The organism is Pseudomonas sp. NY5710, assembly GCF_013305665.1.
Lineage (GTDB): Bacteria > Pseudomonadota > Gammaproteobacteria > Pseudomonadales > Pseudomonadaceae > Aquipseudomonas > Aquipseudomonas juntendi.
In genome coordinates this window covers 1,033,657-1,090,776 of sequence record NZ_CP045554.1, presented here as the reverse complement: position 1 = coordinate 1,090,776, position 57,120 = coordinate 1,033,657, and the positions used below count along the sequence as shown (strand labels likewise).

The 57,120-nt window shown below is 62.5% G+C and carries 51 protein-coding genes (2 of these 51 cut by a window edge); 15 read left to right on the top strand and 36 right to left on the bottom strand.

Annotated elements, in window-relative coordinates; all coding sequences use genetic code 11:
* From xerD to ffh, 7 genes are all read right to left on the bottom strand, one after another.
* A protein-coding gene (gene xerD, locus GEV39_RS04920) for a site-specific tyrosine recombinase XerD (RefSeq protein WP_173887744.1) crosses the window boundary here: on the bottom strand, positions 1-798 show its 5' portion. Its footprint begins 99 nt before the window's first position; only the first 798 of its 897 coding nucleotides appear in the window; it begins with the start codon at positions 796-798; its stop codon lies beyond the left edge, outside the window.
* A gap of 171 nt (positions 799-969) precedes the next feature.
* On the bottom strand, positions 970-1,377 hold the full coding sequence (locus tag GEV39_RS04915; RefSeq protein WP_009683444.1) for an acyl-CoA thioesterase: 408 nt from the start codon (positions 1,375-1,377) through the stop codon (positions 970-972).
* Positions 1,378-1,472: 95 nt separating this feature from the next.
* Complete coding sequence (rplS, locus tag GEV39_RS04910; RefSeq protein WP_003252148.1) at positions 1,473-1,823, bottom strand: 50S ribosomal protein L19; 351 nt, start codon at positions 1,821-1,823, stop codon at positions 1,473-1,475.
* 42 nt (positions 1,824-1,865) lie between these two features.
* A complete protein-coding gene (gene trmD / locus GEV39_RS04905; protein WP_003252146.1) occupies positions 1,866-2,618 on the bottom strand; it encodes a tRNA (guanosine(37)-N1)-methyltransferase TrmD in 753 nt (250 codons plus the stop codon).
* Positions 2,619-2,621: 3 nt separating this feature from the next.
* Positions 2,622-3,158 (bottom strand): ribosome maturation factor RimM, encoded by a 537-nt coding sequence (rimM, locus tag GEV39_RS04900; RefSeq protein WP_009683442.1) that lies wholly within the window; start codon positions 3,156-3,158, stop codon positions 2,622-2,624.
* A 5-nt stretch (positions 3,159-3,163) separates the two neighbouring features.
* A complete protein-coding gene (gene rpsP, locus GEV39_RS04895) occupies positions 3,164-3,415 on the bottom strand; it encodes a 30S ribosomal protein S16 (RefSeq protein WP_008094480.1) in 252 nt (83 codons plus the stop codon).
* A 246-nt stretch (positions 3,416-3,661) separates the two neighbouring features.
* Entirely contained in the window at positions 3,662-5,038 is a 1,377-nt protein-coding gene (ffh, locus tag GEV39_RS04890; protein WP_009683441.1) for a signal recognition particle protein, read from the bottom strand.
* A 338-nt stretch (positions 5,039-5,376) separates the two neighbouring features.
* Between ffh and GEV39_RS04885 the strand changes: the two genes are divergently transcribed.
* The 3 genes from GEV39_RS04885 to GEV39_RS04875 all read left to right on the top strand — a co-directional run bounded on the left by GEV39_RS04885 (position 5,377) and on the right by GEV39_RS04875 (position 8,973).
* Entirely contained in the window at positions 5,377-6,186 is an 810-nt protein-coding gene (locus tag GEV39_RS04885; RefSeq protein WP_173887743.1) for a cytochrome C assembly family protein, read from the top strand.
* A gap of 9 nt (positions 6,187-6,195) precedes the next feature.
* Positions 6,196-7,401 carry a transporter associated domain-containing protein gene (locus tag GEV39_RS04880; RefSeq protein WP_173887742.1) on the top strand — a complete coding sequence of 402 codons (1,206 nt, stop codon included), beginning with the start codon at positions 6,196-6,198 and terminating at the stop codon, positions 7,399-7,401.
* A 273-nt stretch (positions 7,402-7,674) separates the two neighbouring features.
* Positions 7,675-8,973: an MFS transporter gene (locus GEV39_RS04875; protein ID WP_173887741.1), complete on the top strand. Its 1,299-nt coding sequence runs from the start codon at positions 7,675-7,677 to the stop codon at positions 8,971-8,973.
* A gap of 113 nt (positions 8,974-9,086) precedes the next feature.
* Here GEV39_RS04875 and purT read toward each other — a convergent pair whose 3' ends face one another.
* The 5 genes from purT to GEV39_RS04850 all read right to left on the bottom strand — a co-directional run bounded on the left by purT (position 9,087) and on the right by GEV39_RS04850 (position 12,370).
* Positions 9,087-10,268 carry a formate-dependent phosphoribosylglycinamide formyltransferase gene (purT, locus tag GEV39_RS04870; protein WP_173887740.1) on the bottom strand — a complete coding sequence of 394 codons (1,182 nt, stop codon included), beginning with the start codon at positions 10,266-10,268 and terminating at the stop codon, positions 9,087-9,089.
* Positions 10,269-10,344: 76 nt separating this feature from the next.
* Positions 10,345-10,812, bottom strand: coding sequence for a VUT family protein (locus GEV39_RS04865; protein ID WP_173887739.1), 468 nt, complete (start codon positions 10,810-10,812; stop codon positions 10,345-10,347).
* A 202-nt stretch (positions 10,813-11,014) separates the two neighbouring features.
* On the bottom strand, positions 11,015-11,209 hold the full coding sequence (locus GEV39_RS04860) for a DUF1289 domain-containing protein (RefSeq protein ID WP_054914026.1): 195 nt from the start codon (positions 11,207-11,209) through the stop codon (positions 11,015-11,017).
* A complete protein-coding gene (locus tag GEV39_RS04855) occupies positions 11,202-11,726 on the bottom strand; it encodes a gamma carbonic anhydrase family protein (protein WP_029885508.1) in 525 nt (174 codons plus the stop codon). The genes GEV39_RS04860 and GEV39_RS04855 overlap by 8 nt, the downstream gene beginning before the upstream one ends.
* 44 nt (positions 11,727-11,770) lie before the next feature.
* Complete coding sequence (locus GEV39_RS04850; protein WP_009683433.1) at positions 11,771-12,370, bottom strand: CoA pyrophosphatase; 600 nt, start codon at positions 12,368-12,370, stop codon at positions 11,771-11,773.
* 124 nt (positions 12,371-12,494) lie between these two features.
* Between GEV39_RS04850 and GEV39_RS04845 the strand changes: the two genes are divergently transcribed.
* The 3 genes from GEV39_RS04845 (at position 12,495) to GEV39_RS04835 (ending at position 15,827) form a co-directional block, all read left to right on the top strand.
* Entirely contained in the window at positions 12,495-13,046 is a 552-nt protein-coding gene (locus GEV39_RS04845; RefSeq protein WP_029885510.1) for an NUDIX hydrolase, read from the top strand.
* 22 nt (positions 13,047-13,068) lie between these two features.
* Positions 13,069-13,623: a L,D-transpeptidase family protein gene (locus tag GEV39_RS04840; protein ID WP_009683431.1), complete on the top strand. Its 555-nt coding sequence runs from the start codon at positions 13,069-13,071 to the stop codon at positions 13,621-13,623.
* A gap of 143 nt (positions 13,624-13,766) precedes the next feature.
* Positions 13,767-15,827 carry a PhoX family protein gene (locus GEV39_RS04835; RefSeq protein WP_173887738.1) on the top strand — a complete coding sequence of 687 codons (2,061 nt, stop codon included), beginning with the start codon at positions 13,767-13,769 and terminating at the stop codon, positions 15,825-15,827.
* Positions 15,828-15,946: 119 nt separating this feature from the next.
* On the opposite strand, the gene GEV39_RS04830 is transcribed toward GEV39_RS04835, so the two are convergent.
* Both GEV39_RS04830 and purL read right to left on the bottom strand, forming a co-directional pair.
* Entirely contained in the window at positions 15,947-16,258 is a 312-nt protein-coding gene (locus GEV39_RS04830) for a YqfO family protein (RefSeq protein ID WP_009683429.1), read from the bottom strand.
* A gap of 3 nt (positions 16,259-16,261) precedes the next feature.
* The gene (gene purL, locus GEV39_RS04825) at positions 16,262-20,161 is read right to left on the bottom strand and encodes a phosphoribosylformylglycinamidine synthase (protein WP_173887737.1); all 3,900 of its coding nucleotides are present in this window, start codon (positions 20,159-20,161) and stop codon (positions 16,262-16,264) included.
* A gap of 287 nt (positions 20,162-20,448) precedes the next feature.
* Here purL and mltF point away from each other — a divergent pair, with 287 nt between their 5' ends.
* Complete coding sequence (gene mltF / locus GEV39_RS04820; protein WP_173887736.1) at positions 20,449-21,906, top strand: membrane-bound lytic murein transglycosylase MltF; 1,458 nt, start codon at positions 20,449-20,451, stop codon at positions 21,904-21,906.
* Positions 21,907-21,996: 90 nt separating this feature from the next.
* Here mltF and tadA read toward each other — a convergent pair whose 3' ends face one another.
* From tadA to GEV39_RS04795, 5 genes are all read right to left on the bottom strand, one after another.
* The gene (tadA, locus tag GEV39_RS04815) at positions 21,997-22,476 is read right to left on the bottom strand and encodes a tRNA adenosine(34) deaminase TadA (RefSeq protein WP_173887735.1); all 480 of its coding nucleotides are present in this window, start codon (positions 22,474-22,476) and stop codon (positions 21,997-21,999) included.
* Positions 22,476-23,858 carry a multicopper oxidase family protein gene (locus GEV39_RS04810; RefSeq protein ID WP_173887734.1) on the bottom strand — a complete coding sequence of 461 codons (1,383 nt, stop codon included), beginning with the start codon at positions 23,856-23,858 and terminating at the stop codon, positions 22,476-22,478. Before GEV39_RS04810 ends, tadA begins: the two co-directional genes overlap by 1 nt.
* A gap of 103 nt (positions 23,859-23,961) precedes the next feature.
* Complete coding sequence (locus GEV39_RS04805) at positions 23,962-25,407, bottom strand: M48 family metallopeptidase (protein ID WP_173887733.1); 1,446 nt, start codon at positions 25,405-25,407, stop codon at positions 23,962-23,964.
* Between the two features lie 12 nt (positions 25,408-25,419).
* Positions 25,420-26,079: a hypothetical protein gene (locus tag GEV39_RS04800; RefSeq protein ID WP_173887732.1), complete on the bottom strand. Its 660-nt coding sequence runs from the start codon at positions 26,077-26,079 to the stop codon at positions 25,420-25,422.
* A gap of 19 nt (positions 26,080-26,098) precedes the next feature.
* A complete protein-coding gene (locus GEV39_RS04795; RefSeq protein ID WP_173887731.1) occupies positions 26,099-26,533 on the bottom strand; it encodes a hypothetical protein in 435 nt (144 codons plus the stop codon).
* A gap of 173 nt (positions 26,534-26,706) precedes the next feature.
* Here GEV39_RS04795 and GEV39_RS04790 point away from each other — a divergent pair, with 173 nt between their 5' ends.
* Positions 26,707-27,651 carry a helix-turn-helix transcriptional regulator gene (locus tag GEV39_RS04790; RefSeq protein ID WP_173887730.1) on the top strand — a complete coding sequence of 315 codons (945 nt, stop codon included), beginning with the start codon at positions 26,707-26,709 and terminating at the stop codon, positions 27,649-27,651.
* A 98-nt stretch (positions 27,652-27,749) separates the two neighbouring features.
* Here the strand turns inward: GEV39_RS04790 and GEV39_RS04785 are convergent, their stop codons facing one another.
* From GEV39_RS04785 to GEV39_RS04775, 3 genes are read right to left on the bottom strand one after another with little or no spacing between them, the layout of a single operon-like run.
* A complete protein-coding gene (locus tag GEV39_RS04785; RefSeq protein WP_173887729.1) occupies positions 27,750-28,085 on the bottom strand; it encodes a DUF6388 family protein in 336 nt (111 codons plus the stop codon).
* Positions 28,070-29,041, bottom strand: a complete 972-nt coding sequence (locus tag GEV39_RS04780) for a chemotaxis protein CheV (protein ID WP_173887728.1) — start codon at positions 29,039-29,041, stop codon at positions 28,070-28,072. The genes GEV39_RS04785 and GEV39_RS04780 overlap by 16 nt, the downstream gene beginning before the upstream one ends.
* A 31-nt stretch (positions 29,042-29,072) precedes the next feature.
* A complete protein-coding gene (locus tag GEV39_RS04775) occupies positions 29,073-30,638 on the bottom strand; it encodes a methyl-accepting chemotaxis protein (protein WP_173891653.1) in 1,566 nt (521 codons plus the stop codon).
* Between the two features lie 475 nt (positions 30,639-31,113).
* Here GEV39_RS04775 and GEV39_RS04770 point away from each other — a divergent pair, with 475 nt between their 5' ends.
* Together GEV39_RS04770 and GEV39_RS04765 are read left to right on the top strand one after the other, a co-directional pair.
* On the top strand, positions 31,114-33,975 hold the full coding sequence (locus tag GEV39_RS04770; RefSeq protein WP_173887727.1) for a sensor histidine kinase: 2,862 nt from the start codon (positions 31,114-31,116) through the stop codon (positions 33,973-33,975).
* Positions 33,965-35,089, top strand: a complete 1,125-nt coding sequence (locus tag GEV39_RS04765) for an HD-GYP domain-containing protein (protein ID WP_173887726.1) — start codon at positions 33,965-33,967, stop codon at positions 35,087-35,089. Before GEV39_RS04770 ends, GEV39_RS04765 begins: the two co-directional genes overlap by 11 nt.
* 195 nt (positions 35,090-35,284) lie before the next feature.
* Here GEV39_RS04765 and guaA read toward each other — a convergent pair whose 3' ends face one another.
* The 4 genes from guaA to GEV39_RS04745 form a co-directional block, all read right to left on the bottom strand.
* Entirely contained in the window at positions 35,285-36,862 is a 1,578-nt protein-coding gene (gene guaA, locus GEV39_RS04760) for a glutamine-hydrolyzing GMP synthase (protein ID WP_173887725.1), read from the bottom strand.
* Between the two features lie 126 nt (positions 36,863-36,988).
* Positions 36,989-38,458, bottom strand: a complete 1,470-nt coding sequence (gene guaB / locus GEV39_RS04755; protein ID WP_003255025.1) for an IMP dehydrogenase — start codon at positions 38,456-38,458, stop codon at positions 36,989-36,991.
* Between the two features lie 147 nt (positions 38,459-38,605).
* Entirely contained in the window at positions 38,606-39,160 is a 555-nt protein-coding gene (locus GEV39_RS04750; protein ID WP_173887724.1) for a sugar ABC transporter ATPase, read from the bottom strand.
* 47 nt (positions 39,161-39,207) lie between these two features.
* Positions 39,208-39,963, bottom strand: a complete 756-nt coding sequence (locus tag GEV39_RS04745) for a sulfite exporter TauE/SafE family protein (protein WP_173887723.1) — start codon at positions 39,961-39,963, stop codon at positions 39,208-39,210.
* A gap of 97 nt (positions 39,964-40,060) precedes the next feature.
* Here GEV39_RS04745 and GEV39_RS04740 point away from each other — a divergent pair, with 97 nt between their 5' ends.
* The 4 genes from GEV39_RS04740 to leuA all read left to right on the top strand — a co-directional run bounded on the left by GEV39_RS04740 (position 40,061) and on the right by leuA (position 45,284).
* The gene (locus tag GEV39_RS04740; RefSeq protein ID WP_173887722.1) at positions 40,061-40,945 is read left to right on the top strand and encodes a LysR family transcriptional regulator; all 885 of its coding nucleotides are present in this window, start codon (positions 40,061-40,063) and stop codon (positions 40,943-40,945) included.
* A gap of 32 nt (positions 40,946-40,977) precedes the next feature.
* Positions 40,978-42,357, top strand: a complete 1,380-nt coding sequence (gene xseA, locus GEV39_RS04735) for an exodeoxyribonuclease VII large subunit (RefSeq protein ID WP_173887721.1) — start codon at positions 40,978-40,980, stop codon at positions 42,355-42,357.
* 3 nt (positions 42,358-42,360) lie between these two features.
* A complete protein-coding gene (locus tag GEV39_RS04730) occupies positions 42,361-43,188 on the top strand; it encodes a M23 family metallopeptidase (protein ID WP_173887720.1) in 828 nt (275 codons plus the stop codon).
* 422 nt (positions 43,189-43,610) lie between these two features.
* Complete coding sequence (leuA, locus tag GEV39_RS04725; protein WP_009683414.1) at positions 43,611-45,284, top strand: 2-isopropylmalate synthase; 1,674 nt, start codon at positions 43,611-43,613, stop codon at positions 45,282-45,284.
* A 491-nt stretch (positions 45,285-45,775) separates the two neighbouring features.
* Here leuA and GEV39_RS04720 read toward each other — a convergent pair whose 3' ends face one another.
* From GEV39_RS04720 to zwf, 3 genes are read right to left on the bottom strand one after another with little or no spacing between them, the layout of a single operon-like run.
* A complete protein-coding gene (locus GEV39_RS04720; RefSeq protein WP_173887719.1) occupies positions 45,776-46,456 on the bottom strand; it encodes a bifunctional 4-hydroxy-2-oxoglutarate aldolase/2-dehydro-3-deoxy-phosphogluconate aldolase in 681 nt (226 codons plus the stop codon).
* Positions 46,457-46,473: 17 nt separating this feature from the next.
* The gene (pgl, locus tag GEV39_RS04715) at positions 46,474-47,187 is read right to left on the bottom strand and encodes a 6-phosphogluconolactonase (protein WP_173887718.1); all 714 of its coding nucleotides are present in this window, start codon (positions 47,185-47,187) and stop codon (positions 46,474-46,476) included.
* On the bottom strand, positions 47,174-48,643 hold the full coding sequence (gene zwf, locus GEV39_RS04710; protein ID WP_009683411.1) for a glucose-6-phosphate dehydrogenase: 1,470 nt from the start codon (positions 48,641-48,643) through the stop codon (positions 47,174-47,176). The genes pgl and zwf overlap by 14 nt, the downstream gene beginning before the upstream one ends.
* A 211-nt stretch (positions 48,644-48,854) precedes the next feature.
* Here zwf and hexR point away from each other — a divergent pair, with 211 nt between their 5' ends.
* Entirely contained in the window at positions 48,855-49,718 is an 864-nt protein-coding gene (gene hexR, locus GEV39_RS04705) for a DNA-binding transcriptional regulator HexR (protein ID WP_173891652.1), read from the top strand.
* Here the strand turns inward: hexR and GEV39_RS04700 are convergent.
* From GEV39_RS04700 to GEV39_RS04670, 7 genes are all read right to left on the bottom strand, one after another.
* Positions 49,711-50,565 (bottom strand): D-hexose-6-phosphate mutarotase, encoded by an 855-nt coding sequence (locus tag GEV39_RS04700; RefSeq protein ID WP_173887717.1) that lies wholly within the window; start codon positions 50,563-50,565, stop codon positions 49,711-49,713. The genes hexR and GEV39_RS04700 overlap by 8 nt on opposite strands.
* Before the next feature lie 116 nt (positions 50,566-50,681).
* Positions 50,682-52,025 (bottom strand): carbohydrate porin, encoded by a 1,344-nt coding sequence (locus GEV39_RS04695; RefSeq protein ID WP_173887716.1) that lies wholly within the window; start codon positions 52,023-52,025, stop codon positions 50,682-50,684.
* 40 nt (positions 52,026-52,065) lie between these two features.
* Positions 52,066-53,220, bottom strand: coding sequence for an ABC transporter ATP-binding protein (locus GEV39_RS04690; protein WP_029885492.1), 1,155 nt, complete (start codon positions 53,218-53,220; stop codon positions 52,066-52,068).
* Positions 53,221-53,223: 3 nt separating this feature from the next.
* The gene (locus GEV39_RS04685; RefSeq protein ID WP_173887715.1) at positions 53,224-54,081 is read right to left on the bottom strand and encodes a carbohydrate ABC transporter permease; all 858 of its coding nucleotides are present in this window, start codon (positions 54,079-54,081) and stop codon (positions 53,224-53,226) included.
* A complete protein-coding gene (locus GEV39_RS04680) occupies positions 54,074-54,982 on the bottom strand; it encodes a carbohydrate ABC transporter permease (protein ID WP_009683405.1) in 909 nt (302 codons plus the stop codon). Before GEV39_RS04680 ends, GEV39_RS04685 begins: the two co-directional genes overlap by 8 nt.
* Positions 54,983-55,160: 178 nt before the next feature.
* A complete protein-coding gene (locus tag GEV39_RS04675) occupies positions 55,161-56,447 on the bottom strand; it encodes an ABC transporter substrate-binding protein (RefSeq protein WP_173887714.1) in 1,287 nt (428 codons plus the stop codon).
* Positions 56,448-56,553: 106 nt separating this feature from the next.
* On the bottom strand, positions 56,554-57,120 hold the end of the coding sequence (locus GEV39_RS04670; protein ID WP_029885494.1) for a D-mannose isomerase. The gene runs 681 nt beyond the window's last position; the window shows 567 of its 1,248 coding nt (coding positions 682-1,248); its start codon lies off the right edge, out of view; it ends in the stop codon at positions 56,554-56,556.

Sequence of the window (57,120 nt, the reverse complement as noted above, 5' to 3'; positions counted from 1 at the left end):
CATCTGCACCACGCGCAGGTCGGCGCCATGGTTGAGCAAATGGGTGGCAAACGCATGGCGCAGCGTATGCGGGGACAACGGCTTGTCGATACCGGCCACACGGGCATGGTGCTTGATGCGGTGCCAGAAGGTCTGGCGGGTCATCTGCTCGCCGCGAAGGCTGGGGAACAGCACATCACTAGGGCGGCCATTGAGCAGTTCGGCACGGCCATCGCGCAGGTAGCGCTCCAGCCATACCACGGCTTCTTCGCCCATGGGAACCAGGCGCTCTTTGCTGCCTTTGCCCATGACCCGCAGCACGCCCTGACGCAGGTTGACCTGGTCGAGGGCCAGGCTAACCAGTTCGGTGACGCGCAGACCACAAGCGTACAGCACTTCGAGCATGGCGCGGTCACGCTGACCGATGGCCTCGCCCAGGTCCGGGGCCTGCAGCAAGGCTTCGACGTCAGCTTCCGACAGCGACTTGGGCAAAGGCTTGCCCAGTTGCGGCATGTCGACCTGCAGGGTCGGGTCGATGGCCACCAGCTTTTCCCGCAACAGGTAACGGAAGAAGCCGCGCAGGCCGGAGATGAAACGTGCTGTCGAGCGCGGCTTGTAGCCTTGCTCCAGGCGCCAGGCCAGGTGGTCGAGAATCAGGTCGCGGCCAGCGTCGGGCAGCGCCACGGAGCGCTCATGCAGCCAGCCGTTGAACAGGGCCAGGTCACTGCGGTAGGACACGCGGGTGTTATCGGACAGGCCTTTCTCGAGCCACAGGGCGTCGAGGAACTGGTCGATCAGGGGGTGGTCTAGGGCGGGCATTCAGGGCTGCTGGGTGTTGGAGATGGGGCTAGTGTTTCACAGCAGCCTGGGGGTTGTCTGTACCGGCCTCTTCGCGGGCGCGCCCGCTCCCACAGGGCCTGCACAGGCTTTGAATGCTTTGCATGGCTTGTAGAAGCGGGCGCGCCGGCGGAAGGGCTAGCGCAGGAGAACTCAGGCCTGGGGCAAAACCGGCACCGGGCGCTTGTCCTCGTCGATCGCGACAAAGCTGAACACCCCGTGGATCGCACGCTCACGGCCGTCCAGGTACATGTTTTCTACGAACACATCCACTTGCACCTGCAAACTGGTGTTGCCGACCTTGATCACCGTGCCCACCAACTCGACGATCGAGCCCGCCGGGATCGGGTGCTTGAAGTCGATGCGGTCGGTGGACACGGTCACCAGCGGCAGGCGGCAGAAGCGCGTGGCGGCGATGAACGACACCTCGTCCATCCAGGCCAGCGCGGTACCGCCGAACAGGGTGTTGTGGTGGTTGGTGGTGTTGGGGAACACCGCCTTGGTCACGCGGGTAACCGACAGCTCGGTGCGGCGCTGAATTTCCTGGTCTCGGGTAGTCATCGCAATTCGATCTTCTGAAGGTTGAAAAAGCAAAAAAGCAGCCCGAAGGCTGCTTTTCTCTCGCTAGGCGGCCTCGGCCACCGGGCAAACTGTACTCAGGACAGTTTTTCCTTGATGCGAGCGGCTTTGCCGGACAGGTCGCGCAGGTAGTACAGCTTGGCTTTACGCACGTCACCACGACGTTTCACGGCCAGGCTATCGATTTGCGGGCTGTAGGTCTGGAAGGTACGTTCTACACCAACGCCGCTGGAGATCTTGCGCACGGTGAAGGCGCTGTTCAGACCGCGGTTACGCTTGGCGATAACGACGCCTTCGAACGCCTGCAGACGGGAACGCTCACCTTCCTTCACTTTAACCTGAACGACAACGGTGTCGCCTGGTGCGAAGGTCGGGATTTCCTTGCTCATCTGCTCGGCTTCGAGCTGCTGGATGATCTTGTTGGTCATGCTGTGCTCCTAAGATGGATACGCGATCCACCATCGATACGTTTAACTATCGTCCCGCTCGCGGAGATATTCCTCGAGCAGCTTCTTCTCTTCTCCAGAAAGCGAGCGACTTTCCAGAAGATCGGCGCGTCGTTCGAAGGTCCTACCAAGGGACTGCTTCATCCTCCAACGCCGGATGTGTGCATGGTTGCCACTTAGCAACACGTCGGGAACACGCTGATCCGCATACACCTCAGGCCGGGTGTAATGCGGGCAATCAAGCAGACCGTCGGTAAAGGAATCCTCTTCCGCCGAGTCCACATGCCCTAAAGCTCCGGGCAGCAGCCGCGTAACCGCATCGATCAGTACCATGGCCGGCAGCTCGCCACCGGAAAGCACATAGTCACCAATCGACCACTCCTCATCGACATGAGCCTCGATAAAGCGCTCGTCGATGCCCTCATAACGACCGGCGATCAGGATCAACGACTCCTGTTCGGCCAGGCCTTTGACCGCTTGCTGAGTTAGCTTGCGGCCTTGTGGCGAAAGGTAGATCACCTTCGCCGCAGCTCCGGTTGCTTGCCTGGCGCTAACCAGTGCATCTTCCAGAGGCTTGATTTTCATCACCATGCCCGGACCACCGCCAAACGGCCGATCATCTACCGTATGGTGACGATCTGTGGTGTAGTCCCGCGGGTTCCAGCAAGTCACCTGAAGCAACCCTTGTTTCACCGCGCGGCTGGTAATGCCGTACTCCGTGATGGCCGAGAACATCTCGGGGAACAACGTAATGACATCTACGCGAAGGTTACCCATCGTTTAGAAATCCGCGTCCCACTCAACCCGCATCGTGCCTGCTTCCAGGTCGATTGCCAGCACGCACTGCTCCGTATAGGGCAACAGCCGCTCGCGATCATCCAGGCTGCCCGCACAGGGCTTGACCACCATTACATCGTTCGCGCCAGTCTCCAACAGGTGATCGACCTTGCCGAACAGGTGTTCGTCCTGGTTGATGACCTTCAGACCCACCAACTGGTACCAGTAGTACTCGTCGGCAGCCAGGTTGGGCAAAAGGCTCCGCGCAATGCAGATTTCGTAACCGCTCAGAAGCCGGGCTTCATCACGATCATCGAGGCCTTTCAGTTTCACGACCAGGCCCTTTTGGGAGCCACGACCGCTGACCAGCTCGACCTGCTTTACCTTGCCTTCGTGCCGAAGCGTCCAGCGCGGATAATCCAACAGGTTTTCAATCGGATCGGTAAAGGAATACACCTTCACCTCGCCGCGAACGCCGTGAACCGAAAAAATCTTGCCAACGACGATGAGGTCGTCAGCCTTTTCTGGCGTCGCGTTCATACGTTTCAGGCAGCGGCCTTGGCAGCGTCCTTCAGCAGCTGAGCAACGCGCTCAGACGGCTGTGCGCCCTGGCTCAGCCAGTAGGTGACGCGCTCCTGGTTGACCGACAGCTTGACTTCGGCGCCCGATGCGATCGGGTTGAAGAAGCCAACGCGCTCAACGAAACGGCCGTCACGGGCGTTACGCGAGTTGGTCACGGTCAGGTGGTAGAATGGGCGCTTTTTCGAGCCGCCACGGGCCAGACGAATGGTTACCATGTGAACATCGTTCCTATAGTCGGTGTTGCAGTTTTTACTGCAAATCTGAATGCCAAATAGGCACACGGGTGCCCAAAAGGCCGCATATTCTCGGGGAATACACGGACATTTGCAAATGACTTTTTCGGCAAGGCACCGCCCCGCCGTCCAGATTTGCCGGTTGCGCCGCGAAATTCGCGGCCGTTGCCCCGCCATGGCGGGGTTCTGGGCGCCTGCCCGACGAAAGGCAGGCACCCGGAATACGTGTTACAGCTTGGGCATGCCGCCACCCGGGAGCATACCGCCCAGGCCGCGCATCATCTTGGCCATGCCGCCCTTGGCAGAGAACTTCTTCATCATCTTCTGCATCTGCTTGTGCTGCTTGATCAGCCGGCCGATGTCTTGCACCTGGGTACCGGAACCCAGCGCGATACGGCGCTTGCGCGAACCGCTGATCAGGTCAGGGTCGCGGCGCTCGGCCGGGGTCATGGAGTTGATGATCGCTTCCATCTGCTTGAACTGCTTCTCGGCCGCGCCCTGGGCGTTGCCCATCTGCGACAGGTTGACCCCGCCGATGCTCGGCAGCTTGTCCATCAGGCCACCCAGGCCGCCCATGTTCTTCATTTGCTGCAGCTGGTCGCGGAAGTCTTCGAGGTCGAAGCCCTTGCCCTTCTTCAGCTTCTTGGCCAGCTTGTCGGCCTTGGCCTTGTCGATGGTCTGCTCGGCCTGCTCGATCAGGCTGAGCACATCGCCCATGCCCAGGATGCGCGAGGCCACACGGTCGGGGTGGAACGGCTCGAGGGCCTCGGTTTTTTCACCCATACCGATGAACTTGATCGGCTTGCCGGTGATGGCACGCACCGACAGCGCAGCACCGCCACGGGCGTCACCGTCGACCTTGGTCAGTACCACGCCGGTCAGCGGCAGCGCCTCGCCAAAGGCCTTGGCGGTATTGGCGGCGTCCTGGCCGGTCATGGCGTCGACCACGAACAGGGTTTCGATCGGCTTGACCGCGGCGTGCAGCGCCTTGATCTCGGCCATCATGTCGGCATCGATGTGCAGGCGGCCGGCGGTGTCGACGATGACCACGTCGATGAACTTGAGCTTGGCTTCGCGGATGGCCGCTTCGGCAATGGCCACCGGCTTCTGGCTGATGTCGGACGGGAAGAAGGTGACACCGATGTCGTTGGCCAGGGTTTCCAGCTGCTTGATCGCCGCTGGGCGATAGACGTCGGCGGACACCACCATCACGCTCTTTTTCTTGCGCTCCTTGAGGAAGCGCGCCAGCTTGCCAGCGGTGGTGGTCTTGCCGGCACCCTGCAAACCGGCCATCAGTACCACGGCAGGCGGGGCGGCATTGAGCGCCAGGTCTTCGTTGGCCGCGCCCATGAGGCTTTCCAGCTCGGCCTGCACGATCTTGACGAACGCCTGGCCAGGGGTGAGGCTGCGCGACACCTCGGTGCCGACCGCACGGTCCTTGACGCTGTTGACGAAATCCTTGACCACCGGCAGGGCGACGTCGGCCTCGAGCAGGGCCATGCGCACTTCGCGCAGCGTATCCTTGATGTTGTCTTCAGTCAGCTTGGCCTTGCCGGTGACGTGGCGCAGCGTCTGTGACAGGCGGTCGGTCAGGTTTTCGAACATGGTGATCCTTTCAGGCCCAGTAAAGCCGAGGTTTGTCAGGCGCCTGCAGGGAAAAGCATACCCGCCAGGCACAGCAAGGCGGCGATTATAGCGAAGTGCGGCGGCGGCGCCCACCTTGGCTTCCGAGCGGCAAGCGGCAAGCGGCAAGCGGCAAGCTACAAGCTACAAGCTACAAGCTACAAGCTACAAGCTACAAGCTACAAGCAAGAGCCGAGGCGCGGGATGGCTGCTTTTTCTTGAAGCTTGCCGCTTAAAGCTTGCAGCTTAAAGCTTGCAGCTTCCAGCTTGCAGCTCACTATGCCAAACTCCGTCTCTTTAAGGCTCGCCAATCAGGACTTATGTTCTCCTCACCCAGCCTCGTTCCCAACCTGATCGCCGCCGGCCTTTATATAGCAGCGGCCATCTACCAGGGCTCATACCTCGCCCAAGGCCGCAAGGCCGACAAGCGCCTGCTTGGCCTGCTCGGTGCCGTTGCGGTGCTGGCCCAGGCCGGCGCACTGTTCTTTCAGCTGATCACCCCACTGGGCCTGAGCCTAGACTTCTTCAGCGCAGCCAGCCTGATCGCCGTGGCAGTGATTGCCCTGACCCTGCTCGCCTGTCTGCGCATACCGGTGGAAAACCTGCTGGTGCTGCTGTTCCCGCTGGGCGCGGTAACGGCCTTGCTGGCGCAGTTCGCGCCACCCGGCACGGTGCCACTGATCGACGAGGAGCCGGGCATTCTTGCGCACATCCTGTTGTCGATCCTGGCCTATGGGCTGTTCACCATTGCCGTGTTCCAGTCGCTGCTGCTGCTGCTGCAGGACCGCCAGCTGAAGAACAAGCACCCGTCCGGGCTGATCCGCAACTTCCCGCCGCTGCAAACCATGGAAAGCCTGTTGTTCGGCTTCCTCTGGGCCGGCTGGTGCCTGCTGTCGCTGTCGCTGATCTCCGGCTGGCTGTTCCTCGAAAACCTGTTCGCCCAGCACCTGGTGCACAAGACCTTGCTGGCCTGCGTTGCCTGGGTCGTATTCAGCGTGCTGCTGTGGGGGCGAACCCGCCTGGGTTGGCGCGGCCACAAGGCCATTCGCTGGACGCTGGCCGGTTTCTGCCTGCTGATGCTGGCCTATTTCGGCAGCAAGCTGGTTCGCGAATTCATTCTGCATATCTGACGGCCACCCATGGACACCCTGCCGTACGCACCGCTACTGGTCACGCTGGCATTGGCGCTGCTCTGGGCAGCGCTGTTCACTGCTGTGGACGTTGCGCGCCTGCAACTCACTGGCGCGCTACGCAGTGGCGATGATGGCCAGCCAGCGTTGCCCGCCCAGGCGCTGGTGCTGTGCGCCAGCCTCGGCAAACTGCTGGTCCTGGGCCTGGCGTGCCTGGTCGGGCAGCGCTACGACGGCGAACACGGCTTCTGGCTGGCCGGGCTGGCCGCTGCCGTGGCCTTGTTGGTGTTTGCCGAGTTCCTGCCGCGGCGCCTGGCGCGGCGCAACCCGCAAGCACTGGCCAGCCTTGGCATAAGCCTGCTGAAAGCGCCGTTGACGCTGCTGCAGCCGTTCGCCTGCCTGCTCGACGGCTGCGCCAAACTGATCTTGCGCCCGTTTCGCGCGCAACCGGCCGCAGTGCCCCTGCACCCGCAGGAAGATGACGACCTGGATGATGATGAGCGCCACGAAGCGCCCCGCCACGGCCTGCTCGACGGCCTGCAGGCGCTGGACAAGGTCACCGTCAATGACATCCTGGTGCCGCGCAGCGAAGTGGACGGCATTAACCTCGACGAGCCGATCGAGCGCATCATCGAACAGCTGATCGTCAGCCGCCACACCCGCCTGCCGGTGTACCACAACGACATCAACCAGGTTGAGGCGATCCTCAACACCAAGCTGATCAGCCATTTGCTGCTCAAGGCCGAGTTGACTTTGGAGGCGCTGCACGGGGCCTGCTACGAGCCGTATTTCGTGCCCGAAAGCACACCGCTGCAAATGCAACTGCTGAACTTCCATAAGCAGCAACGGCGCCTGGGTGTGGTGGTGGACGAGTACGGCGAAGTCCTGGGTATCGTCACCCTGGAAGACATTCTCGAAGAAATCGTCGGCGAGTTCGAAGACGAACAGAGCCTGGAAAACCCGCACGTGCATCCGCAGCCCGATGGCACATTCGTCATCGACGGCACTGCCTCGCTGCGTGAAATCAACCGCAGCCTTGGCTGGCACCTGCCCTGCGACGGCGGGCCGAAAACCCTGAACGGCCTGGTGACCGAAGCACTGGAAAGCATTCCCGAAAGTGCCGTTTGCCTGAAGATCGGCCGCTATCGCCTGGAGATCCTCGAAACCGAGGACAATTGTGCCAGCAAGGTACTGGTGTGGACCCTGGCGCGCTAGCTATACTCGTCCCACGCTTACCCAGCCCCGCCGCCACGCCTGCTACCCGCACCCGGCGTTTCACGGCCAGTCCGCCCCACTGACACGCCCCGCGGTCCTGCTTCCACACCCTGAACAGTGCCCGCCCCCGCCCCTATCCCCCTTGGGCTATCGTCAGTCGGGCGCACACAACAACAAAACGCTCCGGCGCCCGCGCCGCCGTGCCTGCCTTTGCAGCGCACCCGTCGTGGACCAAGCCCATGGAGCCGGACCAGACTGTTAGGGACCTATTTAATGACAAGCAGCACGTATGCCCAAGCCCCTGCGGCGCCGGTCAACTCGCCCGCGCGGGTCGCCACTGCCAGCTTCATTGGCACCGCCATCGAGTTCTACGACTTCTACGTTTACGCCACGGCGGCCGCCCTGGTCATCGGCCCGGTGTTTTTCCCCTCCGGCTCGGGCGCCGCACAGATGCTGGCGGCCTTCCTGACCTTTGGCATTGCCTTTCTTGCCCGGCCGCTGGGCTCGGCACTGTTCGGCCATTTTGGCGACCGGATCGGCCGCAAATCGACCCTGGTCGCCTCGTTGCTGCTGATGGGTGTGTCTACCACGGCCATCGGCGTGCTGCCGGGCTACGACAGCATCGGTGTATGGGCACCGATCATCCTTTGCCTACTGCGTTTCGGCCAAGGCCTGGGCTTGGGCGGCGAATGGGGCGGTGCGGCGCTGCTGGCTACTGAAAACGCCCCGGAGGGCAAGCGCGCCTGGTTCGGCATGTTTCCGCAATTGGGGCCATCGATCGGCTTCCTGGCGGCCAATGGCCTGTTTCTGACCCTGGCCCTGACCCTGAGCGACGAGCAGTTCCGTGAGTGGGGCTGGCGTATCCCGTTCCTGCTCAGCGCCGCCCTGGTGCTGGTAGGCCTGTATGTGCGCCTGAAGCTGGAGGAAAGCCCCGTGTTCGCCAAGGCTGTTGCCCGCCATGAGCGGGTGAAAATGCCGGTGGTCGACCTGTTCGCCAGGCACTGGCGCCCTACCCTGCTGGGCGCTGCCGCCATGGTGGTGTGCTATGCGCTGTTCTATATCTCGACCGTGTTCTCGCTGAGTTACGGCGTGACCACGCTGGGGTACAGCCGGGAGACGTTCCTCGGCCTGCTGTGCTTTGCAGTGGTATTCATGGCGCTTGCGACGCCGCTGTCGGCCTGGCTCAGCGACCGCTACGGGCGCAAGCCGGTGCTGATCGTCGGCGGCCTGCTGGCGGTGGCGTCGGGCTTTACCATGGAGCCTTTGCTGACCTCGGGCTCTACCGCCGGCGTGGCACTGTTCCTGGCCATCGAGCTGTTCCTGATGGGCGTGACCTTTGCGCCGATGGGGGCTTTGCTACCGGAGCTGTTCCCAACCCATGTGCGATACACCGGCGCTTCGGCGGCGTATAACCTGGGTGGGATTGTCGGCGCCTCGGCGGCCCCGTTCTTCGCCCAGAAGCTGGTGAGCATGGGCGGTTTGAGCTGGGTGGGGGGCTATGTGTCGGCAGCCGCAGTGATCAGCTTGATCGCTGTGCTGTGCCTGAAAGAGACCCGCAATACACAGCTGTGAGTCTCAAGCTGCAAGCTACAAGCTACAAGCTACAAGCTACAAGCTACAAGCTGCAAGCGACGCGCATTCTCTTGCAGCTTGAAGCTTGAAGCTTGAAGCTTGAAGCTTCCAGCTTAGAACTCGACCTTGACAGCCTGCGAAGCGCGGGTCGCCTTGGCCCGCGCCGCTTCAACCGACTCGTCGCGCGCCAGGCACACACCCATGCGGCGGGTACCGTTGATTTCCGGCTTGCCGAACAGGCGGATGGCAGTATCCGGCTCGCTCAAGGCTGCACCCAGGTCGGCGAAGCTGGTCTGCTGCGACTGCCCCTGCGGCAAGATCACCGCCGAGGCCGAAGGGCCGAACTGGCGCACCACCGGAATCGGCAGCCCGAGAATGGCACGGGCGTGCAGGGCGAACTGCGACAGGTCCTGGGAAATCAGGGTCACAAGGCCGGTGTCATGCGGGCGCGGCGAGACTTCGCTGAACCACACCTGGTCGCCTTTCACGAATAGCTCCACGCCAAACAGGCCCCGGCCGCCCAGCGCATCGGTGACCGCCTTGGCCACGCGCTGCGACTCGGCCAATGCTTTCTCGCTCATGGCCTGGGGCTGCCAGGACTCCTGGTAGTCGCCCTTCTCCTGGCGGTGGCCGACCGGTTCGAGGAAGGTGGTGCCCCCTACATGACGCACGGTCAGCAGGGTGATTTCGTAGTCGAAGTCGATGAAGCCCTCGACGATCACGCGGCCCTTGCCGGCGCGGCCGCCTTCCTGGGCATAGTCCCAGGCCTTCTGCAGGTCGGCGTCGCTGCGCAGCAGGCTCTGGCCCTTGCCCGACGAGCTCATGACCGGTTTGACCACGCACGGGTAGCCTACATCGGCCACGCCTTTGGCGAAGTCTTCGTAGGTGTCGGCGAAATGGTACGGCGAAGTTGGCAACTCCAGCTCTTCGGCGGCCAGGCGGCGAATACCTTCGCGGTTCATGGTCAGCTGGGTCGCGCGGGCGGTGGGCACCACGTTGAAGCCTTCGTTTTCCAGCTCGACCAGGGTGGCGGTGGCGATGGCTTCGATTTCCGGAACGATGTAGTGCGGCTTCTCGGCCTCGATCACGGCACGCAAGGCCACGCCATCGAGCATGTTGACCACGTGGCTGCGGTGCGCAACCTGCATGGCCGGGGCATTGGCATAGCGGTCGACGGCGATCACTTCGACGCCCAGGCGCTGCAGCTCGATCACCACTTCCTTGCCCAGCTCGCCACAGCCGCACAGCAATACACGGGTCGCAGTAGGCGACAAGGGGGTTCCGATACGGGTCATTTCAGGTCCTCGAAGGCATCCGGGGCCGCACCCGGCTTGGCGCGACCCGCTGAAAAAGGACCACTATTCTACACCATCAGCTGGCCGCAGCAGCCCGCCGGGCGCGAAATGCCATGGCCAGCCACACCGCGGTGACACCGGTGAACTTGGAGGCCATGGCCGTGCCGACCACAGCCGGGGCCAAGGCACCGATCATGCCGAAGAAGATGAAGGTGTCCACCGGAATGCTCAACGCCGAACTCAACCACAGGCGGTCACGCAGTGGCCGCCGGGTGACGCTGAACACCAGCCAGTCGATCAGTTCGGATATGAAGAACGCGGTGGCGCTGGCCAGGGCGATGGCCGGCTCCGAGGTCACATACGACAGCACCAACGCCCCCAGCATGGCGACCAGGGCGCCGTGGCCGAAGCGGGTTTGCACCATGTCGCGCAGGATGAACACCAGGCCGCCCCAGGCGGACCAGATGATGTCCAGGTGCGGAGCACTGGAGAAAGCGTAGTTGATCAGCACTACGCTGCTGATATAGGCAAGCAGATAGAACATGGCGGGTAATCTGTGGGCAAGCCGTACAGATTACCGTCGAGCCGTTCGCGGGTAAACCCGCTCCTGAAGATGATCCGTAACCCTCGAGGCTCATGCTGTACCTGTGGGAGCGGGCGTGCCCGCGAACACCGGCGCAGCCGGTGCCATGTACCGCGGTGGCGGTTTTGCGGGCATGCCCGCTCCCACAGGGTTCTGCATCAGACTAGAGGATCAGGCCAGCCTCTACAGCCCGTTCATGGCAACGCTTGAGCACCGCGCGGCGCTCGTCATTGTCCATCCGCCCCCAGCGGCCGATCTCGGCCACGCTACGCTGGCAGCCAGTGCAGATGTCCTGCTCGTCCAACGCACAGATGCTCACGCAGGGCGAGGCCACCGGCCGTTCCACAACATTACTCATCGTCAATTACCAACTCCCGCGCATAACGCCGGGCATTGTGCACGTAATGGGCGGCGCTGGCTTCCAGAAGGCGCTTCTGCTGTTCGGTCAGCTCGCGCACCACCTTGCCCGGCGACCCCATCACCAGCGAACCGTCAGGAATTTCCTTGCCTTCGGGAATGAGCGCGTTGGCGCCAATGATGCAATGCTTGCCAATACGCGCGCCATTGAGGATCACCGCATTGATGCCGACTAGGCTGTAGTCACCGACCGTGCAGCCATGCAGCATGGCATTGTGACCGACGGTCACGCCCTTGCCCAAGGTCAGCGGCGACCCCATGTCGGTGTGCATCACCGTGCCGTCCTGCACGTTGCTGTCTTCGCCGATGTCGATCAGCTCGTTGTCGCCGCGCAGCACTGCGCCAAACCACACACTGGCATTGGCTTGCAGGCGCACGTTGCCGATCAGCGTGGCGTTAGGTGCGGCCCAACTGGTGGGGTGGCTCTCGACCCGCAGGTCGCCCAGGCGGTACTTCATGCTTGCTCCTCAGGCTGGAACGCAGACGACGGGGTTGGCCCGGCTCAGTTTTCGATGTACCGCTCAGGGGGTTGATGCAAGCTGATGCCGGCATCGAACAGCAGGTTGACCAGTTCGACGATCATGATCGCCGACAAGCCCCAGATCTTGTATTCGCCATAGCGATAGCTGGGTACATACCAGCTGCGGCCTTGGTAATCGATACGGTGGGTATGGTCACGCGGGTCCTGGCGGAAAAATTCCAGCGGCACGGTGAATACTGCCGCGATCTCGGCGTCGTTGGCGCGGTATTCGACGAAGTCGGGGATAACGCCGACGAATGGTGTCACTTTCAAGCCATGCAGTGAAATCAGCGGGCTGAGCGGGCCGACCACCTCCACCAGACCCGGCGGCAGGCCGATTTCTTCTTCGGCTTCGCGCAGCGCGGTGAACACCAGGTCCGGGTCTTCCGGGTCGCGGCGGCCTCCGGGAAAAGCCACTTCACCGCCATGGGTGGACAGCCCCTGGGCGCGCAGGGTCAAGACCAGTTCGGGCGCTTCGCTACGGGTAATGGGCAAAAGAACCGCCGCTTCGGGGAACCGCCGGTCGGTTTCCAGTGACGCGGGTTGGTGGTTGCTCATTCGGCGAAGTAGCTCGTCCAGCATTGCGCACGCTCGTATCCAAGGCCTGCCTTGCATGATGCACCAAAGCCGCGTGGCACCCAAGCCCCCGCGCTTGCGGCGCGCCTGCGGCCGCGCCAAGATAGCCCGGAACATAAAGGATAGTGCCATGAACTACTGCAGCGCGTGCGGCCACCCGGTCACCCTGCGGATCCCCGAAGGCGACAGCCGCCTGCGGTATGTCTGCGAGGCTTGCCAGACCATCCACTACCAGAACCCCAACGTCGTCGCCGGCGTGCTGCCCACCTGGGGCAGCCAGGTGCTGCTGTGCCGCCGCGCCATCGAGCCGCGCCGCGGTTTCTGGACCCTGCCCGCCGGTTTCATGGAGAACGGCGAAACCCTCGACCAGGCCGCCCGTCGCGAAACGGTGGAGGAAGCCTGCGCCCGGGTCGGCGCAACCAGCCTGTACCAGCTGTTCGACCTGCCGCACATCAACCAGGTGCATGTGTTCTTCCGCGCCGAACTGGCAGACCTGGATTTCGCTGTGGGCGTCGAGAGCCTGGAGGTGCGGCTGTTCGAGGAACACGAGATTCCCTGGGGTGAGCTGGCTTTCCGCACAGTCACGCGCACACTAGAATGCTACTATCGCGACCGCATCGGGGCGCACTACCCCATAGGCCATGAATACCTGCCGCCGATGCTCGTTTCACCCAATACCTAGACGCCTTCAGGGATACCGTTACATGCGCTGGTTGCTTGCCATTTTCTGCCTTTGCGTTACCTCGGTGTCCCAGGCGGCATTTACCGAGACCATCATTCGCAAGCCTGTGCAGGCCGCGCCATCCCCGTCGCCCTCGCAGCAGGCGATGCAACCGCTGATCGATAAGGTGCTGGTGATCAAGTCCGAGCGGCGCCTGCAATTGATCAGCCGTGGCGAGCCGCTGAAGACCTACCGCATTTCCCTGGGCAAGCAGCCCAAGGGCGCCAAGCAGCGCGAGGGCGACAAGAAGACCCCAGAGGGCCTGTACTGGCTGGACTGGCGCAAGCAGAGCGATCGCTTCAACCTGGCCATGCACATCAATTACCCGAACAGCAACGATGCCGCCCGCGCTACCCGTGAAGGGGTGAGTGCCGGCAGCATGATCATGATCCACGGCACACCGATCAACGATGAATACCCGGAATGGTATTTCCACACCCTGGACTGGACCGATGGCTGCATTGCCATGCGTAACCGTGACATGCAGGAGGTGTGGAACCTGGTACGCGATGGGACGTTGATCGAAATCCGGCCCTGAGCCCTACCAGCGCAGCCACGCAGGCCAGGCAATGCCGGGAGCCGGTTGCTTTAAAAGCTCGTTAACATTTCTGCCAACGAATCATCATATTTGCGCCTTATAGTCGCGGTTTGTTTCAACCCAGCGAGTACAAGGACACTCTGATGAGTCGAGATACCGGCGACAATCTGGACCGGAACCACAGCGGCAACCTGCCGATGGCCTCTGTCATGGACGTCTACCTCAGCCGCCGCAGTGTGATGCGCGGCAGCCTGGGCGCAGCCATCGCCATGATCGCCGGTACAGGCCTGGCAGGCTGCTTCGACAGCGGCGGCTCCGCCAACGATGATCCGCTCACCCAGCCGCCCGTTACCGAGCCGGAAAAGCCGAAAATGGCGCTGGGCTTCCAGTCCATCCCCGGATCGCGCACCGACGCCTGCGCAGTCGCCGCCGGCTACAGCGCCTACGTGCTCGCCCCATGGGGTACGCCGCTGAACAGCAACGCCAAGCCGTGGCGAGCCGATGGCAGCAATACCTCGACCGATCAAGCCAACGCCATGGGCATGCACCATGACGGCATGCATTTCTTCCCCATCAACGGCAGCTCGGAAGACGGCCTGCTGGCGATCAACTTCGAGTACATCGACACTGCCGCCCTGCACCCGGCCGGCCCAACGACCGATATCAATGGCAAACGCCCGGCCGAAGAAGTGCGCAAGGAAATCAACGCCCACGGCGCTGGCGTGGTGCGCTTGCAGAAAACCGATGGCCGCTGGCAGGTGGTCGACAACGACCCGCTCAACCGCCGCTTCACCACCGCATCGCGCATGGCCATCAGCGGCCCGCTGCGTGGCACCGAACACGTCAAGACCAAGTACTCCCCCGCCGGCACCCACTGCCGAGGCACCAACAACAACTGCGGCAACGGCTATACGCCTTGGGGCACCTACCTCACCTGTGAAGAAAACTGGCCGGGCATTTTCGTCAACAAGGGCACCCGCCCTGAAGACCAGCAGCGCATTGGCGTGGGCACTTCCAGCGGCCAGTTCAAATGGGAAAGTGCAGCCGGCGACGCCGGCGAGGAAGCCGACGAGTTCGCCCGTTTCGACGTGACCGCCAAGGGCGCCAGCGCCACCGACGACTACCGCAACGAAGCCAGCACCTACGGCTACATCGTCGAGATCGACCCTTACGACAGCAGCACCCTCGCCACCAAACGTACCGCACTGGGCCGCTTCCGCCACGAAGGCTGCGCCCCGGGCCTGCCGGTGCCGGGCAAGCCACTGGTGTGGTACATGGGTGACGACTCCAACAACGAATACGTGTACAAGTGGGTGTCCAGCGCCGTGTGGGATGCCGCCGATGCCAACCCGGCCGACCGACTGGCCACTGGTGCCAAGTACCTGGACCAAGGCAAGCTGTACGTCGCCCGCTTCAATGCCGACGGCACTGGCGTCTGGCTGCTGCTGGACGTGACTACCCCCACCACTGGCGGGGGCACCTTGGGCGCGCTGTACGGTGACCTGCCGGGCATCCTGCTCAACACCCGGGGTGCCGGCGATGCCGTGGGCGCAACGCCAATGGACCGCCCGGAGTGGACCACGGTCAACCCGCTGAACGGCGACGTGTACCTGACCCTGACCAACAACAGTGCGCGCACCCCGGAGAAAGCCGATGCCGCCAACCCGCGCGGGCCGAACCGCCATGGCCATATCATCCGCTGGCACGACAGCGACGACCAGTTGAGCTTCGCCTGGGACATCTTCGTGTTTGGCGCCAACGCGGCCGGCACCGCCGACATCAACCGTTCCGGCCTCACCGAACTGAACCAGTTCGCCAGCCCGGATGGCATGAGCTTCGATAGCCGTGGCGTGCTGTGGTTCGAGACCGACAACGGCGAAAGCACTGTCACCGACTACACCAACGACCAGCTACTGGCGGTGATCCCTACCGACCTGGTGGACGCCAGCGGCAAACAGGTGCCGGTGAACGCGCAGAACCAGGTGGACCTGCGGCGCTTCTTCGTTGGCCCGAATGGTTGCGAAGTGACCGGGATTACCTTTACCCCGGACAACAAGACGCTGTTCGTCAACATTCAGCACCCAGGGAACTGGCCATGCACCGACAACGCTACGGATGTGACGCCAGCGGGTACCAAGGTACGGCCGCGGGCTGCGACGGTGGTGATTCAGCGGGTTGATGGCGGGGAGATCGGCACCGTCTGACCGGTGTGGTACAGCCAGCCTTGCGCTGGCTTTACTGGCCTGTTCGCGGGCACGCCCGCTCCCACAAGTTGTGTAACCCCTGTGGGAGCGGGCGTGCCCGCGAATAGCCCTGATGCGGTCTAGAACTCGGCGAGCCGCCACACCTCATAGGCTGGCGCCTCGTACGGGTGGCTTTGCTTGAGCGCAGCGACGACCTGGGCTACCAGCTCGTCTGCCACCACCAGCTCCACCTTCCACTCTTCCACCACCTCGACCCGGCCAGTTTGCCCGAGAAACGGCTGGCTGCCGTCCAGCGGGCGAAACTGGCCCTGGCCCAGGGTTTGCCAGGCGCAGTGGTCATAGTCGCCGATGCGCCCGCCACCGGCGGCGAACACAGCGGCCTTGACCACGTCGACATGGCTGGCGGGGACGAAGAAGGCGAGCTTGTACACGCCTTAGTTCACCCACACCCGCGCATTGCGGAACATGCGCATCAGCGCGGCATCTTCGTGCCACTCGTCAGGGCGCCAGGAGTTCTGCACGGCGCGGAACACACGCTCCGGGTGCGGCATCATGATGGTCACGCGACCGTCGCGGCTGGTGAGGCCGGTGATACCGCGCGGCGAGCCGTTCGGGTTGGCCGGGTAGGCTTCGGTGACCTTGCCGTGGTTATCGACATAGCGCAGGGCCACGCAACCGGACATGTCGGCGGCCAGCAGCGCTTCTTCGCTGGCGAACTCGGCATGGCCTTCACCGTGGGCGATGGCGATCGGCATGCGCGAACCGGCCATGCCTTGCAGGAAGATCGAGTTGGACTTCTGCACTTCGACCATGGCCACACGTGCCTCGAACTGCTCCGAGCGGTTGCGCACGAAGTGCGGCCAGTGCTCGGTGCCCGGGATCAGCTCGTGCAGGTTGGACATCATCTGGCAACCGTTGCACACGCCCAAGGCGAAGCTGTCGGTACGCTCGAAGAAGGCCTGGAAGGCATCACGGGCGCGGCTGTTGAACAGCGCCGACTTGGCCCAGCCCTCACCGGCGCCCAGCACGTCCCCGTAGGAGAAACCACCGCAGGCCACCAGGCCCTTGAAGGCCTCGAAGTCGACGCGGCCGGCAAGGATATCGCTCATGTGCACGTCGATGGCGGCGAAGCCGGCGCGGTCGAAGGCTGCAGCCATTTCAACCTGGCCGTTGACGCCCTGCTCACGCAGGATGGCCACTTGCGGGCGCACGCCTTTCTTGATGTACGGTGCGGCGATGTCGTCGTTGACGTCGAAGCCCAGCTTGACCGACAGGCCCGGGTTGTCTTCCTCCAGCAGCAGGTCGAATTCCTGGTCGGCGCAGTCGGCGTTGTCGCGCAGGCGCTGGATCTGGTAGCTGGTCTCGGCCCACTGGCGCTGCAGCATGCGGCGGTCGTCGTCGAACAGCACTTCGCCATTGAGGCTGATGGACACTTCGGCGTTGTTGACCGGCTTGCCGATCACCGCCACGCAACCTTCGCCCAGGCCAGCGGCGCTGAACTGTGCCAGTACGTCGGGGGTGGCGTCCTGGCGAACCTGAATGACCGCCCCCAGCTCTTCGTTGAACAGAATGGCCGCCACATCGGCCTTGCTGTCTGTCAGCGGGTCGAGGTGCAGGTCCAGGCCGCAGTGGCCGGCAAAGGCCATTTCCAGCACGGTGGCGGCCAGGCCGCCATCGGAACGGTCGTGGTAGGCCAGCAGGTGGCCATCTTCGTTCAGGCCCTGGATCACGGCGAAGAAGGCCTTGAGGTCTTCGGCGTCGTCGACATCCGGTGCCTGGGCCGCGATCTTGCCGTAGGTCTGGGCCAGGATCGAGGCGCCCATACGGTTCTTGCCGCGGCCGAGGTCGACCAGGATCAGGTCGGTTTCACCCTTGTCCATGCGCAGTTGCGGGGTCAAGGTCTTGCGAATATCGGTGACCGGGGCGAAGCCGGTGATGATCAGCGACATCGGCGAGGTCACGCTCTTCTCGACGCCCTCGTCGCTCCACTTGGTTTTCATCGACATGGAGTCTTTGCCGACCGGAATGGTAATGCCCAGCTCTGGGCACAGCTCCATGCCGACCGCCTTGACGGTGTCGTACAAGCGCGCGTCTTCACCTGGGTGGCCGGCAGCGGACATCCAGTTGGCCGACAGCTTGACGTCGGACAGTTTCTCGATGCGCGATGCCGCCAGGTTGGTCAGCGTTTCGCCAATGGCCATGCGGCCGGATGCCGGGGCGTCCAGCAAGGCCAGCGGGGTTCGCTCGCCCATGGCCATGGCTTCACCGGTGTACACATCGAAGCTGGTGGCCGTGACGGCGCAGTCGGCAACCGGAACCTGCCACGGGCCGACCATCTGGTCGCGGGCAACCAGGCCGGTGATGGTGCGGTCGCCGATGGTGATCAGGAAGCTCTTGCTGGCCACTGCCGGGTGGTTCAGCACGCGCTGCACGGCGCTGTCCAGGTCCAGCTCGCTTGGGTCGAAATCATCGCCCAGCTCGGCTTCACGGGTGACCGAACGGTGCATGCGCGGCGGCTTGCCCAGCAGCACGTCGAGGGGCATGTCCACCGGGGTGTTGCCGAAGTGGCTGTCGCTGACGGTCAGGTGCTTTTCTTCGGTGGCTTCACCGACTACGGCAAACGGGCAACGCTCGCGCTCGCAAATGGCCTTGAAGCGCTCGAAGTCGACGGCACTGACGGCCAGCACGTAGCGCTCCTGCGACTCGTTGCTCCAGATTTCGTGCGGGGCCATGCCCGGCTCGTCGTTGGGCACGTTGCGCAGCTCGAAGCGGCCACCACGGCCGCCGTCGTTGACCAGCTCCGGGAAGGCATTGGAGATGCCGCCGGCGCCCACGTCGTGAATGAAGGCGATAGGGTTGGCATCGCCCAGTTGCCAGCAGCGGTCGATGACCTCCTGGCAACGGCGTTCCATTTCCGGGTTTTCGCGCTGTACCGAGGCGAAGTCCAGGTCAGCGGAGCTGGCGCCGGTGGCCACCGACGAAGCAGCGCCGCCGCCCAGGCCGATCAGCATGGCCGGGCCACCGAGCACGATCAGCTTGGCGCCGACCGTGATCTCGCCCTTCTGCACGTGGTCTTCCCGGATGTTGCCCATGCCGCCTGCGAGCATGATCGGCTTGTGATAACCGCGTACTTCTTCACCGTGCGGGGTGTTGATGGCCTGCTCGAAGGTACGGAAATAGCCGGTCAGCGCCGGGCGACCGAATTCGTTGTTGAAAGCAGCACCGCCCAATGGGCCTTCGATCATGATGTCGAGGGCGTCGACGATCCGCTCTGGCTTGCCGTAGGCCTGCTCCCAGGGCTGCTCGAAGCCCGGAATGCGCAGGTTGGACACGGTGAAACCGGTCAGGCCCGCCTTGGGCTTGGCGCCACGGCCAGTAGCACCTTCGTCACGGATTTCGCCACCCGAGCCGGTGGACGCACCGGAGAACGGGGCGATGGCGGTCGGGTGGTTGTGGGTTTCCACCTTCATGAGGATGTGCACCGGCTCCTGCACCGCGCCGTACTGGCGGGTTTCAGGGTTCGGGAAGAACCGGCCGGCAACGTTGCCGACGATCACCGAGGCGTTGTCCTTGTATGCAGACAGCACACCTTCGTTGTGCATCTGGTAGGTGTTCTTGATCATGCCGAACAGGCTTTTTTCCTGCGCCTGGCCGTCGATGTCCCAACTGGCGTTGAAGATCTTGTGGCGGCAGTGCTCGGAGTTGGCCTGGGCGAACATCATCAGTTCGATGTCGTTCGGGTTGCGCTTGAGGCCCTGGAAGGCATTGACCAGGTAGTCGATTTCGTCTTCGGCCAGGGCCAGGCCGAGGTCGATGTTGGCCTTGGCCAGCGCCTCGCGGCCGCCGCCGAGGATATCGACCGAGGTCATCGGCTTGGGCTGGGCGTGGCTGAACATGTCAGCGGCCTGCTCCAGCTGGCCGAGCACGCGCTGGGTCATGCGGTCGTGCAGCTCGGCGGCGATCAGGGCGGCGTCAGCGTCGCTCAGCTCGCCGGCAACGTAGTAGGCGATACCACGCTCCAGGCGCTGGATCGCCTGCAGGCCGCAGTTGTGAGCGATGTCGCTGGCCTTGCTGGCCCATGGCGAGATGGTGCCCAGGCGCGGTACGACCAGGAACAGGCGGCCGCTCGGCTCCTGTACCGGCACGCTCGGGCCGTACTTGAGCAGACGGCCCAGCACCTGCTGCTGGTCGGCGGTCAGTTCGCCTTCAACATCGGCGAAGTGGGCAAATTCGGCATACAAACCAGTAACAGCGGGGACTTTCTGGCTCAGTTGCTCGAGTAATTTACCGTGGCGAAAGGCAGAAAGGGCAGGAGCGCCGCGCAGGATCAACATCGTCGGGACAGCCTCAGGAAGGGGTGTGCTTAGAGGCCGTGCATTCTAGCCTAATTCGTTGGCTTTCGGCACCCGCCCTAAGCCATGGCTGCCGGGCGGCGGAACCGGACTTTGGGGTCAAAAAAAGCGACAAGCCGCAAGCTGCAAGCCACAAGAAAAAACATGCCCTGCCCGGCTGCTTTTTCTTGTGGCTTGCAGCTTGAAGCTTGCAGCACATAATCCGCTACCAGACAACCTAACAGTTGTCGAGATATGGTTGCGCCGGTCCTTTGCGTATACTGCAAGCTATGTTCGCCCACACTGCTTTGCGCCAGCGTTGCGCCAAATGGCTCCTCGCAACCGGACTCTTTCTGCTGCTCGGTGCCTGCGTTGAAAAACCCAGCACCCTCGAGCGCGTGAAGGAGGACGGCGTGCTGCGCGTGATCACCCGCAACAGCCCGGCCACCTACTTCCAGGACCGCAACGGCGAAACCGGCTTCGAGTACGAACTTGTCCAGCATTTCGCCGATGATCTCGGCGTAAAACTGCAGATCGAAACCGCCGACAACCTCGACGAACTATACGATTCGCTCGGCAAACCTGCCGGCCCGGTGCTGGCCGCGGCCGGCCTGGTCAGCAGTGAACGGCGCAAGGCCCAGGTGAAATACTCGCATCCCTACCTGGAAGTCACCCCGCAGGTGGTCTATCGCAACGGCCGCCCACGCCCGACCAACGCCAAGGGCCTGGTCGGCAAGAAAATCATGGTGCTCAAGGGCAGCAGCCATGCCGACCTTCTGGCCGAGCTGAAAAAGCAGAACCCGGGCCTGGAATATGAAGAGTCCGATGCGGTCGAGGTGGTCGACCTGCTGCGCATGGTCGATGAGGGCCAGATCGACCTGACCCTGGTCGACTCCAACGAACTGGCGATGAACCAGGTCTACTTCCCCAACGTGCGGGTTGCCTTCGATGTGGGCGATACCCGTGATCAACGCTGGGCAGTCGCGGCCGGTGAAGACAACAGCCTGCTCAACGAAATCAATGAATTTCTCGACAAGGCGCAGAAAAACGGCACCCTGCAGCGCCTGAAGGACCGCTACTACGGCCATGTCGATGTTCTGGGCTACGTGGGCGCCTACACCTTTGCCCAACACCTGCAGCAACGCCTGCCCAAGTACGAGAAGCACTTCAAGAGCTACGCCAAGGTCGAGCAGGTGGACTGGCGCCTGCTGGCGGCCATTGGTTACCAGGAATCGATGTGGCAGCCGGAGGTCACCTCCAAGACCGGCGTGCGCGGCCTGATGATGCTGACCCAGCGCACTGCCCAGGCGATGGGCGTATCCAACCGCCTGGACCCGCGGCAGAGCATCCAGGGGGGCGCCAAGTACTTCATGAAAATCAAGGAAGAGCTCGACGACAGCATCAAGGAGCCCGACCGCACCTGGTTCGCCCTGGCTGCCTACAACGTGGGCAGCGGCCACCTGGAAGACGCCCGTACCCTGGCCAAGCGCGAAAAGCTCAACCCGAACAAGTGGCTGGATGTGAAGAAGATGCTGCCGCGCCTGTCGCAGAAACAGTGGTACCGGCAGACCAAGTACGGCTATGCCCGCGGTGGCGAGCCTGTGCACTTCGTGGCCAACATCCGCCGCTACTACGACATCCTCACCTGGGTCACCCAGCCGCAGCTCGAAGGCCAGGTCGCCGAAGGCAACCTGCATGTGCCTGGTGTGAACAAGGACAAGCCGGCGGACCAGTCACCCCCGATGTGAGCCTGTGCGGCCTGTTCGCGGGCACACCACAAGCCTGAGGGGGTGGGATTCCTGTGGGAGCGGGCGTGCCCGCGAACAGGCCGGGCCAGGCTAGCCCTTGGCCCGGCGGGCCTTGAAGAAATCGCTGAGGATCTGCCCACACTCCTGCGCCAGCACCCCGCCCTCCACCATCACCCGGTGGTTGAGAAAGCCCTGGCCGAAGAACTGCCCCTGGCTTTGCACGATCCCCGCCTTGGGCTCCAGCGCGCCAAACACCACCCGCGTCACCCGTGAATGTACGATCAGGCCTGCACACATGCTGCACGGTTCCAGCGTGACGTACAGGGTGCTGCCTGGCAGGCGGTAGTTGCTGGCCGCCTTGGCCGCCGCCCGAATCGCCACCATCTCGGCATGGGCACTGGGGTCGCTGTCGATGATCGGCCGGTTGAAACCCTGGCCGATCACCTGGCCATGCTGCACCAGCACGGCCCCCACCGGTACCTCGCCCAGCGTTGCACCCTCGGCTGCCAGCGACAACGCCAGGCGCATGAATTCCTGATCGCGGCTGCGATCGATGATCTGCGGGCGCATCAGACCACCGCGATAGCGGCCATCAGGCCGGTTTCCATGTGGTCGATGACGTGGCAGTGGAACATCCAGGTGCCCGGGTTATCCGCCACAAGGGCCACCTGGGCGCGCTCGTTCTTGCCCAGCAGGTAGGTGTCGGTGAACCACGGTTCCTTGATGTCGTGCCGGTTGGAGGCGATCACCTTGAAACTCATGCCATGCAGGTGGATCGGGTGCTGGTACTGGGTCATGTTCTTCAACTCGAAGATGTAGCTTTTGCCTTTTTGCAGCGTGGCGATGGGGCGGTCGGCGCAGGTCTTGTCGGTGATGTCCCAGGCTTGGCCGTTGATTTGCCAAAGGCTCGGTGGCTTGTCCTGGTCGGAGGTGACCGAAACCTTCGCCGCCCATTCGAAATTGAAGTTGAGCTTTTCGGCATTCTCCAGGTCCGGTTCGGCTATCGGGTTGGCCGGCAGCGCTGGCGGCCAGTCCCCCGGGGCATCGGTACTGGCCACCGAGCGCAGGGTGCCCAGGCGCACGAAGCCATCGCGCAGGGAGATTTCCTCCCCCGCCTGGGGAATGCGGATAGCCAGGCAGATGCGCATGCCAGGGCCGAGCCAGTAGTCGTCCTCCAGGGGGCGAGGGGTCACCGGGTTACCATCGAGCGCGTAGATCCGGGCCTCGCAGTTGCCCTTGAGGTTCACCCGGTAAGTCCAGGTGTTGTCCAGGTTCAGCAGACGCACGCGCACCACCTGCCCGGCCGGCAATTCGGTGACCGCGTCAGCCTGGCCGTTGATGGTGATCAGGCGCCCGGCGGTGCCGTTGCGCGCGGCCTCGCGCGGGATACTGAACGGCAGCCAGCCACCCTCCTCGTCCACGTGCCAGTTCTTCAGGCTGAGTGTGCGCTCATGCCGGAAGCCGGTGGGCTCGCGCTCCTCGACGATCAGCGGGCCGACCAGGCCACGGCCCAGCTCTTCGGAACTGCTGACATGAGGGTGATACCAGTAGCTGCCCGCATCCGGTACGCGGAACTTGTAGTCGAAGTACTCGCCTGGCTTGACCGGCAGTTGCGAAACATAAGGCACGCCGTCCATTTCCAGCGGCAGGCGGATACCGTGCCAGTGGATGGTGGTTTCCACCGGTAGGTGGTTGATGAAGCGCACCCGCAGCCAGGTGCCTTGGCGCACACGCAATTCGGTGCCCGGTGCAGAGGGCCCGAACGCCCAGGCCTCGGTCTTGAAGCCCGGCACCAGCTCGACGTCAAGCGGCGCGGCGATCAGCTCGTAGTCATGGCCGGCGTTGTCGTCCTCGACCTTGCCCAGCCAGTAACGCGCCGCGCCACCGGCGCCCAGGCCAACCACAACCAGGCCGGTCAGGCCCTTGAGCATTTGTCGACGGGTGAAGGACATCGGTGCGGGTACCTCGTGTTCGGTGCGATCAAGCTGCCAGCCTCGGCTGACGATGAAGGGCGAATACGATACACCTGCAAATGGGAAATATTAAGTGAAGTCTCTAGAGACCCTGGCGTTCCGCTTCCACGGCGCCGCCACACAACTGATTGAACCACTGCCGGTCATGGTCGCCAGGTTGGCGCATGGCAGCCTGCAGCAGTGCACCGTCCAGCCTGACGCGAAGATTGTCGAGGCGCGCAGCCAGTGGCGGATGGGAGTCGAATGGATGGGGCATGGTCAGGCCCAGCACGTCCTCATCCAGCCGCAACGGCACGCGCTGCAAATGCCGGGGCAGCGCTGCCAGCAGGCCCTGGCCGCCGCACTCGTGCAGCAAGGCATCGACCACGCTGCCCAGGGCGATCGCCCGCAACAACGCCTGCATGAACAGCTCCGGCCCGGCCACTTCGGCACCGGCCCGGTCAGCCAGCAATTCCTGCTCACGCCCCCAGTGATGGACCGCGACCTGAAAATGGTGCAGGAACTGGCCGGCTGCCCATACCACCGGGCGAGCGACCCAGGCGGCGCCGCGCTCAGCGTCGACCAGGGTCGAGAACTGGGCGCGCATCAAGCTGAAGCGTGCATTGGTTGCACTGCCCTGCTCCGTGTCGCGGCTACGAAAATGGCCAAGCTCATGGCCAATGATCGCGGCGGCTTCCCGCTGGCTCAAGGCGCCGAGACACGGTAACGACAGGTACAAGGTTCGGCCATTGAGTACCGACTGACCGGGCTGCAGCACGACTGGAACGCTGGTGACGAAAAAGCTTTGGTCGATGCCGACCACGATATTGTCCGGTACTGGCGCACGCAACTGCGTGGCCAGGCCCTCAACCCATTGCCAGAGCGCCGGAGCTCCCTGACGGTGAAGCTGTCGGCCGAGAAAGCTCGCCTTCGACGCCCCGATGCGCGGCCATTGCTGGCGCATTCGCCAGGCGGTACGCAGGCACACGAGCAGTAATGACGCCAGCGGCAGCACCACGATCAGCACGGTAAACCCGCCCTGTGCCGCATGGCTGAAGCCGGCGCTGACTTCATACAGCAGCAGAAGGCCCAGCGAGCCAGCCAGCAGCCCCATGTAGACGCTTAGCCAACGCCCCAGCACCCGCCAGCTGGCGGTCATGCGCTGGTGCAGGTAATGCGCCGAGCGCAAGGCCCGCCAGGCGTCGTACCTGAGCCTGAGCCAAGCGCCGATGCCAGCGACCATCGCGCCCCATGCCAACCAGCCGCCGACACCGGCCAGCGTTCGACGCACGCTAAGCCAGTGGCGGTCGGTATCAAGTTCATCCAACTGCCGTTGCAGCACTTCACGCGTGTCCAGCCGCCCAGCCAGCTCCTTGCGCGCCGCCCAAGGCAGTGTGCGCAACAAGTCCTCGCTGGGCGTTGCCAGCCACTGCCGGATGATCCGCGCCTGCTCTTGCGCCGTCTCGGCCCGCCATTGCTGCACGCCGCCCCAGCCGACCAGCAGCAGCGGCAACAGCAGCATGACCAGGCCCCAACCCAGGCGCCTCATTGCAGCGCCCCGCTATACATCTACCTGCATCAGCTCCAGTTGCCGTTGGGCATGGGCCGCATTGCGGTAAGCCGCCAACAGCTCGAGCACTTCGTCGTGCCCCAGTTTGCGACCCTTCAAGGCCAGGCCGGCAGACATGATGCGAATCTGCGGTCGCGGCTTTTTCAGGGCCATCGCCTGGTTTCCGAAAAACTGCAGCTTGACCACGCGATGCTTAGGCAGCGCAGCTTCGCTGCTCATCTCCAGCGTCTGTACCATGACCAGGCCTTCGTCCTTGACCGCAATGTCCTCGACTTCAGCCATGTCGACAGGCGCGTCCAGGGTATCGACGAACAGTTGTCGGCGAGTCAGGCGCATGAACACCTGCGTGCCGGCGTTGCGGTGTTGCCAGGTCACCGCCGCCGCCATGCACACCACGAACAGCACCAGTGCGACCGCGCCCAGGCGTTGCGGGTTGAACGTGGTGACCAGCAGAATCAGGGCGCCTACCAGCAGTATCGGCCCCCAGACTTTGTAGCGCCGGGAGTTGGTGAATTCGCTTTGCTCCGGGACGCGCTCGATTACCTGTTTGAGTTCGGCAACCACCCGCTCGCGCTGGGCGGCACGGGCTTGCTCATAGTCTTCGCCAAGCGCGCCGGAAAGGTCGGCCAGCGGATCGTCGGGTTTAGCCATGATCAGATGTGCTCCCCGTTCACTGCTGCTTGGCCAGGTAATCGGTCAGAAAAGCCTGCGCATCACCTTGGTGCGACAGCCCCTCGGAGTAGCCAACCGGCAATGGTTGCGGCTCACCCGGCAGGTAGAGCTCGTCGCCCCAGCCGCCCCGCACGATCAACACGACGAACTTGTTGCCATCTACCGTCGTCCAGTAGCGGGTGTCCTTGGCGGTTTTCTCGACCTGCATTTTCTGAATGCGCATGTTCCAGTCGTGATCGACGCCTTCGACCTGGACCAGCGCCTCATTGGCGGCCCGCTCGCCAATGCGCAGCGTCCATACCTTGACGCCCTCGGTGCCCATATAGGCTTTGACCTGTTCGGCTACTGCAGGCCGTTGTTCGGCGTGTGCCTGGCCTAGCCAAAGCGTGAGCGATGCCACCAGCAAGGCAGCCCATTTACGATAAGCGAACATTTTTTCCACCATGATGCGAAACGATCGATCATTGAAAACAGCTACACCGGCACTGCCAACCCCTGTGGCCGGTTCGCACAAAAGATGGGCCGCCGCGCACAATGGCTATTGCCAAAAATGTGCGCGCGTTACCATTTACGCTCATGCCGCCGCCAACCAAGGACGTAGCGCCCATGCGATCGACCAGCCCCTACCTGGACACTTGCTTTTCCTTCGACAGCCCCGGCTCGCTCGCCGAGGCCGGCGTGCTGGACAGCGGCAAGGCGCAGATCATGGGGCGTGCAACCGGGCATTATCGGGCGCAGACCGTGCACGCGGGGCTGCAGTACTTCGATTGCAACCTGCAGTTTCCCGAGCCGTTGCAAATCGACAAACTGCTGCCGCAAAGCCTGTGCATCGTTCACGTGTTCGACGGTGCCTGGCAGCACAAGGTCGACGGCACGCTCAACCATTACGCACCCGGCCACTTGCACCTGCTGGGCCTGGGCGAAAGCTTGGAAGCGCAGGACCAGTTGCCTGCAGACAGCCATGCGCGCATGGCTGGTGTACGCATTGCCGGCGACTATCTGCACGAGCTGGCGCGGGACGATGCGCAATTGCTACCCCTGCTGACCTTGACCGCAGACGGCATGCGCTTCGATCAACTCCCCCAATGCCCCGCCGTCAGCCGCTTGCTGCAGCAGCTGTACCTGTCACCCTATACCGGTGGGCTACGGCGCCTGCATTGCGAAAGCCTGAGCGTGGCCGTGGTGCTGGAGCTGGCGCGCCACTTGATCGGCCCTGTACAAGGCACGAAAAACCCGGACCGCGGGCTGCGCGACCTGGCCATCGAAGCGCGGCGCCTGCTCGACACCCAACTGGCCACCCCTCCCACCGCCGCCAGCCTTGCACGCCAGCTGGGCGTGGGCGAGACCACCTTGCGCCGGGCGTTCCGCGACGAATTCGGCCGGCCTATGCTGCAGTACGTGCGCCAGCAACGCCTGGAGCAGGCCCGCACCCTGCTGCTGGAAAGGCGCTGGCAGGTGTCGCAGGTGGCCTACCATGTCGGTTATGCCAACCCTGCCAATTTCTGCCATGCCTACAAGGCCTATTTCGGCCACCCGCCTGGCAGCGAATAGCCGGTGGCGGTACATCAACAGGGCCGGGCAAGCGGAACGCATGGGGTGAAGTCCGATTACCCCGAACGCATAAACATTCTTTCACAGGCTCACTGAAGCTATAACTTGGTTGACTGAGGTGCAGTCACTAATAAGCAGTATTCCTCCCACTCCATCTCGAGCATGGTTGCAAGTTGGGCATGAGCAACCAACAGCGCGCTGCTGAATTGTTCGACGCTTCGAGAGGCGCAGATCACTTCCAACTCCCACTGAGCAATGTGCAGCTGGCGTGCGACCTGACCCATGCGTTCTTCCCGGTGAACGGGAGGCGTGACGCCGTCGTCCATAAGACGCTCGAGCTTGTTCAGCCCATAACTGTGCGCCACCATGGCGGCCAAGTGACACGCGACATCTGGACAATAAGGGGCACGGACATCTTTTAGAAACTCGAACATGGCTGACGTGCCTCTTCGAACGAACGCTGTAAAGCGGATTCCCGAATACGGTCCATTACCAAACCTGCCAACTCGTCAGGTTGAAACTTGGCGAGAAACTGGTTTGCGCCGACTTTCTTCACCATGTTTTCATTGAATGCGCCGGAAAGAGAGGTGTGCAGCACGATGTGCAAGTCCGACAAATGCGGGTTTGCGCGGACCTCGGCGGTAAGTGTGTAGCCATCCATCTCCGGCATCTCGATGTCGGAGATCACCATCAGCAGGTCCTGGGGCTGGTGCAACCGCCCCTCAACCATCTCGTGCAGCAATGAAAGGGCTTGACGGCCGTCATTACAGGTCAAAACCTGTACCCCCACTGCCTGCAGACAACGGCTGACCTGCCTTCGGGCCACCGAAGAGTCATCGACAACAAGTACCCGGAAGCGGTTTGCCTGCTGCCGAATGGCTTCATCGATCTTACCGTCGCTGAGGCATTCCGAGGCAGGTGAAACCTCGTTGAGCACTTTCTCCACATCAATGATCTCCACCAGCTCACCTTTCATATTGGTGACGGCAGTGAGGTAATTATTTCGGCCACTACCTCTAGGAGGGGGATGAATACCCTCCCAGTTCAGATTGACGATGTGTTCGACGGCGCTGACCAGAAAGCCCTGCGTGCGGCCATTGTACTCAGTGACGATCACGTAGGCATTTTCGCGGTCACGCAGCGCCAGCAGTCCGGTGGCGTGCGCCAGGTCAAGAATTGATATTGCCTTGCCGCGGACAGTCGCTACGCCGCATACCACGTGGTGAGCCCCTGGCAGGTGTGACAGTGGCGGACATTTGAGTATTTCTCGTACCTTGAACACATTGATACCGTAGAGTTGCTTATCGTCAAAACGAAACAGCAATAGTTCCAATCGGTTTTTACCAGCCAGTTGCGTCCGGCTGTCGACGGTTTCCAATAGACCGGCCATTTTCCACCTCCTAGATGCAGCTGGGCATGGGTCAACCGTTGAAGCGAGTGACCAATGCGTTGAGTGCGTGCGCCGTGTTCTCCAGGTCACCGCCCAATGCACAGGAGTTTTCTGCGATATCTGCGTTCTGGTCCGAGACCTGAGCGATGCTGGTGATCTGCCGGGAGATCTCTTCTGCGACGTGAGCTTGCTCCTCGGAAGCGGTGGCCATTTGCTGGCTCATTTCGTGAATTCGACCGACTGCTGTGTTGATACCGTCCAACGCCTGCTGCGTGCTGATCACCTGTGCGACCCCATTGACGGCCTCGCCGCTGCCCTGACGTGCGACGATGACCGCCTGGTTGGCCACCTCTTGAAGGGTTTGGATAATCCGCTGGATGGTTTGCGTGGACTCCTGGGTTTTGGAGGCCAGTGCTCGAACTTCATCGGCAACTACGGCAAAACCCCGTCCTTGTTCGCCTGCCCGAGCGGCTTCGATCGCAGCGTTGAGTGCGAGTAAATTGGTCTGTTCGGCAATCGACCGGATCATGTTTGCCGCTTGTTGAATGGTCTGGGTCTCATTGGCGAGGCCTTCCACCGAATGGCTTACTGCCTCGACCGTATCAGCCAGTTTCTCGATCACGTTGCGCGTTTTTTGAGCTTCCTGCGAGCCGGTTTGAGTGAGCAGGTTGACTTCGTCTGCGGGTTTGGCGGTGTGATTGATGTGCACTGCCACTTCGGCAATAGACATCGCCATCTGGTTCATGGCAGTGGCTGCCATGTCGGCTTCATCACGTTGCTTGGTCAGCGCCTGCTCTGATTGACGGGACAGCGACTGGCTCTGGGTCGCCAGGGCAGCGGTCTGGTTGGCATAGTCGCCCAACCGGCTTAGCGCCGTACGGATCTTGGCCTGCTCGCTGATCAGGATCATTTGCAATTGCCCGGCCATGCCACGCTCATCGGTGTACGTGCGGGCGATGAGCTCGCTGTCGAAGCTGCCGGCCGAGACACTGCGGATACTGTTGAGGGTTTTGCGGGCCAGCACTTCGGCAACCCCCTGCAGGGCAAACATCCCGACCGCAGCAGCGAGCGCTCCCGTGAGGGTGCCTGCCATTTCGAACACACCGGCGCTTGCCGTGGCGACCAGTGCTGGGGGTAAAAGCATGCGAACCCAGAAGCCTACACGCTCGCGTACAGGTCGGCTTTGCTTGTTGTCTTTGAGCCTGGCGTATAAGTGGATCGCCCTTTGTACCTGCTCGCGGTCCGGCTTGACCCGAACCGACTCATAGCCGGTAAGTACCCCCTGGGCGAATATCGGCGTGACATAAGCGTTGACCCAGTAGTGGTCGCCGTTGCTGCAGCGGTTCTTCACCACCCCCATCCAGCTTTTGCCGTCCTTGAGGTAAGACCACATGTGGGCAAACACCGCGCTGGGCATATCGGGGTGACGAACGATGTTGTGGGGGCTACCAAGCAACTGCTCGCGAGTGTAACCGCTGACCGCCACGAACTCGTCGTTGCAGTACGTCAATTTGCCGTGCAAATCGGTAGCGGAAATCAGGCGCTGGCCTGCTGAGAATTCGAGCTCTTTCTGAGTGACCGGAAGGTTAGTTCGCATTATGCAAACCTCTGTGAACGCACTGGGGCAGTTGTTGTAATGCCTCTCCATTAGCTCAGTTGCGCGTCCTGCAGGTTTAGGGAGCAAGTCGGGATGGGGGAGTGGGGGCACCTGCATTGGTAGTTAGATGAAATGAAGGCTAATTGATGGCCTTATGATGTCAATGGATGCAATGAAATATTTTGTTACGCGTTTTGGAAGCGTCATCTTTTGTTGCTTTGGATCAGTAGTTAGGAGACTAATCATGATTAACCACGCCCCAACTACATCAGAGAACCAAAACCATGCGACAACCGTTGACATGTACGAATGAATATTATTACCAAACCCTTGGTACAACTAATTAACGGTTGGCAACACCTGAAACTTTTCTAGAATGAGTCGACGAAGGGAGTTTGAATAAATGCGCCAATGGATATAAAAAAGTAATGGCTGATGGCCACTATTTTTTATCATTGGGTATGCAGGAGGCGAGATGAGCAAGGCCCCTGGTCGAATCCTGTTGCGCCAGTGGATGTGGCGCGCGTTCATGCGCAGCGCGCTGATCCCCCTGATTCTCGTAGAGACGGTGCTGGTAGGCTGCTACTTGTTGACCAACCAGGCCATCCGGGATGCCCAATTGGGGTACCTGGACCGCAGTGCCAATCAGAGCCTGGCCGCGAGTGCGGAGCAGAACGCGCGGATAATCGAGAACCAGTTGAAGCATATTGGTGACACCGCAAGCTTGCTCGCCCGGCTCACCACGCTCGTCCTGCAGACCCCGACACCCGCCACTACAGAAAGCCTGGCAATATCCCCCCAAGGCGCTCGGTTCAGCCCGGTAGACCGGGGTGGTGCAGCGTCATTTTATTCCTCGGCAACGCCTCTGGCTCGGCAGGACCTGGCCAAGGTCAGCCGCTTGGCATCCCTCGATCCCATGCTCAAGGAGATCAAGGACCACGATGCGACCATTGCCAGCCTGTATTTCAACAGTTGGGACAGCTACAACCGGATTTATCCATGGTTTCGCACAGACGAGCAGTACCCGGATGCCATGCGCATCCCGGACTTCAACTTCTACTACCTGGCTGATCAGGCCCATAACCCTGGGCGCACCTCGCGCTGGACCGACGTTTACCTGGACCCCGCAGGCCATGGCTGGATGATGTCGGCTGTCGCTCCTGTTTATGCCGGAGACTTTCTGGAAGGGGTAGTAGGTATCGATGTAACCATTGGCGGGATTCTGCCCCAGCTTGAAGAGCTGAAAGTGCCGTGGGATGGCTATCTGCTGCTGGTGGGGCGTGATGGGACGATCATGGCCATGCCGAAGAAGGCCGAACACGACTTCGACCTTCAGGAACTGATCGATGTACCGAGCAAGAACAAGCTCAGTAGCGAACACTTCAAACCGCAGAATTTCAACTTGATGTCTCGGAACGACACGCGGGAGTTGGCGGCTCGCTTGAGAGACGGCGGCGCTGACAATATGCAACTGTCTCTGAAGGGCCGAGAGCATCTGGTGGCTTGGAGCGCTATCAGCAGCACTGGGTGGCATTTGTTGGCGGTGGTCGACAAGGAAAATGTCATGAGCGCCACCAATGCGCTGGCTGCCCATTACCGCACGATTGGCTATCTCATGATCGGCGGCCTGGTCGTGTTTTATCTGGCCTACTTCAGTGTGTTGTGGGTGCGTTCCCGCAGGCTGAGCGAGCGCTTGCGCCAAACCATTGCTGAGATCAGCTCAATGCTCAGAGAAATCGGAAGCGGGCATTGGCAGCCCGCGCGAGCCCGATCGCAGATTCAGGAACTGGATCAAATGGCCGGCGATGTGCTGACTATGGGCGGTCAATTGGCGACAAGTGAACTGCATCGTCGTATGGCTCAGGAGCGGCTGATGCTGATCATGGACTCCCCCACCTCGGGTATGTGGGAGTTTCATCTGGATGACGACTGCCTGAGCCTGCATGGCGGGTTGTGCAAACGCCTGGGCTGGGCAAGCAACCATATTTCAAGGGAAGCATTTCTCGAGAAACTCGATGCGCAAAGTGCCAGTCAGTTCCAAGGGGTCCTCGATCGCCTTCGCTCAGGGCTGCAGCAGCGTATCGAGGTGGAATTGAGGGTACGTAAGGACGATGGCAGCGCATTATGGCTGTTGTGCCAAGGCCAGATCCTTGACGTGTCGTTCGGCACCAACCGAACCGCGCTTGGTACGCTGGTCGATATCGACATGCTGAAGTTGGCCGAGGCGGATCTCAAGGAGCGAACCCATCAAGCGCAAGCTGCCAACCAGGCGAAGTCGCGGTTTATCTCCAGTATCAGCCACGAACTGCGCACCCCTCTCAACGCCATTCATGGCTTCGGCCAGCTGTTACAACTGCAAGTGCAGGATGCTGTTGCCAAAGATCAGGCTCAGGAGATTCTCGCTGCGAGCAGCCACCTGACTACCCTTGTCGACGACTTGCTGGATTGGTCAAGCCTGCAGGCAGAACCTCAGCACCTCAGCCTGATATCGGTTCAGGTGGTCGAGTTGTTGGAACACTGCTGCGAAATGATGGCCCCGCAGGCGATGGCCGCAGGGCTGGAACTGCAGCTTTCTCCAATGCCCAGGGATTGGTGGGTGCATGCGGAGCCGAGGCGTTTGCGCCAAGTCATCTTGAACCTGCTGTCCAATGCCATCAAGTACAACCGGCCGGGAGGCAAGTTGCTGGTCGGCGCCGAGTTGCTCCCTGGTGTCGTGCGTTTGTATGTCGAAGACGGAGGTATGGGTATCGAGCCTGAGCTGCAGGCTGAACTCTTCGAGCCGTTCCAACGTTTGGGTAAGGAAAACACTTCGATTCAGGGTACCGGTATCGGGTTGGCGCTGTGCCGTGAGCTAGCAAGCCTGATGGGTGGATCAATGGGACTGCGCAGCATACCGGGTGAGGGCAGCCGCTTCTGGATCGAATTGCTTGACGCCACACTACTGGAGTGCCCACAGGATATAAGTGATCCCCTCGTGTTTTATGCAGGGCGTGATCTCGACATCATTACCCAGTTGCCGGCGTTGTTGCACGGCCACACCCGGTTCGAGCATGGCACGCTAGAGGCGTGCCTTGATCAGGCGCGCGAACAGGGTGCCCCCACTGTGCTGTTGCTTGACTGTGATGGGGACGAGGCACCAGCACTGGGGTCACTGGCGCGAATCCGTCGCACCGCTGGCGCGGAATGCATGTCGTTGGTGCTGATTGGTAGCCAGCCGCGCAAGCTGGCTTTGTTGGGCGTTGAGTTCCAAGGCGTGCTCGCCAAACCCGTGGCCCGTGAAGAACTTGCCGAGTTGCTCAGGGCCTTATTGGAACAGGAGTCCTCTGATGTTCACTGATATTCCTGACGATGTGCGTATCGTCGTGGTAGACGACGTCGCCGCCAACTTGCGCTTATTGGTCTCGAGCCTGAAAGCCTTTGGTTTGACCAATGTAGTGTCATTTTCGGATTCCGCGGCTGGGCTGCAATGGTTGCTCGACCATCCATGGGACCTGTTGCTGTTGGATCTGGACATGCCAGCGCCGGATGGTTTCCAAATTCTCGAGCAATTGAAGGAGCGTGACCGCTCTCGTCAGCCAGTCATCATCCTGACCGCCCTGACCGACCCGGTTAGCCGACGCAAAGGGCTGGAGGCCGGTGCGAATGACTACCTGCCGAAGCCTCTGGACCTACCAGAGCTGGTCTTGAGGGTTCGCAATTGCTTGCGCTTGGCTCAGGCAACCCGACGCCTGCAGGAAGCCAATCTGAACCTGGAGTTGCAAGTCCTGCAGCGTACTGTCCAGCTACAGGACAGTTACCGCGCGGCCATTCGTGCGCTTGGCAGGGCGGCAAGCTACCGGGATAACGAAACCGGCGATCACATCCAGCGGATTGGTGATTCGGCCGCGTTGATCGCCCAGGCAATTGGGCAGCCTGTAAGCTGGTGCGAACGCCTGAGAATGGCGGCGCCGATGCATGACCTGGGTAAAATCGGTATCGCTGACCACATTCTCCTGAAACGGGGCCCCCTAACGGATGAAGAGCGACAAGTGATCATGCAACATCCGGGTATCGGCTACAGCATATTGCAAAGCGAGGCCATGGATGAGTTGACAGAAATGGCGGCGCAAATTGCCTACTGCCATCATGAAAAATGGGATGGTACCGGTTACCCACGCGGCCTCAGCGGCGAAGCCATCCCCCTTGCCGCCAGGATTGTGGCACTGTGTGATGTGTATGACGCCCTGCGAATGTCCCGCCCGTACAAGGCAGGCTGGAGCGCAGAACGCGCGCAGGAATTCATCAGGGAGCAATCGGGCCGGCATTTCGATCCCCGTTTGGTGGAGGCCATACAAGGATGCTTCGCGCAAATTGAAAAGTGTTTTCAGCAGTCGAGCATCGTGGGGCACCCGCACGACAGAGACACGCCTCACGCCGAGCTAGGGTACTTGCGTGCGAATGGGTCTGAGTAAGCAGGCCTGCGCCGGCACCCGTGTAGATTTGCTTGCCGGCTTGCGCGACTAGGTTACGTGGGCATTGATTCATGGCTGGGCAGGCCACGCTGTCTGAAAGGAAGCTCCCGCCTCTCAAAAAGCCGAAAGCCCGCAATCACGCGGGCTTTTGGGGTGTTTCTTACCACCTGATGCCGGGATGTGCCGGACGCAAGATCATTCCCACTCAATCGTCGCCGGCGGCTTGCTCGACACGTCATAGGTCACGCGCGAGATGCCGTCGATTTCATTGATGATACGGCCACTGACGGTTTCCAGCAGCTCGTACGGCAGGTGTGCCCAACGCGCGGTCATGAAGTCCACGGTCTCGACGGCACGCAGGGCCACGACCCAGGCGTAGCGACGGCCGTCGCCGACGACGCCGACCGACTTGACCGGCTGGAACACCACGAAGGCCTGGCTGGTCTTGTGGTACCAGTCGGCTTTGCGCAGCTCTTCGATGAAGATGTGGTCGGCACGACGCAGGATGTCGGCGTATTCCTTCTTCACTTCACCAAGGATACGCACACCCAGGCCTGGGCCCGGGAACGGGTGGCGGTAGACCATGTCGTACGGCAGGCCCAGTTCCAGGCCGATCTTGCGCACTTCGTCCTTGAACAGTTCACGCAGCGGCTCGACCAGCTTGAGGTTCATTTCCTCCGGCAGGCCACCGACGTTGTGGTGCGACTTGATCACGTGGGCCTTGCCGCTCTTGGCGCCAGCCGACTCGATCACGTCCGGGTAGATGGTGCCCTGGGCAAGGAACTGGATGTTTTCCAGCTTGCTGGCCTCGGCATCGAACACGTCGATGAAGGTGCGGCCGATGATCTTGCGCTTCTTCTCCGGGTCGGCTTCGCCTTCCAGGTTGTCGAGGAACTGCTTTTCAGCGTCGGCGCGAATGACCTTGACGCCCATGTTCTCCTTGAACATGGCCATCACCTGGTCACCTTCGTGCAGGCGCAGCAGGCCGTTGTCGACAAATACGCAGGTCAGCTGGTCGCCGATGGCGCGGTGCAGCAGCGCGGCAACCACCGAGCTGTCGACGCCGCCAGACAGACCCAGCAGGACGTTGGCCGAACCCACTTGTGCACGCACCTGGGCGATGGCGTCGTCAACGATGTTGGACGGGGTCCACAGGGCCTCGCAGCCACAGATGTCCTGCACGAAGCGGGACAGGATGCGACCGCCCTGCTTGGTGTGGGTCACTTCCGGGTGGAACTGCACGCCGTAGTAGCCGCGGGTGTCGTCGAACATGCCGGCGATCGGGCAGCTTGGGGTGCTGGCCAATACATGGAAATTGCCCGGCATCTGGGTGACCTTGTCGCCGTGGCTCATCCACACGTCCAGGCCCAGTACGCCGTCAGCGTCGATGTGATCTTCGATGCCGTCGAGCAGGCGGCTCTTGCCGACCACGTCCACGCGGGCATAACCGAACTCACGCAGGTCGGAACCTTCGACCTTGCCGCCCATCTGTTCGGCCATGGTCTGCATGCCGTAGCAGATGCCCAGCACCGGCACGTTCAGGTCGAACACTGCCTGCGGCGCGCGCGGGCTGTTGGCTTCGTGGACCGACTCGGGGCCGCCGGCGAGGATGATGCCGCGCGGGTTGAATTCGCGGATCGCTTCATCGTCCATGTCGAACGGGTGCAGCTCGCAGTACACGCCGATCTCGCGCACGCGGCGGGCAATCAGCTGGGTGTACTGGGAACCGAAATCGAGGATCAGGATGCGGTGAGCGTGAATGTCGAGGGCCATGACTCAATCTCTGATGCAGTTGCAAGCGTTAAGCCGCAAGCTGCAAGTTGATCGGGGAGAACGCGGTAGTTGCTGCAGTGCAACTACCGCTTGTAGCTTGAAGCTTGTCGCTTACCGCTGGAGGCGTTAGCCGACGCGGTAGTTAGGGGCTTCTTTGGTGATCTGCACGTCATGCACGTGGGACTCGGCCATGCCGGCGCCGGTGATGCGTACGAACTCCGGCTTGGTGCGCATCTCTTCGATGGTTGCGCTGCCGGTGTAGCCCATGGACGAACGCAGGCCGCCCATCAGCTGGTGGATGATCGCCGCCAGTGCGCCCTTGTACGGCACACGGCCTTCGATGCCTTCCGGTACCAGCTTCTCGGCACCGGCCGAGGAGTCCTGGAAGTAACGGTCGGACGAGCCTTGCGCCTGTGCCATGGCACCCAGCGAGCCCATGCCGCGGTAGGCTTTGTAGGAACGGCCCTGGAACAGCTCGACTTCACCTGGCGCCTCTTCGGTACCGGCGAACATCGAACCCATCATCACGCAGGAAGCACCGGCTACGATGGCCTTGGACAGGTCACCGGAGAAGCGGATGCCGCCGTCGGCGATCAGTGGCACACCGGTGCCTTCCAGTGCGGCGGCAACGTTGGCGATGGCGCTGATTTGCGGCACGCCGACGCCTGCAACGATACGGGTGGTGCAGATAGAGCCCGGGCCAATACCGACCTTGACCGCGTCAGCGCCGGCTTCGGCCAGGGCCTTGGCCGCAGCGCCGGTGGCGATGTTGCCGCCGATTACCTGCACCTGCGGGTAGGTTTCCTTCACCCAGCGCACGCGGTCGATGACACCTTTGGAGTGACCGTGGGCAGTGTCGACCACCACCACGTCAACCCCGGCAGCAACCAGGGCGGCTACGCGCTCGCCGGTGTCCTTGCCAGTGCCGACGGCAGCGCCGACGCGCAGGCGACCTTGGTCGTCCTTGCTGGCCAGCGGGTAGGCCTTGGCCTTTTCGATGTCCTTGACGGTCATCATGCCCTTGAGGTTGAACTTGTCGTCAACGATCAGGACTTTTTCCAGGCGGTGCTTGTGCAGCAGCTCGCGCACTTCGTTCTTGTCGGCGCCTTCGCGCACCGTGACCAGGCGCTCTTTTGGCGTCATCACGTCGCGGACCTTGGCGTCCAGGCGGTTTTCGAAGCGCACGTCACGGGAAGTGACGATGCCGACCAGGTCACCGTTGGCCAGCACTGGCACGCCGGAGATGTTGTTCAGGCGGGTCAGCTCGAACAGGTCGCGCACGGTAGCGTCGGCGTCGATGGTGATCGGGTCCTTGACCACGCCAGCCTCGAACTTCTTGACCTTGCGAACTTCGCCGGCCTGCTGCTCGATGGTCATGTTCTTGTGGATGATGCCGATGCCGCCTTCCTGAGCCATGGCAATGGCCAGGCGCGCTTCGGTCACGGTATCCATGGCGGCGGAAACCAGCGGAATGTTCAGCTCGATGCCACGAGTCAAACGGGTCTTGAGACTGACTTCATTGGGCAGTACCTCGGAATAGCCAGGTACAAGGAGGATATCGTCGAAGGTCAGGGCTTCTTGGCTGATACGCAGCATCGCGGGGGCTCCCGGGCGGGAAAAATGGAAGCGCGCCATTATACTCATGCACGGCGCGCCGCTCAATGTAAATCAAGCTTCAAGTTACAAGCGGCAAGCTACGAGAGTCGTCAGGCATACACGCCGGTTTTTCTTGAAGCTTGCGACTTAAAGCTTGCAGCTGACCTGCACCACCGTCACCGGCTGGTCGAGCCAGTCGGCGAAGCTGTCGAGAAAGGCCTGGGTAAACCCGGCCTCGCCCCAGTTGTTGAAGATGAACCCCAGGTTGGAGAAGGCACATGGCTGCAGGTAAATGAAGCCATTGATGTCATCTTCGAAGCCGCACAGCGGGCAGGTGAAGTTGTCACTGACCGCCGGCATCCATTCTTCCAGGCTTTCGAACAGCGGCTCGCCCACCTCGCGCCGGCACTGCGGGCAGCCGGCTTCTTCAAGAAACCCTTCGGTGGGGGTATAGATGCAGCGCTTGAGCATCACTTCCAGGCCGTTAGCCTGCTCGCCAAAAGGCAACAGCTCAGGCCGCAGGGCCACCTTGCGGGCGCCTGCAGCCAGGGCGTGGCCCATGCGGTTGCCGGTACGGCCACAGGTGCTCAGCTGCTCCTCGACCACTTTCTCGCGTACCAGCCAGCGCACGATGGCGCGGGCGCGGGCTTCGTGCACCGGCACGGTGGACAGCTTGGGAACGATAATGCTCTGGGTGTTCATGAACGGTACAAGCCTGCAAAACTGCGATAAGGGCGCAATTCTACCGCTCAGGCGCCGAGGTAGCGACCGATCAGCGCCAAGCCGCTGGCCAGCACCAGCCAAGTGACCAGGCGCACAAAGGCTTCGCGCGACAGCCTGTGGGTCAGCCCACGGCCGACCCACAAGCCGATGAACATGACCGGCAGCAGGCATGCAGCCAGCAAGAGCAGGCTCTGGTCGGCGTAAACACCGGCGACCAGGAACAATGCCAGGCGCACCACCGTGCTGCAGCTGATCAGCGCGCTCTGGGTGGCGCGCACCTGCTCCTTTCGTTCAAGGCGTGCACTCAGGTACAGCGCATAAAGGAAACCGCCGCTGCCGAACAGCGCCCCGAACAGCCCGCCTGCCGTGCCCATTGGCACTGCCCAGAAACCCGACAGGTTCGCCGGCCGCACGTTGACCGCCAGGCTATACAGCGCGTAGGCCGTAACGAACAGCCCCATCAACAGCAACAGCACGTCAGACTGCAAACGCAGCAGGAACACCACACCCAACGTGCAGCCCAGGGCCATGAACGGCAACAGCCGCAGCAACTCGCCGCGCACCACATCACGTCGCGAGGGCAGCAGGTTGCCGAGGGCGGCGACAAAATCGAGCAGCACCAGCAGCGGGATGATCCGTGACAACGGCATGAAATGGATCAGCACGGGACCCGCCACCAAGGCCGTGCCGAAACCGGCAATGCCAAAGACGACGTAGGCCACGCCGACACCGAGCAGGATGGGCAGCCAGTCAAGGCCGGTGAGCGACAGTTCAGTAAGCATGGCAGCCGTTCCAGGGAGCATAGGCAAAGGTTAGCCAGCTGAGAGCCATGCCGACTAATATGGCTTTATCGCCAAAGCCATCTCGAAAAGGCATGACATGACGTCCATCCGCCAGTTGCGTTACTTCGTGGAAATCGCCGAGTGCGGCAGCTTCAGCGGTGCCGCTGAACGCCTGTTCATCGCGCAGTCGGCACTCAGCCGGCAGATCAAGGAGCTGGAGCAGCAACTGGGCACGCCATTGTTCGAGCGCACCGCCCGCCTGCCGCGCCTGACCCCGGCCGGCCAGGCGTTGCTGGAGCGGGCACGGCGCCTGCTGGCCGACTTGGCGCAGGCAGAGCGGGTGACCCGCGATATTGGCCAAGGGTTGCAAGGCAGCTTGCGCCTGAACCACTCCAGCACCGTCCCGTTGACCGGCCCGCTGTTGGCGCGTTTGAGCGGTTACCTGCACGCTAACCCGGGGGTTGCACTGGACATCGCCCAGCAGTCGTCGGAGGCGCAACTGGAAGATATCGCTGCGGGGCGGCTGGATATCGGCCTGTTGCGCTTGCCGGTGCTTCGCCAGCATGAAGGCGTGGTGCTGCATGAGCTGTTCAGCGAACCCTTGCTGCTTGCGGTGGCGGCCGGGCATCCGTTGGCCGGTGTGGCGCAGGTTACGCTGCAACAGTTGCGCGACGAGCGCTTCATTTCCATTCCACACCGTGAGCGCGGCGGGCTGAGCTACCTGGCGGCCTCGTTGTGCATGGATGCGGGCTTTTTCCCGCAGGCCGCGCAGGTGCTGTCGCGCAAAACGACCCAGTTGCAGCTGATCCAGGCAGGTTTTGGCGTGGCCCTGCTGCCGCAATGCATGCGCGCTATTGCGCCGGCCTCTATCAGTTTCGTCACACTGGAGGGGGGCCGGGAAAGTACCGTGGCCTTGGCGTGCCGGCGTGATGCAGAGCAATTGGTGCGCCAGTTCGTGGCCGCAATGAAAGATCACGGCTAGCCCGCAACGCCCGGTAGGGTATGATGCCGGCCATGATCAAAGACCCTTTCGAACGACTCGGCCTGGACCGCGAGGTCCTGACGGTCAGCCAACTCAACGGCCGCGCCCGCGTGCTGCTCGAAGACGTGTTCCGCAGCGTGTGGGTGGAAGGCGAGATTTCCAACCTCGCCCGCCCGGCGTCTGGCCACATGTACTTCACCCTCAAGGACAGCGGTGCCCAGGTACGCTGCGCCCTGTTCCGGCAGAGCGCCACGCGGGTGCGCCAAGCGCTGCGCGATGGCCTGGCGGTGCGGGTGCGGGGCAAGGTTTCGCTGTTCGAGGGCCGGGGTGATTATCAGCTGATTCTCGACACCGTCGAGCCGGCGGGGGATGGCGCGCTGCGCCTGGCATTCGAGGCCTTGAAGGAAAAACTCGGTGCCGAAGGGCTGTTCAGCGCCGAACGCAAGAAGCCCTTGCCTGCCCACCCGCAACGCATCGGTATCATCACCTCCCCCACTGGCGCGGTGATCCGCGACATCATCAGTGTGTTCGGCCGCCGCGCCCCGCAGGTGGAACTGAACCTGATTCCCACGGCGGTACAGGGCCGCGAGGCTATCGCCCAGATCGTGCGTGCCATCCGCCTGGCCGACGGCCTTGGCTTCGATGCGCTGATCCTGGCCCGTGGTGGCGGCTCGCTGGAAGACCTGTGGTGCTTCAACGAAGAAGCCGTGGCCCGCGCCGTGGCTGCCTGCGTCACACCGATTGTCAGCGCAGTCGGCCATGAGACCGATGTGTCCATCAGCGACTTCGTGGCAGACGTGCGCGCCCCCACGCCGTCTGCCGCCGCAGAGTTGCTGGCGCCCGACAGCAGCGGCATTCGCCAACGCCTGGAGGGGCTGCAGCGGCGCTTGTTGCTGCGCATGCAGAACCGCCTGAGCCACGACCGCCTGCGCCTGGACTCGCTGACCAGGCGCCTGCGCCACCCGGGCGAGCGCTTGCGCCAGCAGGCCCAGCGCCTGGACGACCTGGACATGCGCCTGCGCCGGGCGTTCCTGCTCAGCCTCAACCAGCGCCGCGAGCGTTTGGCGCGGGCAGAAACCCGCCTGGCCGCGCAACACCCGGGGCGCAACCTGAAGCTGCTGGCCCAGCGCCTGGACAGCCTGGCCGAGCGCCTGCCACGGGCCATGCGCGAACTGCTCAAGGACCGCCGCCAGCGCTTGCAGGCCCAGCTGCAGACGCTGCAGGTGGTCAGCCCGCTGGCCACGCTGGCGCGCGGCTACAGCATCCTGCTCGACGACCAGGGCCAGGCGATTCGCAGCGCCGAACAGACCCGCAACGGCCAACGTCTTACGGCACGCCTGGACCAAGGCGAGCTGCTGGTGCGCGTGGAAGACAATCACCTGACTCCGGTCACCCTCTCGCTACTGGACTGACACATGCCCCGCCTGCTTACTTCCCTGTTCGCCCTTTCCCTGTTACTGCTGGCCGGCGGCGCCCAGGCCAGTTACATCACGCGTGCGCTGAACAAGCCGGTGCCCGGCGGCGTGGCGGTGGTCAACCTCGGCCCTGCCGCCAGCGCCCCCGAAGCGCGCTTCGACGGCAAGCCGGTGCTGGTGGTCAAGGAGCAGAACAACTGGCTGGCCATTGTCGGTATTCCACTGACCCAGAAGCCGGGTACTGCCGTGCTCAGCCAAGGCGGGCGCAACCTGCCGTTCAGCGTGGGTAGCAAAAAGTACCCCGAGCAGCGCATTACCCTGAAGAACACCCGCCAGGTCAACCCGAACCCCGCCGACCTCAAGCGCATCGACCGCGAGCTGGCCGAACAGATCAAGGCCTACCGCAGCTTCAGCCCTGCCCTGCCCAGCAACCTGATCCTCGACAAGCCGGTCAATGGCCCCCTGTCGAGCAAGTTCGGCGTGCGTCGCTTTTTCAATGGCGAGGAACGCAACCCGCATGCCGGGCTGGACTTCGCGGTGCCGGCAGGTACGCCCATCAAGATCCCGGCCAATGGCAAGGTGATTCTGGTGGGGGATTACTTCTTCAATGGCCGCACGGTATTCGTGGACCACGGCCAGGGCTTCATCAGCATGTTCTGCCACATGTCGAAGATCGATGTGCAGGTAGGGCAGCAACTGCGCCGGGGCGAGGTAGTCGGGCGTGTGGGCTCGACCGGGCGGGCTACCGGGCCGCACATGCACTGGAACGTGAGCCTGAACGATGCGCGGGTGGATCCGGCGATTTTCATCGGGGCGTTTCAGCCCTGAGACCGCAGTGCCTGAATCACCGACAAGCCTTGCCTGCACAGCGCTCCAGCCCTGTAACACTGCTGAGGAAGCCGGCTTGCCGGCGATGAGGCCAGAACAGGTCAAAGGGGTTCCACTATGTTGCGCCACCTAAAACTACCGCGCAAAAATAAATAATCCCAAGAGATAATCCAGCCATAAAATCTCGCACTTACGCTTTTTTTAAGCATTCCTCTCAATTTTTTCCGAACGCTTGCCATCCCCCACCCCACTGGTTAAGTTTGAAGGCATGAAAACCTTCAGCACCCTCATCCTGCTCCGACAACATCGCAGCCTCAGCCTGGTCAGCGCACGACTACCAGGCTGAATCGCGTCGCCTCGCCTCTTCATCTTGTTATCGCTCGGCAGGCCCGATTTCGGCCGCACACAAAAGGATTGCTTCCATGTCCATGCTCAAAGACCCTTCGAAAAAATACCGCGCCTTCCCGACTATCGACCTGCCTGACCGCACCTGGCCGTCGAAGACCATCACCGCAGCGCCCATCTGGTGCAGCTCCGACTTGCGTGATGGCAACCAGTCGCTGATCGAGCCGATGGATTCGGAGAAGAAACTGCGCTTCTGGAAGACCCTGGTCCAAGTGGGCGTGAAGGAAATCGAAGCGGCGTTCCCGTCTGCCTCGCAGACCGATTTCGACTTCGTGCGCACCCTGATCGAAGACGGCCACATCCCGGACGACACCACGATCCAGGTGCTCACCCAAGCCCGTGAAGACCTGATCGCGCGTACCTTCGAGTCGCTGCGTGGCGCGAAAAAGGCCATCGTCCACCTGTACAACGCCACCTCCCCGGCATTCCGCCGCATTGTCTTCAACCAGGACAAGCAAGGCGTGAAGGACATCGCGGTGAACGCTGCCAAGCTGTTCGTCAAGTATGCCGCCCAGCAGCCCGAAACCCACTGGACCTTCCAGTACTCGCCAGAAACCTTCAGCGCGACCGAAATGGAATTCGCCAAGGAAGTGTGCGACGCGGTCATCGAGGTGTGGAACCCGACGCCAGAGCACAAGGTCATCCTCAACCTGCCGGCCACCGTGGAAGTCTCCACGCCGAACATCTACGCCGACCAGATCGAATGGTTCTGCCGCAATGTCAGCCGCCGCGACAGCGTGATCATCAGCCTGCACTGCCACAACGACCGTGGCACCGGCATTGCCGCCACCGAACTGGGCCTGATGGCCGGCGCAGATCGCGCCGAAGGCTGCCTGTTCGGCAACGGCGAGCGGACCGGTAACGTCGACCTGGTGACCTTGGCACTGAACCTGTACACCCAGGGTATCGACCCGCTGCTGGACTTCTCCGACATCGACGGCGTGCGCAAGGTGGTCGAAGAGTGCAACCAGCTGCCCGTGCACCCACGCCACCCTTATGTCGGCGACCTGGTACACACTGCGTTCTCCGGCTCGCACCAGGACGCCATCCGCAAGGGCTTCGCCAAGCAGCAGGAAGGCGAGCTGTGGGAAGTGCCGTACCTGCCGATCGACCCGGCCGATATTGGCCGCAGCTACGAGGCGGTCATTCGCGTCAACAGCCAGTCGGGCAAAGGCGGCATCACCTACTTGCTCGAGCAGGAGTACGGTATCAGCCTGCCGCGCCGCATGCAGATCGAGTTCAGCCAGGTTGTGCAGGGTGAAACCGACCGTTTGGGCCTGGAAATGACCGCTCAGCAAATCTACAGCCTGCTGCACAAGGAATACTTGCAGGCCAACGCGCCATATGCCCTGGTCAGCCACCGCCTGCAGGAAGAAAACGGCCACAGTGCCGTGGAAGTGGAAGTCGCCGGCGAAGGCGAAACCACACTGCACTGGCGCGGCAAGGGCAATGGCGCCCTGGAAGCCCTGGTTGCCGGCCTGCCGGTTGCCGTGGAAATCATGGACTACAACGAGCACGCGATTGGGGCTGGCACCAACGCCAAGGCGGCGGCCTACATCGAATTGCGCGTGGCCGGTGGCCGCCCGGTGCACGGTGTGGGTATCGACGAAAACATCACCACCGCCAGCTTCAAGGCACTGTTCAGCGCCCTGAACCGCTCGTTGAGCCAGCAGGAAGCCAAAGCGGCCTGAGCCCTGTCTGCTGAATGAGAAAGCCCGCATCGTTTGATGCGGGCTTTTTTGTTGGCCGGTACTGGCCCTATCGCTGGCAAGCCAGCTCCCACAGGGTACTGCACAGGCTTCGAGTGCTGCGGTATTCCTGTGGGAAATCACACAGCCCTAAGGGCTGCGCTGTCGCGCAGTGAACTCGATTCATAAGCCCGGCGCGCCCGCTCCAACAGGGTACTGCACAGGCTTCGAGTGCTGCGGTATTCCTGTGGGAGATCACACGACCCTACGGGTCGCGCTGTCGCGCAGTGAACTCGATTCATAAGCCCGGCGCGGCCCTGTGGGAGCGGGCGTGCCCGCGAACACCGGCGCAGCCGGTGCCATGCACCGCGCTGGATGCTTCGCGGGCGCGCCCGCTCCCACAGGGTACGCGGTGCACCCGGCGCTGCAAGAATGACAGGCAAAAAAAGGGGCGCCGACCAAGCGCCCCATAAGCCGTAAAGCACACAACAAATTCAGTGGGCGTCCACTAGCGCCATCGCCTCGGCACTGCACGCTTGGATCCGCGCCCAATCGCCATTCTTGATCCAGCTGCTGTCGAGCATCCAGGTACCCCCTACACACATCACGTTGGGCAAGGCCATGTAATTGCGCACATTGGCCGGGTTCACACCACCGGTTGGGCAGAAGCGGATATCGCCGAAAGGCCCGCCGAACGCCTTGATCGCCGCCACGCCACCGCTGATTTCCGCGGGGAACAGCTTGAAGCGACGGTAGCCCAGGCCATACCCCAGCATGATTTCGGACGGCGTGCTGATGCCTGGCAGCAGCGGGATCTCGCTGTCCACCCCGGCCTGGAGGAGCTCCGGGGTAATGCCTGGGGTGACGACAAATTGCGCCCCTGCGGCTTCAACGGCGGCGAACATACCGCGATCCAGTACAGTGCCGGCGCCCACGCAGAGCTCCGGGCGCTGCTTACGCAGTACCTCGATGGCCTTCAGCCCAAGCGCTGAGCGCAAGGTCACTTCGAGGGTACGGATACCGCCCGCAGCCAGTGCGTCAGCCAGCGGCAGGATGTCTTCCTCACGGGCGATGGTGATCACCGGCAGGATGCGCGCCTTTTCGCAAATGGCGTCGATCCGCGCGGCTTTGTCGGCCATCGAGAGCTTGGACTGTGGGCGTTCAAGGGTGGTCATGACTGTGGATCCTTGGCTCATGGGCACCAGTAGATGTCCAGGGGGGCGTGAAGAAAAGCGCGAATCGGCATTTCGGTAAGGTCGTTGCCAGCCAGCGCGGCGCGCAGGGTGGCGAGTTTGCCCTGGCCCTGCACGGCCAGCGCGGTAAAGCCGGCACTGGCCAGCAAGGCGCGGGTCATCGACAGGCGCTGGTGCGGCACGCTGGGCGCCAGCAACGGCAGGCAGCGACGTTGGCTAGCCAGGTCCAGGCCTGCTTTCAGGTTCGGGCTGGCCGGGAACAGCGAAGCGGTATGGCCATCGTCCCCCATGCCCAGCACCAGCACGTCGATCTGCGGCAGCTCGGCCAACGCCTGGTCGGCCAAGTGCGCTGCGGCGTCGAGGTTTTCCGCCTGCTGGTACAGGCCAATGAAGCGGGCCTCGGCCGCATTACCCTGGAACAGGTGACGGGCCAGCAGGCCCGCATTGCTGTCGGCGTGCTCTACCGGCACCCAGCGTTCATCGGCCAGGCTGACGGTGACCTTGGCCCAGTCCAGCGCTTCGCTGGCCAGTTTTTCCAGGAATGGCACCGGGCTGCGGCCACCGGACAACACCACGCAGGCCTGCCCCTTGGCAGCAACCGCAGCGCGCAGGCGCTCGGCCACGTCGTGGGCTTGAGCGGCGGCCAGCGCCGTGGCGTCTGCCAACTCGTGTACGTTCACGACCGCTGGCAGTTTCAGTTCAGATATCCCCATACCACGCCCTCCCATCGCGTGTGATCAGTGCAATCGAGCTCATCGGCCCCCAGGAGCCGGCCGCGTATGGCTTGGGCGCATCGCCCGCATTACGCCAGCCGGCGATCAACTGGTCGCACCACTTCCAGGCATACTCGATTTCGTCCTTGCGCACGAACAGGTTCTGGTTGCCGCGCATCACTTCGAGCAACAGCCGCTCGTAGGCATCCGGAATCCGCGCACTGCGCCAGGTATCGGAAAAATTCAGTTGCAGCGGGCCACTGCGCAGTTGCATGCCCTTGTCCAGCCCCTGCTCCTTGGTCATTACCCGCAACGAAATGCCTTCGTCCGGCTGCAGGCGGATGATCAGCTTGTTGCCCACCTGCAAACGCTGTTCCGGGGCAAAGATGTAGTGCGGGGTTTCCTTGAAGTGAATAACGATCTGCGACAGCTTCTGCGGCATGCGCTTGCCGGTGCGCAGGTAGAACGGCACGCCTGACCAACGCCAGTTGCGAATGTCGGCACGCAGGGCGACGAAGGTTTCGGTATCGCTCTGCGCGTTGGCATTGTCTTCTTCCAGGTAGCCCGGTACGGGCTTGCCATCGCTGTAGCCGGCAATGTACTGGCCACGCACCACGCGGGTGCTCAGGGCGTCGCCCGTGATCGGTGCCAGTGCCTTCAACACCTTGACCTTTTCGTCGCGGATGGCATCGGCAGACAAGTCGCTGGGCGGGTCCATGGCGATCAGGCACAGCAGCTGCAGCAGGTGGTTCTGAATCATGTCGCGCAGTTGCCCGGCCTTGTCGAAGTAGCCCCAGCGGCCTTCGATACCGACCTTTTCGGCAACGGTGATCTCCACATGGGAGATGGAATTCTGGTTCCACTGGGTTTCGAACAGGCTGTTGGCAAACCGCAGGGCAATGAGGTTCTGCACGGTCTCCTTGCCCAGGTAGTGGTCGATACGGTAGACCCGGCTTTCCGGAAAGAACCGGGCGACAGCGTCGTTGACCCGGCGTGACGATTCCAGGTCATGGCCAATGGGTTTTTCCAGCACTACCCGGGTGCGCGCCACCAGGCCGGCCTTGTCGAGGTTCTCGCAGATGGCCCCGTATACAGCCGCGGCGGTGGCGAAGTAGGCGATCAACGGCAGCTCGCCGGGCAACTGCTCGGCCAGCGCCTGATAGCCTTCAGGCTGCAGGAAGTCCAGGTGCAGGTAGCTCAGCCGGGCGAGGAAGCGCCCCAGTGCGGCCGGCTCGATATCGGCCTCGGGCACATGCCGGCGCAGGTGCGCTTCGATGTGATCCAGGTGCGCCTGCGCACTGCCGGCCTCACGCGCCAGCGCCAGCAGACGGGTGTCCGGGTGCAACAGATTGGCGCGGTCGAGTTGGTACAGCGCAGGAAACAGCTTGCGCAGCGCCAGGTCGCCGAGGGCGCCAAACAGGGCAAAGGTGCAAGGTTCGACACTGATTGCAGCCATGATGTTGGTTCTTTCCTAAAGTTGGTCTAGGAATACCGCTTTCACATACGGTTTTCAAGGGGAAATGTAGTAAAAACCACAACATTACACACAAGTGTTACAGACAAGTGGTACGCCAACCGCACCGACAGTACGATAGACGACCGTGCAAAAAGCCTGCTGCTCCCACAGCCGGCTGTCTTCCCGACCCAAGGACATACCCATGGACCGCGTGCGAAACCTCCTGGAACAGATCCAGGGACGCCTCGACGAGCTGAACAAGGCCGAACGCAAAGTCGCCGAAGTCATCCTACTCAACCCGCAACAAGCCACCCGTTTCAGCATCGCTGCGCTGGCCCAGGCGGCCAAGGTCAGCGAGCCGACCGTCAACCGTTTCTGCCGCTCGTTCGGCGTCAGCGGCTACCCGGAGCTCAAGCTGCAACTGGCACAGAGCCTGGCCAGCGGGGCCGCCTACGTCAGCCGTGCAGTAGAGGCCGACGATGACCCGGCGTCCTATACCCAGAAAATCTTCGCCAGCGCCATTGCCTCACTCGACAGTGCCTGCCAGCAACTGGACCCGATGCAGGTCAGCCGTGCCGTGGACATGATGATCCAGGCCCGGCAAATCCACTTTTTCGGCCTTGGCGCCTCCGCCCCGGTGGCCCTCGATGCACAGCACAAGTTCTTCCGCTTCAACCTGGCGGTATCGGCCCATGCCGACGTGCTGATGCAGCGCATGCTGGCCTCGGTGGCCCACACCGGTGACCTGTTCGTGATCATTTCCTACACCGGGCGCACCCGCGAACTGGTCGATGTGGCCCGCCTGGCCCGCGAAAACGGTGCCTCGGTGCTGGGCCTGACTGCCGCCGGCTCGCCCCTGGCCAACGCCTGCAGCCTGAGCCTGCATATCCCGCTGCCCGAAGACACCGACATCTACATGCCGATGACCTCGCGCATCATCCAGCTGACCGTGCTCGATGTCCTGGCTACCGGCATGACCCTGCGCCGTGGCGTGGATTTCCAGCCGCACCTGCGCAAGATCAAGGAAAGCCTGAACGCCAGCCGCTACCCGATCGAGGACGACGAACTCAACTGAGCCGGTGCGCCTGCAAACGCAGGTGGGCACGCTGCCCCGGCGCCAGGCTCAGGCCCTCGCCGCTGCCACTGGCAGCCTCGACGCAGACAAAGCCCTGGCATTCCCGCCCGGTCACGCCCATCAACGGGCGATTGCCCGGGTGCCAGACCACCGTGTCGTCGCTGTCGCCCGTGTCGATGCACAGCTCGCGCTGCCAGGCCGGGTCCTGCAGTTGTACCCGGGGCGTGCCCGGGTAGACCTTCTGGCAGCCGCCCTTGAGCTTCAGCGCACCGTCCTCACGGCAGGCCTGACGGCTCAGCCGGTCATAACCCTGTATATCCTCCAGCCCAGACAGCGCTATCTCGGAAACGTGACTGATACGCCAGTAGGCCAGCAAGGCATGGCTCAACTGGCAGGGTTGGCTGTCCTGGTGCTCAGTACTCAAGCTCAGTTCCATGCGGCTACCCAACCGGGCGTGCAGGTCGACCTGCCAGTCGCACAGGTCCAGCTGCCATTTCAGGCTTACGCCCTCCTCGTCCTCGCGGCTGTCCACCAGCTTCCAGTCGAGCAACCGCGCCCAGCCATGCGCCGGCCACAGGTCTTCGCTGGGGTGGCGGCCATACCATGGCCAGCACACCGGTACACCACCGCGTATCGCCCCCACTTGCGGCCACTGCTCGGCGCACCACAGCCAAGGCCGCTCGCCCGCCGGCTGAAAATGCAGCAGTTGCGCGCCCTGGCGGCTGAATACCGCCTGGCAACGGGGGTGGTCGATGATCAGCACATCGCGCTGCTGGTAACGCTCCCACTCGAATGTCGGCCGCGGCCGCTGCGAGGTGAAGAAGCGATGGAGCGGATGTTCGGGCATGGTTCAAAGCTCTTTTTGTTTGAGGTAGCGCTGTCTCAGCCTATCCCCAACACCCACTGCAGGGCAGTGGGTGCCGGGCGCCGAAATGGATTGGCGTAAATTTACAACAATTGCCCTCAGAATGACGACTGAATCTTCAAGCCGGCGACCAGCGCATTGTCCACCTGGTCAACCCCACCCGGGCTCTTGATGTACTGCAGGTTGGGCCGCACGGTCAGCCAGTTGGTGACGTGGAAGCCGTAGTACAGCTCGGCGTTGTACTCGGTGCGCTGCAATGGCATGAAGCCTGGGTTGTCATAATCGTCGATGCCGTTCTGCGCGTTGATCAGCTCGGCACGCTTCTTCACGTCGTCGTTCACATGGATGCGCGCCACGCCAAAGCCGATGTCATCCTTGGGCCGTGCGTCGAACGCACCTTTGTACACCAACCCCACCTGCTGGTAGTTGTCGACCACGTTGGTGGCCTTGTCGTGCACGGTGAAGTTAGCGAAAAGGCTGAGGCCACGGTTCACGTCCCCCGCATGGGCGGTGACCTGTTGCTGCGCCACCACCCACCAGCCATGCTTGCTGGAGTGCGACTTGAACGCGTCGCCGGTGAGACCCTGCGGGTTGCCGTTGACGTCGTCGTAGACATCGTCGGCCTTGGCGGTGCTGTAGTAGTAGCCCAGGCGGTACTCGCCCGGCAGGCCGTTGACCTTGGGTGACCACACCGCCTCTACCGGCAGGATCGCGCCCTTGGTGCCGCTGCCACTGAGTTTGAAGCCGTTGCCGGTTTCCAGGTTGGAGGGGTTCTGCTCGAAGGCACCGACCTGCACGAAGAAGTCCGGGGTGATGTTGTACTTCACCCGCAACGCCCACTGGCTGACCGGCCAGTTGTACCAGATGCCGCCTACCCAGTTGCCCACCTGCGAACCGCAGAAGGCTAGGTTCTGGAAGTCGCACGGGAAGCTGTTGAAATCCTCGCCCGGGCCGTAGCGGCCGACTTTCACATCCAGTGCGCCGTCGAAGTACTTCTGCTTGACCCACATCTGGGTCAGGCGCCAGGTCTGGCCGCGCCCCCACACTTCCTGCACCGAGCTGAACTGCCCGGCGCGCGGGTCGCTGATGCGGTCGTTGGACAGGTTACGGCCGCTACGCTCGGTGATCGCCAGCTTGAATTCGGCATCGTGCCAGCCGAAGATCTTCTGCAGGTCCAGGTGCGCGCCAAGGGCGAACTGGTCGCTGTAGCGCGCGGTTTTGTCGTGGTTGTAGCCGCCATGCAGGTTACCGGCCACTTCGCCCACGTAATCGAGGGTGAAATCGTAGCCCTTGTCCAGCAGCTCGGTACGGGTGCCGCCCCAGTCGCCGGTCATCCACTTCGATTCGCTGGAAAATGCCTCGGCAGCTTGTGCACTGGCGCTGCCAACCACGGCGAGCAATGCCAGCGACCCCAATGTCTTGATACGTTTGCGCTGTTCCATCCCTTTGCGTCCTCTTTTTCTTATTGATGATGTAGACGAATTAACGGCCTTTGAAGTGAGCCACGTTGTCCTTGGTGGCTGCGGCAGTGCTGGCCAGGTGCAGCCGCTCGCCGCTGTTGGCGTCGAACAGCAGCACCCGCGCCGGGTCCAGTTGCAGGTTGAGGTTGTCGCCAACCTGGCAGGCCACATCGGGCGCCAGGCGGCAGCAGACCTTGGTCTGGTTGAGGGTGACGAACACCAGCAGGTCCGGCCCGGTGGGTTCGGTGACCTGCACTTCGGCACGAATGGCCGGCAGGCCGTTGCCCTCGCTGGCCCCCAGGGCTATCTGCTCAGGGCGGATGCCCAGCAGGATTTCACGGCCATCCTGTTCATTGGCGGCCAGCCCCAAAGGCAGCTCGCAGCGCGCCTGGCCGCTGTCGAGCAGCGCCAGCAGGCGGCCATCCTGTTGCTTGAGGCGGGCCGGAATGAAGTTCATTGGCGGCGAGCCGATGAAGCTGGCGACAAACTGGTTGGCCGGGTCGTTGTAGATCTGTTGCGGGGTGCCGAACTGCTGGATGATGCCATCCTTCATCACCGCAACCTTGTCGCCCAGGGTCATGGCCTCGATCTGGTCATGGGTGACGTACACGGTGGTGGTCTTCAGGCGCTGGTGCATCAGCTTCATTTCGGTACGCATCTCGACCCGCAGCTTGGCGTCCAGGTTGGACAGCGGCTCGTCGAACAGGTAGATCTTCGGCCGCCGCGCCAGTGCCCGGCCCATGGCCACGCGCTGCTGCTGGCCGCCCGACAGCTGCGCCGGTTTGCGCGCCAGCAGGTGCTCGATCTGCAGCAACTTGGCCACACGCGCCACCTCTTCATCGATTGCCGCCTGCGGCAGCTTACGGATTTTCAGGCCAAATTCGATGTTTTCGCGCACGCTCATGGTCGGGTACAGCGCGTAGGACTGAAACACCATGGCGATGTCGCGGTCCTTGGGGCTCATGCCACTGACGTCCTGCCCGTCGATGAGAATGGCCCCGCCGGTGATCTGCTCCAGGCCGGCGATGCAGTTCATCAGAGTCGATTTACCACAGCCCGACGGGCCAACCAGGATCAGGAACTCGCCGTCGCTGATCGACAGCTGGATGTCCTTGAGGGTATCGGGCAGGCCGGTGCCGTAGGTCTTGTTTACATTGCGCAGTTCGAGCGTTGCCATGACTTACCCCTTGACTGCGCCGGCCGTCAGCCCGCGCACGAAATATTTGCCTGCCACCACATAGACCAGCAGGGTTGGAAGGCCGGCGATCATCGCCGCCGCCATGTCGACGTTGTATTCCTTGGCGCCGGTGCTGGTGTTCACCAGGTTGTTCAGGGCCACGGTGATCGGTTGCGAGTCGCCGCTGGAAAACACCACGCCAAACAGGAAATCGTTCCAGATCTGGGTGAACTGCCAGATCAGGCAGACCATGATGATCGGCGTCGACATTGGCAGGATGATGCAGCGGAAAATGGTGAAGAACCCGGCGCCATCCAGGCGCGCCGCCTTCACCAGCGCATCCGGGATACTCACGTAGAAGTTGCGGAAGAACAGGGTGGTGAAGGCCAGCCCGTAGACCACGTGCACCAGCACCAAACCACTGGTGGTGCTGGCCAGGCCAAGCTTGCCGAGGGTGAACGAGGCCGGCAGCAACACTGTCTGGAATGGCAGGAAGCAGCCGAACAGCAGCAGCCCGAAGAACAGCTGCGACCCGCGGAAGCGCCACATCGACAGCACATAGCCGTTCAACGCGCCGATGGCGGTGGAGATCAGCACCGCCGGCACGGTGATCATGATCGAGTTCCAGAAGTAACCGCTGACCGTGCCCCAGGCCTTGACCCAGCCAATGCCGGTGATCACCGCAGGCCAGCTCAGCAGGTTGCCGGTGCTGATGTCTTCCGGGGTTTTGAAGCTGGTCAGCAGCATCACCACCAGCGGCACCAGGTACAGCAGCACAGCGATCAGCAACACGCCATGGATGGCGATACGGCCAAGGCTGAGTGCCGGTTTGTCGGCAGGGCTATTCGATGCGCTATGCATGGCGTTTGCTCCGCAGCTCCGAGTACAGGTAAGGCACGAGGATCGCCAGAATCGCGCCCAGCATCAGGATGGCGCTGGCCGACCCCATGCCCATCTGGCCGCGGCTGAAGGTGAACGAGTACATGAACATGGCCGGCAGGTCGGATGAGTAACCCGGGCCACCGGCGGTCATCGCCGCCACCAGGTCGAAGCTCTTGATGGCAATGTGCGAAAGAATCATCAGCGCACTGAAGAACACCGGGCGCAGGCTGGGCAGCACCACTGTCCAGTAAATGCGTGGCAGGCTGGCACCGTCGATCTGCGCGGCGCGGATGATGGACTGGTCAACCCCGCGCAGCCCGGCCAGGAACATGGCCATGATGAACCCCGATGCCTGCCACACGGCGGCGATCACCAGGCAGTACACCACCCGGTCCGGGTCGATCAGCCAGTCCAGCCGAAAACCCTCCCAGCCCCAGTCGCGCAGCAGCTTGTCCAGGCCCATGCCAGGGTTGAGCAGCCACTTCCAGGCGGTGCCGGTAACGATCATCGACAGGGCCATGGGGTACAGGTAAATGGTCCGGATAAAACCTTCGCGGCGAATGCGCTGGTCCAGCAATACCGCCAGCAACACGCCAATGGCCAGGCTGATGGCGATGAACAGGCCGCCGAACAGCAGCAGGTTCTTGCTGGCCACCCACCAGCGATCGTTGTCGAACAGCCGGGCATATTGCGCCAGGCCCGCCCACTTGTAGGTGGGCAGGAAGGTCGAGGTGGTGAAGGACAGCACGAATGTCCAGAGGATGTAGCCGTAGAAGCCCACCAGCACAATGAACATGCTCGGTGCCAGCACCAGCTTGGGTAGCCAGCGCTGCAGCGCGTCCAGGGGTGAGGCCCGCAATTGGGCGGTAGTTGTGGTCATGGTTCACCTCAAAGGCGCTGCACTCCGGGTAGGAGCGGCCTTGCGTCGCGATGGGCTGCTGCGCAGCCCTGAGGACTCAAGTTCGACACCTACCTGAAAGATCGAGTGCGCAGGTTTGGGGCTGCTGCGCAGCCCATCGCGACGCAAGGCCGCTCCTACAACGGGACCGCGTCAGCCTTTACTGGGCCGCCTTGATCGCCGCCGCCAGCTTCTTCGCCGCATCGGCCGGGTCGGCCTTGGGGTCGTTGATGTAGTTGGTCACCACATCGAAGAACGCGCCCTGCACGGCCAGCGTGGTGGCCATGTTGTGCGCCATGCTTGGCTGCAGGCCGCCCGTCTTGGCGTCGGCGAGGAAGTCCTTGGCGGAGGTTTGCGCGCAGCTGTCGAAGCCATACTTGCCCATGTTGCCGAGCATGTCGTTACGCACCGGAATCGACCCTTTGTTGATGCTGAAGACCTTCTGGAAGTCCTCGCCCAGCACCTTGCGCGCGATGTCCTGCTGCCCGGCGGATGTTCCGGCGTCGTTCTGCTTGAACACCACCAGCGAGTCGATGTTGTACAGGAAGGCCTTGTCAGTGCCGGGGAATGGGACGCACTGGTAATCCTTGCCGGCGGTTTTCTTCGCCAGGGTCCATTCGCTCTTGGCCCAGTCACCCATGATCTGCATGCCGGCCTTGCCGTTGATGACCTTGGCCGCTTCCAGGTTCCAGTCCTGGCCCTTGCCATCCTGGTCCATGTAGGTGGCGACCTTTTTCAGCTCGGTCAGTGCCTTGACCATTTGCGGGCCAGCCAGGGTGGCGCTGTCGAGGTCGACCAGGGCCTTCTTGTAGCCGTCGACGCCCATTACTGCCAGGACCACGTTTTCGAACACGGTGCTGTCCTGCCAAGGCTGGCCGCCATGGGCAAGCGCAATGAAGCCGGCGGCCTTGAGCTTGTCGGCAGCGGCATAGAATTCGTCGAGGGTGGTGGGCGCCTTGTCGATGCCGGCTTTCTTGAAGACTTCGGGGTTGATCCACAGCCAGTTGATACGGTGGATGTTGACCGGCACGGCAACGTAGTCACCGTCGTACTTCACGGTATCGGCGACCTTCTTGTCGAGCAGCGAGTCCCACTTTTCTTCCTTGGCCACGTCCTTGAGCACATCGGCATCGAGCAAGCCGGTGGCTGCCCAGTCCTGGATGTCCGGCCCCTTGATCTGCGCCACACCGGGTGGGTTGCCGGCGACTGCGCGACTCTTGAGTACGGTCATGGCGGTGGCCCCGCCGCCGCCGGCAACGGCGCCGTCCTTCCAGGTGAAACCGTCTTTCTCGACTTGCGCCTTGAGCACATCGACCGCTGCTTTTTCACCGCCAGAGGTCCACCAGTGCACCACCTCTACACTGCCTTTGCTTTCAGCGGCGCTGGCGCCCAGCGGCAGTAAGGAGGCGAGCGAGATAGCAGCGGCGAGACAGAGTTTGGAATTCATCGAAGCACCTTTCTTGTTGTTATGCGTGCAAGTCAAACGCTTGCGTTGCATGGAGTCTAAACAGCGTGCCCGCCCCGTCAGGTAACGAAGCGATGCGTGAATGTCATCATTTGGTTACATTGCTGCCCAGGTTGCTGGCCAGGCTGGGCGCCAGCGGCAAGCCTGGCAGCAGCAGCGCCTGGTAGGCGTGATAGAGGTCGGGCTTGCCCGGCCAGATGGTCCCGGCCGGCCGGTTGTTGCTATCGAGTTCGTGGTGCCAGCTGCCCGCCACAGGGTCGATGAAGTGGTTGGCGATAAACCCCCAGAGGGTGCGGTACCACTGCTCGTAACGGGCCTCGCCGGTACGCTGCAACAAGGCCGCGGCGGCGGCGCACGCTTCGGCGTGCACCCAGTGCAGGCGCGCGTTCACCACCGGGCGGTTGGCCCAGTCCAGCGTGTAGACGAAACCCTCTGCGCCATCGACGTTCCAGGCGTGCTGGCAGGCGGCCTCGAACAACCCGCTGGCACTTTCTGCCAGCCACTGCGGTGCCGGCAGCCCGGCACGTTGCAGGCTGGCCTCCAGGTGCAGCAGCAACCGCGCCCATTCCAGGGCGTGCCCAGGCGTGGTGCCAAAGGGCCGGAAATGATCGGCGGGGTGGTCGTGGTTGTAGTCCGCCACGGGCTGCCAGTGCAC

Bases quoted from the DNA above. Each gene is read 5' to 3' on its own strand.
- GEV39_RS04845 (WP_029885510.1), top strand. From the start codon at position 12,495: ATGAACTACTGCAGCGCGTGCGGCCACCCGGTCACCCTGCGGATCCCC.
- GEV39_RS04740 (WP_173887722.1), top strand. From the start codon at position 40,061: ATGACGTCCATCCGCCAGTTGCGTTACTTCGTGGAAATCGCCGAGTGC.
- trmD (WP_003252146.1), bottom strand. From the start codon at position 2,618: ATGGGTAACCTTCGCGTAGATGTCATTACGTTGTTCCCCGAGATGTTC.
- guaA (WP_173887725.1), bottom strand. From the start codon at position 36,862: ATGGCCCTCGACATTCACGCTCACCGCATCCTGATCCTCGATTTCGGT.
- GEV39_RS04840 (WP_009683431.1), top strand. From the start codon at position 13,069: ATGCGCTGGTTGCTTGCCATTTTCTGCCTTTGCGTTACCTCGGTGTCC.
- GEV39_RS04860 (WP_054914026.1), bottom strand. From the start codon at position 11,209: ATGAGTAATGTTGTGGAACGGCCGGTGGCCTCGCCCTGCGTGAGCATC.
- GEV39_RS04800 (WP_173887732.1), bottom strand. From the start codon at position 26,079: ATGGCTAAACCCGACGATCCGCTGGCCGACCTTTCCGGCGCGCTTGGC.
- guaB (WP_003255025.1), bottom strand. From the start codon at position 38,458: ATGCTGCGTATCAGCCAAGAAGCCCTGACCTTCGACGATATCCTCCTT.
- tadA (WP_173887735.1), bottom strand. From the start codon at position 22,476: ATGCGCCCGCAGATCATCGATCGCAGCCGCGATCAGGAATTCATGCGC.
- GEV39_RS04695 (WP_173887716.1), bottom strand. From the start codon at position 52,025: ATGGAACAGCGCAAACGTATCAAGACATTGGGGTCGCTGGCATTGCTC.
- mltF (WP_173887736.1), top strand. From the start codon at position 20,449: ATGTTCGCCCACACTGCTTTGCGCCAGCGTTGCGCCAAATGGCTCCTC.
- GEV39_RS04775 (WP_173891653.1), bottom strand. From the start codon at position 30,638: ATGCGAACTAACCTTCCGGTCACTCAGAAAGAGCTCGAATTCTCAGCA.
- GEV39_RS04805 (WP_173887733.1), bottom strand. From the start codon at position 25,407: ATGAGGCGCCTGGGTTGGGGCCTGGTCATGCTGCTGTTGCCGCTGCTG.
- xseA (WP_173887721.1), top strand. From the start codon at position 40,978: ATGATCAAAGACCCTTTCGAACGACTCGGCCTGGACCGCGAGGTCCTG.
- GEV39_RS04750 (WP_173887724.1), bottom strand. From the start codon at position 39,160: ATGAACACCCAGAGCATTATCGTTCCCAAGCTGTCCACCGTGCCGGTG.
- GEV39_RS04795 (WP_173887731.1), bottom strand. From the start codon at position 26,533: ATGTTCGCTTATCGTAAATGGGCTGCCTTGCTGGTGGCATCGCTCACG.
- GEV39_RS04675 (WP_173887714.1), bottom strand. From the start codon at position 56,447: ATGAATTCCAAACTCTGTCTCGCCGCTGCTATCTCGCTCGCCTCCTTA.
- leuA (WP_009683414.1), top strand. From the start codon at position 43,611: ATGTCCATGCTCAAAGACCCTTCGAAAAAATACCGCGCCTTCCCGACT.
- GEV39_RS04680 (WP_009683405.1), bottom strand. From the start codon at position 54,982: ATGACCACAACTACCGCCCAATTGCGGGCCTCACCCCTGGACGCGCTG.
- rimM (WP_009683442.1), bottom strand. From the start codon at position 3,158: ATGAACGCGACGCCAGAAAAGGCTGACGACCTCATCGTCGTTGGCAAG.
- rplS (WP_003252148.1), bottom strand. From the start codon at position 1,823: ATGACCAACAAGATCATCCAGCAGCTCGAAGCCGAGCAGATGAGCAAG.
- GEV39_RS04865 (WP_173887739.1), bottom strand. From the start codon at position 10,812: ATGTTCTATCTGCTTGCCTATATCAGCAGCGTAGTGCTGATCAACTAC.
- GEV39_RS04720 (WP_173887719.1), bottom strand. From the start codon at position 46,456: ATGACCACCCTTGAACGCCCACAGTCCAAGCTCTCGATGGCCGACAAA.
- GEV39_RS04810 (WP_173887734.1), bottom strand. From the start codon at position 23,858: ATGTCCTTCACCCGTCGACAAATGCTCAAGGGCCTGACCGGCCTGGTT.
- GEV39_RS04850 (WP_009683433.1), bottom strand. From the start codon at position 12,370: ATGCTGGACGAGCTACTTCGCCGAATGAGCAACCACCAACCCGCGTCA.
- GEV39_RS04745 (WP_173887723.1), bottom strand. From the start codon at position 39,963: ATGCTTACTGAACTGTCGCTCACCGGCCTTGACTGGCTGCCCATCCTG.
- GEV39_RS04790 (WP_173887730.1), top strand. From the start codon at position 26,707: ATGCGATCGACCAGCCCCTACCTGGACACTTGCTTTTCCTTCGACAGC.
- GEV39_RS04780 (WP_173887728.1), bottom strand. From the start codon at position 29,041: ATGGCCGGTCTATTGGAAACCGTCGACAGCCGGACGCAACTGGCTGGT.
- GEV39_RS04880 (WP_173887742.1), top strand. From the start codon at position 6,196: ATGGACACCCTGCCGTACGCACCGCTACTGGTCACGCTGGCATTGGCG.
- GEV39_RS04700 (WP_173887717.1), bottom strand. From the start codon at position 50,565: ATGCCCGAACATCCGCTCCATCGCTTCTTCACCTCGCAGCGGCCGCGG.
- GEV39_RS04855 (WP_029885508.1), bottom strand. From the start codon at position 11,726: ATGAAGTACCGCCTGGGCGACCTGCGGGTCGAGAGCCACCCCACCAGT.
- purL (WP_173887737.1), bottom strand. From the start codon at position 20,161: ATGTTGATCCTGCGCGGCGCTCCTGCCCTTTCTGCCTTTCGCCACGGT.
- pgl (WP_173887718.1), bottom strand. From the start codon at position 47,187: ATGGGGATATCTGAACTGAAACTGCCAGCGGTCGTGAACGTACACGAG.
- GEV39_RS04885 (WP_173887743.1), top strand. From the start codon at position 5,377: ATGTTCTCCTCACCCAGCCTCGTTCCCAACCTGATCGCCGCCGGCCTT.
- GEV39_RS04915 (WP_009683444.1), bottom strand. From the start codon at position 1,377: ATGACTACCCGAGACCAGGAAATTCAGCGCCGCACCGAGCTGTCGGTT.
- ffh (WP_009683441.1), bottom strand. From the start codon at position 5,038: ATGTTCGAAAACCTGACCGACCGCCTGTCACAGACGCTGCGCCACGTC.
- GEV39_RS04770 (WP_173887727.1), top strand. From the start codon at position 31,114: ATGAGCAAGGCCCCTGGTCGAATCCTGTTGCGCCAGTGGATGTGGCGC.
- GEV39_RS04785 (WP_173887729.1), bottom strand. From the start codon at position 28,085: ATGTTCGAGTTTCTAAAAGATGTCCGTGCCCCTTATTGTCCAGATGTC.
- GEV39_RS04765 (WP_173887726.1), top strand. From the start codon at position 33,965: ATGTTCACTGATATTCCTGACGATGTGCGTATCGTCGTGGTAGACGAC.
- rpsP (WP_008094480.1), bottom strand. From the start codon at position 3,415: ATGGTAACCATTCGTCTGGCCCGTGGCGGCTCGAAAAAGCGCCCATTC.
- GEV39_RS04730 (WP_173887720.1), top strand. From the start codon at position 42,361: ATGCCCCGCCTGCTTACTTCCCTGTTCGCCCTTTCCCTGTTACTGCTG.
- GEV39_RS04835 (WP_173887738.1), top strand. From the start codon at position 13,767: ATGAGTCGAGATACCGGCGACAATCTGGACCGGAACCACAGCGGCAAC.
- purT (WP_173887740.1), bottom strand. From the start codon at position 10,268: ATGACCCGTATCGGAACCCCCTTGTCGCCTACTGCGACCCGTGTATTG.
- GEV39_RS04875 (WP_173887741.1), top strand. From the start codon at position 7,675: ATGACAAGCAGCACGTATGCCCAAGCCCCTGCGGCGCCGGTCAACTCG.
- GEV39_RS04690 (WP_029885492.1), bottom strand. From the start codon at position 53,220: ATGGCAACGCTCGAACTGCGCAATGTAAACAAGACCTACGGCACCGGC.
- GEV39_RS04685 (WP_173887715.1), bottom strand. From the start codon at position 54,081: ATGCATAGCGCATCGAATAGCCCTGCCGACAAACCGGCACTCAGCCTT.
- zwf (WP_009683411.1), bottom strand. From the start codon at position 48,643: ATGGCTGCAATCAGTGTCGAACCTTGCACCTTTGCCCTGTTTGGCGCC.